This is a genomic window from Reticulibacter mediterranei (assembly GCF_016587455.1).
Map to the genome: position 1 here is coordinate 3513976 of NZ_BNJK01000001.1, position 57671 is coordinate 3571646.

The 57671-nt window shown below is 51.9% G+C and carries 51 protein-coding genes and 1 pseudogene (2 of these 52 only partly in view); 34 read left to right on the top strand and 18 right to left on the bottom strand.

Features of this window, described 5'->3' with window-relative positions:
- Nucleotides 1-193, bottom strand: the 5' portion of a protein-coding gene (locus tag K3T83_RS14985) for an AbrB/MazE/SpoVT family DNA-binding domain-containing protein (RefSeq protein WP_220203777.1). The gene continues 56 nt to the left of window position 1, outside the view; 193 of the gene's 249 nt are visible here — the first part of the coding sequence; its start codon is at nt 191-193; its stop codon lies beyond the left edge, outside the window.
- 237 nt (nt 194-430) lie between these two features.
- Here K3T83_RS14985 and K3T83_RS14990 point away from each other — a divergent pair, with 237 nt between their 5' ends.
- The 3 genes from K3T83_RS14990 to K3T83_RS15000 all read left to right on the top strand — a co-directional run bounded on the left by K3T83_RS14990 (nt 431) and on the right by K3T83_RS15000 (nt 4260).
- Nucleotides 431-1393 (top strand): GAF domain-containing protein, encoded by a 963-nt coding sequence (locus K3T83_RS14990; protein WP_220203778.1) that lies wholly within the window; start codon nt 431-433, stop codon nt 1391-1393.
- A 530-nt stretch (nt 1394-1923) separates the two neighbouring features.
- A complete protein-coding gene (locus K3T83_RS14995) occupies nt 1924-2790 on the top strand; it encodes a class I SAM-dependent methyltransferase (protein WP_220203779.1) in 867 nt (288 codons plus the stop codon).
- 90 nt (nt 2791-2880) lie between these two features.
- Entirely contained in the window at nt 2881-4260 is a 1380-nt protein-coding gene (locus K3T83_RS15000; protein ID WP_220203780.1) for a dipeptidase, read from the top strand.
- 6 nt (nt 4261-4266) lie between these two features.
- Here the strand turns inward: K3T83_RS15000 and K3T83_RS15005 are convergent, their stop codons facing one another.
- The 4 genes from K3T83_RS15005 to K3T83_RS15020 form a co-directional block, all read right to left on the bottom strand.
- A complete protein-coding gene (locus K3T83_RS15005; RefSeq protein WP_220203781.1) occupies nt 4267-5754 on the bottom strand; it encodes an APC family permease in 1488 nt (495 codons plus the stop codon).
- A 170-nt stretch (nt 5755-5924) separates the two neighbouring features.
- Nucleotides 5925-7034 carry a hypothetical protein gene (locus K3T83_RS15010; protein ID WP_220203782.1) on the bottom strand — a complete coding sequence of 370 codons (1110 nt, stop codon included), beginning with the start codon at nt 7032-7034 and terminating at the stop codon, nt 5925-5927.
- Nucleotides 7035-7046: 12 nt separating this feature from the next.
- Nucleotides 7047-9599 carry an MFS transporter gene (locus tag K3T83_RS15015; protein WP_220203783.1) on the bottom strand — a complete coding sequence of 851 codons (2553 nt, stop codon included), beginning with the start codon at nt 9597-9599 and terminating at the stop codon, nt 7047-7049.
- A 216-nt stretch (nt 9600-9815) separates the two neighbouring features.
- Nucleotides 9816-10523: a tryptophan 2,3-dioxygenase family protein gene (locus K3T83_RS15020; protein WP_220203784.1), complete on the bottom strand. Its 708-nt coding sequence runs from the start codon at nt 10521-10523 to the stop codon at nt 9816-9818.
- Nucleotides 10524-10761: 238 nt separating this feature from the next.
- Here K3T83_RS15020 and lgt point away from each other — a divergent pair, with 238 nt between their 5' ends.
- Both lgt and K3T83_RS57215 read left to right on the top strand, forming a co-directional pair.
- Nucleotides 10762-12132: a prolipoprotein diacylglyceryl transferase gene (gene lgt / locus K3T83_RS15025; RefSeq protein ID WP_220203785.1), complete on the top strand. Its 1371-nt coding sequence runs from the start codon at nt 10762-10764 to the stop codon at nt 12130-12132.
- Between the two features lie 64 nt (nt 12133-12196).
- Nucleotides 12197-12331: a hypothetical protein gene (locus K3T83_RS57215; protein WP_268963461.1), complete on the top strand. Its 135-nt coding sequence runs from the start codon at nt 12197-12199 to the stop codon at nt 12329-12331.
- A 46-nt stretch (nt 12332-12377) separates the two neighbouring features.
- Here K3T83_RS57215 and K3T83_RS15030 read toward each other — a convergent pair whose 3' ends face one another.
- Nucleotides 12378-13076, bottom strand: a complete 699-nt coding sequence (locus tag K3T83_RS15030) for a helix-turn-helix domain-containing protein (RefSeq protein WP_220203786.1) — start codon at nt 13074-13076, stop codon at nt 12378-12380.
- Nucleotides 13077-13335: 259 nt separating this feature from the next.
- Nucleotides 13336-14841: an APC family permease gene (locus K3T83_RS15035; protein ID WP_220203787.1), complete on the bottom strand. Its 1506-nt coding sequence runs from the start codon at nt 14839-14841 to the stop codon at nt 13336-13338.
- A 516-nt stretch (nt 14842-15357) separates the two neighbouring features.
- Between K3T83_RS15035 and K3T83_RS15040 the strand changes: the two genes are divergently transcribed.
- Entirely contained in the window at nt 15358-15939 is a 582-nt protein-coding gene (locus K3T83_RS15040) for a TetR/AcrR family transcriptional regulator (RefSeq protein ID WP_220203788.1), read from the top strand.
- A gap of 7 nt (nt 15940-15946) precedes the next feature.
- Here K3T83_RS15040 and K3T83_RS15045 read toward each other — a convergent pair whose 3' ends face one another.
- The 3 genes from K3T83_RS15045 to K3T83_RS15055 all read right to left on the bottom strand — a co-directional run bounded on the left by K3T83_RS15045 (nt 15947) and on the right by K3T83_RS15055 (nt 19163).
- Nucleotides 15947-16681: an ABC transporter permease gene (locus K3T83_RS15045; protein WP_220203789.1), complete on the bottom strand. Its 735-nt coding sequence runs from the start codon at nt 16679-16681 to the stop codon at nt 15947-15949.
- Nucleotides 16678-17595 (bottom strand): ABC transporter ATP-binding protein, encoded by a 918-nt coding sequence (locus tag K3T83_RS15050; RefSeq protein ID WP_220203790.1) that lies wholly within the window; start codon nt 17593-17595, stop codon nt 16678-16680. Before K3T83_RS15050 ends, K3T83_RS15045 begins: the two co-directional genes overlap by 4 nt.
- Before the next feature lie 257 nt (nt 17596-17852).
- Nucleotides 17853-19163 (bottom strand): hypothetical protein, encoded by a 1311-nt coding sequence (locus tag K3T83_RS15055; protein ID WP_220203791.1) that lies wholly within the window; start codon nt 19161-19163, stop codon nt 17853-17855.
- 445 nt (nt 19164-19608) lie between these two features.
- Between K3T83_RS15055 and K3T83_RS57895 the strand changes: the two are divergent.
- The 9 genes and pseudogenes from K3T83_RS57895 to K3T83_RS15100 all read left to right on the top strand — a co-directional run.
- Nucleotides 19609-19854: pseudogene (locus tag K3T83_RS57895) on the top strand (MBL fold metallo-hydrolase); the annotation flags it as partial.
- Nucleotides 19855-19964: 110 nt separating this feature from the next.
- Nucleotides 19965-20270 (top strand): MBL fold metallo-hydrolase, encoded by a 306-nt coding sequence (locus tag K3T83_RS57225; protein ID WP_220203792.1) that lies wholly within the window; start codon nt 19965-19967, stop codon nt 20268-20270.
- Nucleotides 20271-20349: 79 nt separating this feature from the next.
- Nucleotides 20350-21759, top strand: coding sequence for a UDP-glucose dehydrogenase family protein (locus K3T83_RS15070; RefSeq protein ID WP_220203793.1), 1410 nt, complete (start codon nt 20350-20352; stop codon nt 21757-21759).
- Nucleotides 21760-21761: 2 nt separating this feature from the next.
- A complete protein-coding gene (acpS, locus tag K3T83_RS15075; RefSeq protein WP_220203794.1) occupies nt 21762-22304 on the top strand; it encodes a holo-ACP synthase in 543 nt (180 codons plus the stop codon).
- A complete protein-coding gene (gene dtd / locus K3T83_RS15080; protein ID WP_220203795.1) occupies nt 22301-22747 on the top strand; it encodes a D-aminoacyl-tRNA deacylase in 447 nt (148 codons plus the stop codon). Before acpS ends, dtd begins: the two co-directional genes overlap by 4 nt.
- Before the next feature lie 215 nt (nt 22748-22962).
- Nucleotides 22963-23241, top strand: a complete 279-nt coding sequence (locus K3T83_RS15085) for a hypothetical protein (protein WP_220203796.1) — start codon at nt 22963-22965, stop codon at nt 23239-23241.
- A gap of 107 nt (nt 23242-23348) precedes the next feature.
- Nucleotides 23349-23879 (top strand): YggT family protein, encoded by a 531-nt coding sequence (locus tag K3T83_RS15090; RefSeq protein ID WP_220203797.1) that lies wholly within the window; start codon nt 23349-23351, stop codon nt 23877-23879.
- A 423-nt stretch (nt 23880-24302) separates the two neighbouring features.
- Complete coding sequence (locus tag K3T83_RS15095) at nt 24303-25817, top strand: APC family permease (RefSeq protein ID WP_220203798.1); 1515 nt, start codon at nt 24303-24305, stop codon at nt 25815-25817.
- Between the two features lie 161 nt (nt 25818-25978).
- Complete coding sequence (locus tag K3T83_RS15100) at nt 25979-27418, top strand: APC family permease (RefSeq protein ID WP_220203799.1); 1440 nt, start codon at nt 25979-25981, stop codon at nt 27416-27418.
- Nucleotides 27419-27488: 70 nt separating this feature from the next.
- Here K3T83_RS15100 and K3T83_RS15105 read toward each other — a convergent pair whose 3' ends face one another.
- Nucleotides 27489-28487 carry a helix-turn-helix transcriptional regulator gene (locus K3T83_RS15105; RefSeq protein WP_220203800.1) on the bottom strand — a complete coding sequence of 333 codons (999 nt, stop codon included), beginning with the start codon at nt 28485-28487 and terminating at the stop codon, nt 27489-27491.
- A gap of 148 nt (nt 28488-28635) precedes the next feature.
- Between K3T83_RS15105 and K3T83_RS15110 the strand changes: the two genes are divergently transcribed.
- The 5 genes from K3T83_RS15110 (at nt 28636) to K3T83_RS15130 (ending at nt 34785) form a co-directional block, all read left to right on the top strand.
- Nucleotides 28636-28842 carry a hypothetical protein gene (locus K3T83_RS15110; protein WP_220203801.1) on the top strand — a complete coding sequence of 69 codons (207 nt, stop codon included), beginning with the start codon at nt 28636-28638 and terminating at the stop codon, nt 28840-28842.
- A gap of 157 nt (nt 28843-28999) precedes the next feature.
- Nucleotides 29000-29593, top strand: a complete 594-nt coding sequence (locus K3T83_RS15115) for a DUF4352 domain-containing protein (protein WP_220203802.1) — start codon at nt 29000-29002, stop codon at nt 29591-29593.
- A 317-nt stretch (nt 29594-29910) separates the two neighbouring features.
- On the top strand, nt 29911-31722 hold the full coding sequence (locus K3T83_RS15120; protein WP_220203803.1) for an ABC transporter ATP-binding protein: 1812 nt from the start codon (nt 29911-29913) through the stop codon (nt 31720-31722).
- 15 nt (nt 31723-31737) lie between these two features.
- Complete coding sequence (locus tag K3T83_RS15125; protein ID WP_220203804.1) at nt 31738-33600, top strand: ABC transporter ATP-binding protein; 1863 nt, start codon at nt 31738-31740, stop codon at nt 33598-33600.
- Between the two features lie 540 nt (nt 33601-34140).
- Nucleotides 34141-34785 (top strand): hypothetical protein, encoded by a 645-nt coding sequence (locus tag K3T83_RS15130; protein WP_220203805.1) that lies wholly within the window; start codon nt 34141-34143, stop codon nt 34783-34785.
- Between the two features lie 54 nt (nt 34786-34839).
- On the opposite strand, the gene uvrA is transcribed toward K3T83_RS15130, so the two are convergent.
- Nucleotides 34840-37842, bottom strand: a complete 3003-nt coding sequence (gene uvrA, locus K3T83_RS15135; RefSeq protein ID WP_220203806.1) for an excinuclease ABC subunit UvrA — start codon at nt 37840-37842, stop codon at nt 34840-34842.
- A gap of 395 nt (nt 37843-38237) precedes the next feature.
- Here uvrA and K3T83_RS15140 point away from each other — a divergent pair, with 395 nt between their 5' ends.
- Both K3T83_RS15140 and K3T83_RS15145 read left to right on the top strand, forming a co-directional pair.
- On the top strand, nt 38238-39905 hold the full coding sequence (locus K3T83_RS15140) for a ribonuclease J (RefSeq protein ID WP_373324597.1): 1668 nt from the start codon (nt 38238-38240) through the stop codon (nt 39903-39905).
- Between the two features lie 344 nt (nt 39906-40249).
- Entirely contained in the window at nt 40250-40576 is a 327-nt protein-coding gene (locus K3T83_RS15145; RefSeq protein WP_220203808.1) for a ferritin family protein, read from the top strand.
- Between the two features lie 167 nt (nt 40577-40743).
- Here K3T83_RS15145 and K3T83_RS15150 read toward each other — a convergent pair whose 3' ends face one another.
- From K3T83_RS15150 to K3T83_RS15160, 3 genes are all read right to left on the bottom strand, one after another.
- Complete coding sequence (locus K3T83_RS15150; protein ID WP_220203809.1) at nt 40744-41805, bottom strand: FTR1 family iron permease; 1062 nt, start codon at nt 41803-41805, stop codon at nt 40744-40746.
- A gap of 202 nt (nt 41806-42007) precedes the next feature.
- A complete protein-coding gene (locus tag K3T83_RS15155) occupies nt 42008-42643 on the bottom strand; it encodes a nitroreductase family protein (protein WP_220203810.1) in 636 nt (211 codons plus the stop codon).
- Nucleotides 42644-42723: 80 nt separating this feature from the next.
- Nucleotides 42724-43704, bottom strand: coding sequence for a VIT1/CCC1 transporter family protein (locus K3T83_RS15160; RefSeq protein WP_220203811.1), 981 nt, complete (start codon nt 43702-43704; stop codon nt 42724-42726).
- Nucleotides 43705-44274: 570 nt separating this feature from the next.
- On the opposite strand from K3T83_RS15160, the gene K3T83_RS58625 reads away from it, so the two are divergent.
- Both K3T83_RS58625 and K3T83_RS15165 read left to right on the top strand, forming a co-directional pair.
- Nucleotides 44275-45267, top strand: a complete 993-nt coding sequence (locus K3T83_RS58625; protein WP_236064902.1) for a hypothetical protein — start codon at nt 44275-44277, stop codon at nt 45265-45267.
- A gap of 274 nt (nt 45268-45541) precedes the next feature.
- Complete coding sequence (locus K3T83_RS15165; protein WP_268963523.1) at nt 45542-47362, top strand: DNA translocase FtsK; 1821 nt, start codon at nt 45542-45544, stop codon at nt 47360-47362.
- Nucleotides 47363-47538: 176 nt separating this feature from the next.
- Here the strand turns inward: K3T83_RS15165 and K3T83_RS15170 are convergent, their stop codons facing one another.
- A complete protein-coding gene (locus K3T83_RS15170) occupies nt 47539-48186 on the bottom strand; it encodes a TetR/AcrR family transcriptional regulator (protein WP_220203813.1) in 648 nt (215 codons plus the stop codon).
- A 248-nt stretch (nt 48187-48434) separates the two neighbouring features.
- Between K3T83_RS15170 and K3T83_RS15175 the strand changes: the two genes are divergently transcribed.
- The 3 genes from K3T83_RS15175 (at nt 48435) to K3T83_RS15185 (ending at nt 50655) form a co-directional block, all read left to right on the top strand.
- On the top strand, nt 48435-48890 hold the full coding sequence (locus K3T83_RS15175; protein WP_220203814.1) for a nuclear transport factor 2 family protein: 456 nt from the start codon (nt 48435-48437) through the stop codon (nt 48888-48890).
- 60 nt (nt 48891-48950) lie between these two features.
- Nucleotides 48951-49829: an NAD-dependent epimerase/dehydratase family protein gene (locus K3T83_RS15180; RefSeq protein ID WP_220203815.1), complete on the top strand. Its 879-nt coding sequence runs from the start codon at nt 48951-48953 to the stop codon at nt 49827-49829.
- A gap of 352 nt (nt 49830-50181) precedes the next feature.
- On the top strand, nt 50182-50655 hold the full coding sequence (locus tag K3T83_RS15185; RefSeq protein WP_220203816.1) for a GNAT family N-acetyltransferase: 474 nt from the start codon (nt 50182-50184) through the stop codon (nt 50653-50655).
- Here K3T83_RS15185 and trmD read toward each other — a convergent pair.
- Nucleotides 50650-51378, bottom strand: a complete 729-nt coding sequence (gene trmD, locus K3T83_RS15190; RefSeq protein WP_220203817.1) for a tRNA (guanosine(37)-N1)-methyltransferase TrmD — start codon at nt 51376-51378, stop codon at nt 50650-50652. The genes K3T83_RS15185 and trmD overlap by 6 nt on opposite strands.
- On the opposite strand from trmD, the gene K3T83_RS57230 reads away from it, so the two are divergent.
- The 7 genes from K3T83_RS57230 to K3T83_RS15220 all read left to right on the top strand — a co-directional run bounded on the left by K3T83_RS57230 (nt 51373) and on the right by K3T83_RS15220 (nt 56816).
- Nucleotides 51373-51498: a hypothetical protein gene (locus K3T83_RS57230; protein ID WP_268963463.1), complete on the top strand. Its 126-nt coding sequence runs from the start codon at nt 51373-51375 to the stop codon at nt 51496-51498. The genes trmD and K3T83_RS57230 overlap by 6 nt on opposite strands.
- 134 nt (nt 51499-51632) lie before the next feature.
- Nucleotides 51633-53171 (top strand): sensor histidine kinase, encoded by a 1539-nt coding sequence (locus tag K3T83_RS15195; protein WP_220203818.1) that lies wholly within the window; start codon nt 51633-51635, stop codon nt 53169-53171.
- Complete coding sequence (locus K3T83_RS15200; RefSeq protein ID WP_220203819.1) at nt 53172-53891, top strand: response regulator transcription factor; 720 nt, start codon at nt 53172-53174, stop codon at nt 53889-53891. It begins immediately after the preceding gene.
- 75 nt (nt 53892-53966) lie between these two features.
- Nucleotides 53967-54953 carry a uroporphyrinogen decarboxylase family protein gene (locus K3T83_RS15205; RefSeq protein WP_220203820.1) on the top strand — a complete coding sequence of 329 codons (987 nt, stop codon included), beginning with the start codon at nt 53967-53969 and terminating at the stop codon, nt 54951-54953.
- 361 nt (nt 54954-55314) lie between these two features.
- On the top strand, nt 55315-55833 hold the full coding sequence (locus K3T83_RS15210) for an NUDIX hydrolase (protein ID WP_220203821.1): 519 nt from the start codon (nt 55315-55317) through the stop codon (nt 55831-55833).
- Nucleotides 55834-55837: 4 nt separating this feature from the next.
- Entirely contained in the window at nt 55838-56146 is a 309-nt protein-coding gene (locus K3T83_RS15215) for a hypothetical protein (protein ID WP_220203822.1), read from the top strand.
- Between the two features lie 16 nt (nt 56147-56162).
- Nucleotides 56163-56816 carry an MEDS domain-containing protein gene (locus K3T83_RS15220; RefSeq protein ID WP_220203823.1) on the top strand — a complete coding sequence of 218 codons (654 nt, stop codon included), beginning with the start codon at nt 56163-56165 and terminating at the stop codon, nt 56814-56816.
- Between the two features lie 167 nt (nt 56817-56983).
- On the opposite strand, the gene K3T83_RS15225 is transcribed toward K3T83_RS15220, so the two are convergent.
- Nucleotides 56984-57671 carry the 3' portion of an AIM24 family protein gene (locus tag K3T83_RS15225; RefSeq protein WP_220203824.1) on the bottom strand. Its footprint extends 275 nt past the window's final position, so the window shows 688 of its 963 coding nt (coding positions 276-963); its start codon lies beyond the right edge, outside the window; its stop codon occupies nt 56984-56986.

The following is a 57671-nucleotide window of genomic DNA, read 5'->3' on the forward strand; positions in this document are numbered from 1 at the left end:
GATGAGATGTATAACCGCGCTCCAATCGTTGTTGTGCTCGTTTCACGGCCAGACGAGGAGTAAATACACGTATCTCCCCATCTTCTAAGCGGAGAATAACTTCATCACCCACTTCGACCCCCAATGCCTGCCGATATTCGGCGGGAATTGCAATTTTCCCTTCATCAATTATCTTTATTTTCACCTCTATCATCGATGACTCTCCTCCAATCAATACCACGTCACAACCTGCAAACGGAGAGAAAACCTCCATACTCTACAGTATACCAGCATGCCTAATCCTGTCTATACAACCAGCAATTTTCGTGACAACAAGCACTACATGTTGTATACAAGAACCTTTAACGGCTTTTTTATTGACTTTCCGCTTTTCATAACTAATATATATGTAGTAAATGTGGAAGTGAGCCGTTTATTAGGAGGATGTAGAATGTGGAGAACGAACAACTGGCGGAGCGCGTTAGCAATCATCCTCGCCTATCCGCAGCAAACACAACGCCTGGTAGACGATTTGAAGATCTCTTCATTGACGCTACAACGGTGGGTGCGGGGCGAGGAGAACCCATATAGAGAACAGGTACAGGAGTTATTGCATGCGTTACCTCAACATCAAAGTAGATTGTTACCATTGCTAGCTGAAGAGTTTGAAGGCATGACACTACACACTCGGGAAATAGAGGATATCCCTTCAATTTTCTACGCTCAGGTCTTGCGTGGCAGCACCACCATTCCCATCACCATTCGCTTCTGGTCGTTGGCAAGTATCGTCTTACAGCAGGTTCTCACGCAGCTTGACCCCTATCGCACCGGTCTGCTGCTCAGAGTGGCGCGCTTTTTACCTCCTGGAGCCGATGGCAAGTTGCATTGCTTACGCGAGGCGATTATTCAAGGGACGGCCCCCTGGGAGGAAGATACCACCCAGAATGCCATTTTGCTAGGGGCCGAATCGCTGGCAGGTCAAGCGCTGACCGAAGTGCATTTAATTGTAATCAACAGTTGCGACGATGACTGCCTCCTGCCAACAACGCTCCATAAGCATGAAGTCAGCATGCTGGCATTTCCGATAAAGCGGGGCAATCGTGTGGCTGGTGCATTTCTGGTATCCAGCACCCAGGAGGGATATTTTACCCCTTCGCGCCTCTCGCTCATTCATCGCTACACCGATCTGTTGACGCTAACGTTTGAAAGCGAGGATTTTTATGAGCCAGATATGCTCGACCTTGCCGTCATGCCTGGAGCGGCTGAGCAGCAACGACAATTATCGACATTCCGTCAACGTGTTGCAGCGCTGTTGAAGCAGGCAGCTCGTGAGCAGCAGTCATTGAATACAATGCAGGCTGAGATCCAGATCTGGCAGCAGTTCGCGGACGAGTTTCGCTTGCAGACATCCTGAGAGCCGATGTTAGGAACTTGATAAGCAAACGATATTTTTTTCTGTCATCTTTTACCCGATAATAGATTTATTGGGGAAGATTTTTTCTACTGCACCAACGAAAGGGCAATCATGAACATTCCCATTCTCCACTGGCCTATGGTTTCATTATCTAGCACATCCTTACGAGCGATGGAGCGTACGACCTCACCGTCATTCTCACTTTCTTCATCAATTGACCTCTTAACTGCCTCATCTCTCCTCCCCACCTTCTTCCAGAAGAGGACATTCCAGACATTAGCTTCCCTCGACGCAAATGACGCCGTATGGGGTAGTACAGGCCCATATGATGACGATGGAGAGATGGAGCAGGAGGAAGGCAGGTCGTAAACACTCCATATACAGATCAGAGTGGCTCTCTCTGCCCATGCAGCCTATAAGACGTTTCGCACATCTTATTGCATTTTAGTCGGGCTTATGTCAGAATAACAACTGCATACCATATAGACATTTTTGCGCGCGATATGTCCATCCAGAGCATGAGGAGTCAAATGGAGAGAGCTTCATCACAGGAGAACAGCTATATTTTCGATACAGAGAGCGCGGTTGAGATGGCGCGGCTGATCGATCAGGCTCGTTTTATGAACCGCGAGATCGGCGGAGCGCTGACGGGCTTGCCCGAACTCGCTCCCAACTCGCACGTTCTCGATCTGGGCTGCGGTCCCGGCGGCTGGGTGTTGGACGTGGCTTTTGAGTATCCGGATATCACCATAACGGGCATTGATATCAGCGAGATCATGGTTGCTTACGCCCAGGCGCGTACCCGTACGCAGAAGCTCTCCAACGCCATCTTCGCTGTCATGGACATCACAAAGCCACTTGATCTTCCAGATAACAGTTTTGATATGATCAATGCACGACTGCTAACGGGTGTTCTCAAACGAGAGACGTGGAGTAGCCTGATCGACGAATGCACGCGCATACTCCGGTCCGGCGGTTTTCTCTGCCTGACGGAAGGCAACGAATTTGGTATCAGCATGAGTCCAGCCTACGAAGAGCTCACCGGATACATCATGCAGGCTACGTGGCGAGTTGGCTATGGCTTCTCACCACATGGACGCAACTGGGCTATGGCTCCCGCCCTCCCATATCTTTTGCGGCGAGGAGGCTACCGCGATATCCATCTGAACTCCTATATAACGGACTACTCCGCACATACCCCGGCCTGGATCGATTATTATCGCAACAACGAGACGATCTTTTTACAGATAAAACCGCTCTTATTGGCATTTAACCTGCTAACATCCGAAGCGTTCGATCAGCTCTACCAACGCGCATTGATCGAAATGAATAGCAGCGAATTTACCTGCGTGGCACAGGCCATTCGCGCCTGGGGCTATGTCTCGAAAAATTCCTGAACGTACCATACCTCGCATCTGTTGTCCCTGGACAATCTAGCGGTCCCCTGCTACGATACAACAAATATATCTGCAACGCGAGGATTGATTATGACGCAACAGGAAACAGATCTAGAACGATATATCGCGAACAACGAAGACCGTTTTCTAGAGGATCTCACAGGCTGGCTGCGCATTCCTAGCATCAGCACCTTGCCAGCATATGCCGGAGATGTACGCCGGGCCGCCGAATACGCAGCCAACCAGCTTACAAAGATCGGCTTTGGCAACGTTGAGGTCATTGCAACGCAAGGACATCCACTGGTCTATGGAGAATGGCTCAAAGCAACTGGCAAGCCAACGCTGCTGATCTACGGACACTACGATGTCCAACCAGTTGATCCCGTCGAGCTGTGGAATTCTCCCCCCTTCGAGCCAACCGTCCGCAATGGCAACCTCTATGCTCGCGGTGCCAGCGATGATAAGGGTCAGACCATGCTGATCATCAAAGCGCTCGAATCACTGCTGGCAGTCAATGGCAAGCTTCCAATTAACGTCAAAGTGCTGATCGAGGGCGAGGAAGAGGCTGGCGGCGAGGCCGTTGCACAGTATGTTAAAACACACACTGACAAGCTGGCTTGCGATACTGCCTTTATCTGCGATACGCATATGCCCTCAAAAGATGCACCGGCCCTGATCTCAGGGTTGCGCGGCATCATCTATACCGAAGTCGAAGTACACGGTGCGCAACGCGACCTGCATTCGGGTTCCTACGGCGGCATTGCTCCCAATCCACTGCACGCGCTGGCGATCATCATCAGCCGTTTGAAGGATGCTGAGGGCCACATCCACGTTCCGGGCCTTTACGACAAGCTGCGACCAGGCTCAGAGATAGAGCAGGATTTCTGGCAAAAAGATCCGCTCAACTTTGCCGAAGCGCTCCGTGAAGAAATGGGCGTAGCACAGTTGACGGGCGAGGCCGAATATCCACCTTTAGAGCGCATCTGGGCGCGTCCCACGCTGGAAGTACACGGCATTGCAGGTGGTTTTGTGGGAGAGGGTGCCAAGACGGTGATCCCGGCTGTTGCAAAGGCAAAGATTAGCCTGCGCCTGCCTCCCGATCTGCATTCAAGCGAGGTCTTCACCCTGCTTGAGAGAGCGGTCAAAGAAGCTGCCCCACCAGATGTCACAGTCACCGTGCGCAACCTGCATGGCGGCGAAGGGCTGGTGGTCGAACCTGATAACTCGGCCATGCAAGCTGCGGCGGCAGCACTGAAGGGGATCTATGGCAAAGATCCGGTCTATATCCGCGAAGGCGGCTCTATTCCCATCGCAGCCCTCTTCTCTGAAAAGCTTCACGCACCAGTCGTGCTGATGGGGTTTGGCCTCCCCGATGACAATCTGCATGCTCCGAACGAGAAGTATTCGCTCTCTCAGTTCTTCAAGGGTATTCGCGTGGTCGCCAACTTCCTGCAAAATCTGGCGGCATAGGGAGCATTAGCGCTCTTTGAAATCCTGCCAGTACGCTTCACTATTGGCGATCAGGCTGCCGATCCCGGCGACAATCAGAAAAATCACGGTCAGGCTGCCAACCAGATACCACCATTGACCATCGCTCACCTGCTTGATCCACGAGAAGAAGAGCGTATCAACAATGGCGAGGACGCTGCTGAGTAGACCGAGCAGAATGCACATCCACAAGACGGGCAGAGGAAAGATACGATGACGCTGCAAGTCTCGTGGATGGTGCAACACGCAGACAGCCAGATTGATAAAGAGAAAAGCAGCCGAGACAGCCCACACCAGCGAAGCCGCCGCCTGACTGATATTGTACACAATGATCGAGAAATTCATCTGATCCTGATAAGGCAGGGTGAGTGGTGCGAGTATGAAAATAATGACCGTAAAGAAAATCGACAACGCTGTCTGAAAGAGAATAGCGTTGGCAGGAACGTTCTGCCTATTCAGCTTGCCCAGCGCCTTTGGCAGATGACGATCAAGACTGCCAACAAGCAGGAGGCGAGCATAAATATAGTTGTAGGCCAGGATCGTAGCGCAGAAGGATGCGAGGAAACAGGTAGCAGCCACATACCCCAGCGGCTTCCCCAGCACCATGCTCACCGTTGTCACTAGAGCAAAGGGATCTCCAGCCCCCGCCGGTCCCTGTACAATCAGAACGCTCAAGGTCGTGAGAGCATAGGTCACACATATCAAGGCGGCTCCCCAGACGAGATGCCGTTTAATGACATGGCGACCTGTGACTTCGCCTGCCATATTCAGTGGTCCCTCAGACCCGATATAGGCCAGCGAAATCAGGCCAAACAGAGACAGATTCCCCGGTGTAATACGCCATGCATGCTGGTCTCCGAAATTCACAGCCGCATGATGGCCCTTAGCAAGCCAGACAAGCGCAGAAAAGCTCACTAACAGCGAACCAAGAAACATTAAGCCAATCATGATATTGATGAGATTCTGCACCGTGCGAAAGCGCTGAATGGAAATCAGCCCGGCCAGCGTGAGGATGAGGCAGATGGCAAAACCCATCTGCCAGGGCGTTGCCAGCCAGCCCCGGTACATCGCTTGCAAATAGTTCACAAACAGGTCAGCGACGCTGGCGGAGACCACCACGCCCGGAAACCAGGCACAAAACCCCGAGAAGAAGGCCCAATAACCACCCAGCATTTTATGCGTCCAGTTATACAGCGCTCCCTCAAAAGGAAACATCACCCCTAATTGCATCGTCACAATCAGGCTGGGGAAAAAGTAGGTTGTACCAACAAGCAACAGGTAGGTCAGAGCGGCGGGACCGGCAGAAGCAGCGGTGGTGGCACCGGTTGCCAGATAGATAGAGACGATGAACGTCGTAGTCATATCCCACGTATTGAGGATTCGCGGCATTGTACGCGGAACATATGTCTCAGAAATCAGGCCACTATCAACGGGCAAAACTCCCTGCTCATGCGACGCCTTTTCAAACGATGCCATAGCTTTTTCTCTCCCTCACAACACATCCCTTTTGAGGATTCGTCGCGACGAATCCTCAAATTTTCCAATCTGCATAGAGTATACTGAAAGGCATAAATTGATGGACATCAATTATAAATTGTAATACTTGATGCATCTGAGAAATGGGGCGATGAGCACACCCAAATTATTTAGCCCAGGCTGGTTGTTCCGGTCAGAATGAGGCTATCGGCAGCGGCACAGGGAATGTGTGTGTTGTGGCCAATCGCGGCATTGTTGACATAGAACTTTCCATCCAGCGCATTGCCAAGCTTCGTGTTCAACGATTGCTCTATTTGCTGGTTATATATGTTATCGGGAAAGGTGAACAGCGAGAACACGGTCATCGTTGTTTTAAGAACGTGCGTCGTCAACTTGCCCTGACTCGCCACTGGCTGAATATACGAAGTGGCCTTGCCCAGCACGAGCGGCGATGAACCTAGAGCAATATCAGATGTTGCCACCAGTTGACCGCCCTGCACGGCAATCTGAATATTGCGCGCTGTCATATTGTTACCTAGCGACAATGTGCCGATGCCGCTACCAAGCGTGGCTAATGAGGTGGCAGGAATCTCAAGATAAGCAGGCATCGCAGTCTGATCAGCTTGCGGCAAAGAGAGATGTTGCGACCTCAGCGCGATCTGCTGTCCCTGCGTGGGAGCCTGAGCCAGCGCCATCGGCACCTGTAAATGTACTCCCAGAGCGGATTCGCCACAGGTAGGCGTGGTGTTGATGCTATTCAACTGCCCAAACGGGATCTGTAGCGTGGCCAGGGGGCCGCTCACAACACTGGGATTGCCCGGCAAGGGTTGCGCGCTGACCTGTACCGTCGCCGAATCTAATGTTGTCATTGTCACGAGTAGGCTGGTATTGATCGGCTTGGGATCTCCATCGTAGAGGCTGATGCGAATCGTTGCCGCCAATCCTCCCTGCTGCGTTTGCAGGCTCGTCAGCGTGGCGGAAGGCTGCAAGAGCGCTGAGGCCATCTGCGTTGCCCAGCCACGATCCTCCACTGGCAGCTTATTCACCATCGCGCCGATACTGCTGTTGAAAGCTGCGGGCACATGTTGATTGATCTGCTGCTGAAAAAGCGGCTGCAGCGCATTCAACGGAAAGTAGACAATTGTATTGATTGGCGTAGATGACGCGCTGCTCGCATGAGTTGCGGCTCGTGTAACCCCGCTGAAGGGTGTGGCCAGCAGCGCCAACAGAAGCGCCGGCAGTATTCCCCAGCGAGAGAGGCGAGAGATTAACAGTTGCATGGCACACTCCCTTTATTTTGGCAATAGTTTATTCAAATCGATCGGACCAACCAGGCAGAACGGCACTGGTGTTGGCTGGGCCGCGACCCCCTGAATGGGCGGAGCCTGAATGAGTAGCACCAGCATGGTTGCGCCCTTCCCGCAGGAAATCGTCGTGCTGGTATGCGCCGAAAGCAGTTTGACCTCTTTCATCTGACCGCGTAATGCAGGCATCACCGTATCGGCAAGCATTTTATTCATGGCGGTCTGCATATTGGCCGTCGCGGTGGGACCGGCATCCAACCCATCGCGCAAAAGGCGAGTTACGCGAAGTTGAAGATTTTGCTGCTTATCGAGGCTGATCACGCCCTCCACCTGCACCGGCATCACGCGATGCAAACCATTGGCATCGATCCGCAAATTAAGGGCCAGCGTCAGCTTATCGTTCGGCTCTGGCGTTACTTTAAGGTCCGACAGGCCGCTTTGCGCGTTAAGCTGCGAGGCGAAAACGGAGGTCAGCGCATCCTTGTCGAGCGAAAGCTCGATCATACGGGGTCCGGCAATTGGCGTGGCGGTTGCCGCCGCACCTGTCGAACCCGCGCCCGTCTTTGGACCAACACCGCTATACATCCATGCCGCGCCAATGCCTCCACCAAGCAGCGCAAGAACAACTATCAGCGCAACGATCGAGAAGGCGCGGTGCTGTCTGAACCAGCGCGAAGTACTAGAACTATTACCGGTGTAAACGGGGCGCGTATCTGCCTCATGGATATTCACCACAGGATCGGACAGTGGCAGCGTTCTCCCCCAGAGGAACAGGGCCGGAACAATCGCGATCAGGCAGATGATCATGGAAAGAAAAAAGACGGCTGTATAGACGGTATGCGCCGATTGAATTAGGTGTGTTGCATAGCCCAGCGACCAGCTTGTAAACTCGGCAGCGGTTGGCTTTGACGGCAATGATGGATATTGTGCCGCCAGCTCTTTGAAGTAGGCCAGCGCCCAGGAGGTCAGAGCAGCCAACCCCAGCGTCATACCAACCATACGTAGCGCCGTCACAATCGCCGAACTCATCCCCGCCTGCTGTGCCCTGACCGCATTAATCGCGGTTGTGCTGATGGGAGCGATAACCAGGCCAAAGCCAAAGCCCGCAATGACTGTGCTGATGGTAATCTGCGTCCAATCGACAGTGAGCGGCCAGCGGCTCATCAGAAAGAAGCCAATGGAGGTAAAGAGCAGCCCCACAACAGCCGTCAGGCGGCTCGTAATGCGGCTACAGAGCCAACCGCCAAGCAGGGCACCAACCGGGATCATCGCCGTCAAACGCAACAGAGCCAGACCACTATCCAGTACCTGACCCTGCAAGACGGTATCGATAAAGATCGGGATATCCGCCATCGCGATAATCAGCGCCGCCCCAACTAGCAAGCTCACGAGCGAGGTAGCGCTGAAGGCAAGGCGCTTGAAGAGGGCCAGATCCACGACAGGCCAGCGCACCCGGCGCTCGACCAGAATAAAGGCAATCAGGAAAACGACGGCCAGCACGAGCGCGATAGGGTTGTTCTGCGGCGTGGGCTGATTCGGCGAGAGCGGGCCAAGCGTGGTTCCCTGCTGTGCCAGTCCCAGACTGAGACAGGTCAGCATTAGACCGAGCAGCAGTGCTCCGATCCAATCGATTCCCTCATGGAGACGCTTGCCAGGAGGAATCAGTTTCCAGGCTACCACCATCAGGATAATAACCAGGGGAATATTGAAGTAAAAGATGTATTGCCAGCCCAGCGAGGCAACTATCAGCGCTCCATAGAGCGGACCAAGCGCACCTCCAGCCTCAGTCATCGCGCCAATCAAGCCCAGCGCCAATCCGCGCCGCTTCTGCCCATAAAAATCGCTGGCAATCGCCATCGAAACCGGCACAATCGCACCACCGCCGATGGCCTGGAAGAGACGAGCTGCGATCAACCAGATCAAACCCGGAGAAGAGGTATCGATCTGGAGCACGCTGAGAAAGCGAAGATTCATGAGTTGTCCCAGTTGGGGAGCAATGGCACAGAAGAGCGAGCCGATGCCAAAGATGATCAGGCAGAGCTGGAAGATGCGCCGCCGTCCATAGATATCGGAGACGCGGCCCATCAACGGCATCGCCACGACAAAACCCAACAGGTACGCGCTGATAATCCACGCGGCATGATCAAGCTGGGTAATCGGGATTTGTAGATTGGTGATGATCTGCGGCAGGGCTGTTACCACCACCGTCTGATCGAGGGCCGTGATAAAAACCGAGATGCAGGCAACGGTCAGAGCCGCCAGTGCCATTTTCGGGGATCGTGTGGCCGTCGCGTCCTCATCTGGTGTGGTGAGCGCGTGCATAGAGGCCGTGATTTGTTGTGAGAGATCATGGTGCTGGCTCTGGGGCTGCTCATCAGCAAGATGAGCGGTTGGCGAATCGTCGCTGGTTGCATCGGTAGCAAAGGGTAGCTGGTTCACATCGGGGATCGTGGGTACTTCCTCCAATGGAGGGGAATGATCTGCATTGCCCTGTTGAGGCAACTGGGAGGAAGTTTCTTTATCATCTTCAAATGTGTACATGTATCCCTCAATAAACACAATGAGAAAAATCAGGTTGAGACGACCTTGAGCGATAGAGGTAGCCTCCTGATCTCGCATCCAAACATACATGTAAGTATACATGGCCTGGTCGCGAACAGGAAGCCTTCCCCAACAATGCATAGCCATTCTCAAACGAATCAACGCAATTCGTGCCCCGTTTTGAGGATCAGCTTTGTCGTCACATCTCCGCCAGCCTCAAACCATCCCCTGCTCGCTGGCCAGTTGTGTCAACCGGTTGCGTACCTCCCATAGCTCAGGATAGAAGACATCTTTGAGGGTGCGTTCCAGCAGCGCCATCGGTGTGCCGCCAGTGCCAACTGAGTTGGGGCCGATCATGCGCTGTGCCAGCTTGAGATGTTGCATGCGGAACAATTGAAACACCTCGTCATAATTGGTCAGCTCCTCAGCCAGGGCCAGCAGCAATTGATACCGCTCTCTATGCATATAGACCTCTTCAAGCGAAACCCGCTCATGTATCAGCAGCGCTTGAAAATCGTCCCAGAGGTGCGGAGAGATGCTCATCAGTGCATGAAATCCGGGCGAATCGGTCCCGGCACCGTCTGCCAGCACTTTGCGGAAATTGTGGAAGTCCCAGGGATTCATCGTATCGAGCATGCGCAAATTTTCCAACATCAGGTATTGGATGCGAATCACGCGCCGCAACAGATGTAATGCCTGGATGATATTGTGTTGCTGCAAAAGCGTGCGGATACTGAGCAACTCAAATGCGGCCTCCTTCCACCAGAGTTCAAAAACCTGATGAACGACCTGAAACTGTAGCTCATCGTGATGCGTTAACTGCTCCTCCGGCTTTTGCAGAGAGAGCAATTCGTCAGTGCGCAGATAACGCTCGTAAACGCTCTGCTCCGACTTCTGTTTATGCGTATGAGGTTTGATTGTCATTACTTTAGTCCTTCTTCGGCTATCTAGAAACGTCGTTGCTTCTTAGTTACATATCAAGCATAGCACAGCGCGCCATATGAAAACAGGCCAGCGGGCGATCCTTGCGGTCGCCCGCTGGTACTTTACGCAACCTCTATACTAGAGAGGAATGTCAATCGCCCACTTGCCAGTATAGGCAATGCATATTATCATACAGGAGATAGAGCAGCGTTGTTCATTATTTATTTGGAGCAATAGTATGGGACTTTTAACCCTGACCTATATGTTGGATTGGGGCTGGTTGCGCATCGGCCCCCCCTACATCTACATTAATATCGACCCCGTCCTCGTTCATCTGGGGCCGCTGGCACTGCGCTGGTATGGCCTGATGTACGTTATCGGTATCATTATGGGCCTGTGGATTATTCGCGGCTATACCGAGCGCAAAGGCGTTGATCAGGATATGGTCTATCGCGTTCTGTGGTGGTGTATCGCCGCTGGTCTGATAGGAGGACGGCTCTACTTCGTCATTCAGCAACCGAACCTTGTAGACTACTATCTCAAAAATCCCATCCACATCATCGCTACCTGGGAGGGAGGCATGGCCTTCTACGGGGCAATTTTCCTCGTCATTCCCACATTGATCTGGCGCGCACGTGTGGAGCGCATCAATCCTCTGGTACTGGTGGATGCTGGCGTTCTCTTCGCGGCAGCAGGACAGATCTTCGGTCGCATTGGCAACCTCATCAACGGCGATATCATCGGCTATGTCAGCACACTCCCTTGGTCCACCGTCTATCAGAACCCCGATAGCTGGGCCTGCCTGCGTCCTGAAACCTGCAATGTACCGGTACAGCCTGCTGCTGGCTACGAACTGCTCATCAATCTTGTTCTGCTAGCAACAATGCTTTTCCTGGCACGCCGCGTGAGACGCCCAGGCGTCCTGATGCTGGTCTATCTCTACAGTTATGCGATTACACAATTCCTGATCTTCTTCACCCGTGCCAACGATGTCGTCTCGTTTCTGGGCATCGACGCCGGGCTGAAGCAGGCGCAATGGACCTCACTGGTTGTGCTGGTGGCGCTCTTGCCGCTGACCTACTGGTTGATACGCTTCTCGAAACCTGTACCTGCTGGCGCGGTCGCGGCAACTTATGGTGTCACGCAAAAGCCTGCCCCCATTGAAGCTGGCACGGTTACAAAGATTGTCGAAGTTCCAGAACAAGCCAGAGAAAATACCATACACATCAGCGAGGAAAAGCCAGCCGTCATCGATGCTCACGAAGTGGAAATCCTGCCTGAAGAACCGGCAAAACAATTGTCTGAGAAGCGCAAGGACGAGATCGCCGCTCAACCTACCATCGTTCCTCCTTCAACTGACGAAGAGAAAATCGCAGATCAGCCCACCATCGTTCCTCCAGTTGATGAGACACCCAACACAGGCTCTGACGAACCAACAAACGAGCCTTCTCGCACAACTGAAGAGAAACAAGCCAAGCCTGATGACACCTCATCTTCGCTTGCTGACTCATCTGAGGAGAACGAGCAAAGCGAAAAAGCAACTGAGGATGAGGCCAAAGAGGAGGTTTCAGCAGAAGCCAGTGTCTCGACTGGCAAAGAAACGAAATAAGGACTGATCTATTAGCATTTACCTCGCCTACATCCTGGAAATGGAACGAGGTGACCACCCGAATATGGCAGGGGCGATGGCTTGTCCTCGCCCGCCAACCTGGGGAGGCGGGCGAGGACAAGCCATCGCCCCTGCCATATTCGGCCTCACCCAGGAAGATTTTGTGGATGCACCAATTAGCCGCCCAAACACGATGTGATGGGAACATGGGGAGGGGAAACGGCATTGCATGATAGTAAAAAATACTATATTTGATAGAGCATTTTGCGGTGCATGATTGAGATCAGAGTATCGGTCAATGTCAGCACCTTCTCAAACTGCTGCGTTTGTTGCTCTAATGGAAGGCCGGCCTCGCGCCAGATGGGTAACAAATATTGTTCGCAAGCGGCAATCTCGCTGCGCACAAGCTGGCGCAACTGGAAGCGGATGAGAGCAGGCAAAGCCAATGGCAGGCCCAGTTCCCCCATATGCTGATACAGTTCTAACAGCAGCACATCATCGCCTGTAAAAAGCTGCTCTCCATCGTCGCTTATGAGTGGAAACAGTAGCTCTTGCCGCGCCAGTTCATCGAGATCTTCTCCCGACACGCCTGTCTGTTGCATCACCTCCTCGCGACTGAGCCGGACCTGCGAACTGCTGCCAGTGACAGTGCGCAGCATGCGTTGCTTGAGCGCAAGATTCATCTGCACATCGCCCTGTTCCACCCGAATCGCCAGCAATTGTTTGATCACCTCCAATGAAAGATTCTGCTGCTCCCTGAGTTCGCGGATAATACCCAGGATCAGCAGATGCTCTTGATTATAATATGCAACACGTCCTCGCATGATAGGAGGTGGCAAAAGGCCTTGCGTGTTGTAAAAACGGATCGTCCGGCTAGATACGCCCGAAACTTGCGCCAGACCATCGATACGAAATAGCTGCGGCTGTACATCACTCTGAACCAAAGATATTTTCCTCTTCGCGCTGGAACTGTTTCCTGCTAACGGCATCAACAAAATATACAGCAAAAACCATTGTCTATTTTACACCATACATCCAGATACTTATATCCCTGACGCAACGCATAATTTGTACGGACATGATATATCATGTCCGTACAACGTGTTTTGCTTCTTTAATCAATCATACAAATGCGTCAGCGCTTGGGACAATAACCTTAAACGCTGACACATATTTACGATCATATGTTTCGGAAAATCTAGCCTACGATGTCACTTCAGCAATGATCTCATCATCGCTGACATCGCGACGGATTGCGGCATGGCCCAGGAAGAAGAGCAACACCCCGACGACCAGGGAGAGCAAGCCGATACTTCCAATCCAGATTACCCAGGACGAATAAGAGATCAGCGAGGTCCAGGGGCCGGTAAACGTGACGTAGACACCCACCGCACTGGCAATCAAGCCCAGCACGGAACACACATAGAAGACCCAATCGGCGGCCAACCGCGCGCGCGTAAATGCCTCATGATACTTGTAGCGAATGATAATGACATCCACGAACAAAATCACCATCGATACACACCAGATCACAGTAACGGATGCCTGAAGAATATCATAGATCACCGTCGAGAGGTCAGTCGGCTTGAGGCCCGTTTGTAAGGTGTATGGAACAATGATAAAGGCAATCACGGTCAGGAGAACGGCAATCACGCTCTGAGTCAACACAGCCACCCAGGGTACGCGATTGGCGTTGACCTTACTCATCACGGTTGGCATGCGGCGATCCAGGCCAGAGACAAAGAGCAATCGCCCGAACGAGTAGTTATACACGGCGGTATTGAAGATGAAGAAGCCGATGAAGATGATATTCACCAGGACGCCAAGCACGGCACCAGCCGGACCAAAACCAGACGTTACCGCCTGAGCAACCGCTGCGGGGCTCCCCTGAGCCGAAACAGGCGTTACGGCAGTCATTACACCAAAGGTGCCGAGCAGATAGGCGGCCATCACGACCACTGATCCCCAGAGCAAATAGCGAGTGATCGCACGCACATCCTTGACCTCAACGCCCATGTTCAGCGGCACCTCGATACCCAGCAGGGCCAGGATAACCGTGCCATAGAAGGTCCAGCTTGCGGGGGCTGGCAGCCACTTTTGCGGCGAGTAATCAACTGGCGCTGCATGCCCGCCAATCAACGTGAGCAAACCCGCCAGACCCACCAGCAGAATTGCACCACCATAGGCCACAAAGACAACATTGATCAGGTTTTGCGTTACACGGAAGCGCAAGATCGACAGCACAAACGAAATGATGATGACAAGCGAGATGATCGTTCCCTGCTGCCATGCTTCGGTCAACAGATTGCCGTTGATCTGTTGAATCAGCGAGACCACAGCATCGCCAGTAGCGATCATCACGAGAATGCCGGGCCACCAGGCACAGAAGCCTGCGAAAAAGCCCATAAAGGGGCCAAACGCTTTGTGCGTCCACACATAAATAGAGCCTTCGCCAGGAAACATCAGGCCAAGCTGTCCCGTCACAATCGCGCCAGGAATGAGGAAAGAGATAAAGCCAAGCAACCAGTAAAGATACGCGGATGGACCTGCGCCGCCGGCCATCACAGCGGCATTGCTAATAAAGAGGACAATTGCAACGAAGATGGCAACCATATCAAAAGAATTCAATACTTTGGGAAGAATACCACCTGCAATACGTTCTGAACGCAACTCATCGCCACTGCCGCCCTCTGTGGTTGTTGTTGCCATACGTACAAACTCCTTCCTGCCAATAAAGCAAGAAAATAGATTGACTTCCCACCGTCTTTACAGACAATTGGGACAAATAGAGGCATACCACGAAAAATCCGCGCTACGAATGGCTGTTGATAAGAGAGGATGTATCTATCCCAAAGATAGAAGAATTCAGGCTGGTTGTCAATATTTTAATAGATGACTTTTTCGCTCGTCGCCTGCGTTTACTTCCCAGAGAGCCGTGCGACAACAGGGGAGAAGGTTTCCAGGTCCTGTGCTAAAACGCTAATGTACGAAAGACCAAAGCGTTCACGGTTGGACAGCACCTGTTCGCAGATCTGATCTACCGAGCCAACCAGGGTATAAATGCCTTCACTCTTCAAATTTGAGGAATAGCATGTTCGGTAGCAAACATGGTATTCTTAAAGGAGAGGTTACAAGGGAATGTTCTCCTGGTCAAGCACACGCCAGGGAAACCGTTCTCTACCGAACAACTGTCCCTGATTGTTCGTCAATGAAGGAGGTAGAGGAATGAAACAACAGAAAGCCGATCGTCGTTCCCAACGCACCTATCACTTGGTGAGTTACGCCCTGGCGGAACTCCTGGCAGAAAAACCCTACAATGAGATTCTGGTGCAGGATATTCTGGATAGAGCAGGGATTGGTCGTACTACTTTCTATGCCCACTATTTCGATAAAGAGGATGTCCTCAACAATATGACTGAGCAGATCCTATCAACGTTCATGCAGCAAATTGCCCATTCAACCACAAGAAAACGGGTCGTGCCAAGTTTGGAGCTGTTTGAGCATATCTACCAATCTCCACAAGTGCATTTTCGGGCGCTGATGCAAAGTCGTGCTGGCGAACCCTTATGGGAAGCTATGCAGACGGCGCTCTGCCGAACGATTGAACCAGCTCTCTGCACCCTCTGGGCAGAAAAACGTTCTTCACCGATCCCTCTGCCAGTGGTCTCTCAGTACCTGGCCGGGGCTTTTCTCACCTTGCTCAAATGGTGGGTCGCTGCCGATATGCCCTATCCGCCAGAACAGATGGAAAACATTTTCCAGCAACTGGCGCTGCCCGGCGTGTGGGCAATGCTCAAGGAAACATGAGCAGAAATTAGTGATAGCGCTGGCCCTCATCGCGTCTATATCCCCAGGCAGCCAGAACGCCAAAGATCAGGGTATAGATTAGCAAGCCCAGGCATGGCAAGATAGGCCAGGGCCGCTCAAAAACCGCACTCCAGACCAGCTCGTTATACTGGCGAATCAGGAGATAAGGGGAGAGAACAGCGACGATGCCGGGTAAATTCTGGGGAGATAGCCAGAGTCCACCAGCAAACGCCAGAGCCAGATAGCAGATATTTGCCACAGGAAAAGCAGCTTTAGGACTGAACCAGTAGCCAATCGAGATGCCGAAGAGGGTAACAGGAATGCTCCCCACAAGCAGTGCCAGGATAAAAGAGAGCCAGGCGGCCAATGTCAGATGAACCGCAGTGAATAAAAAAGCCAGCGCAACTACCAGGCCTATAGCTGGCAATGCAAAGGCCAGCGATGCCAGAATACGTGCGGCAAAGCGAATGGATGGAGCAACAGGCAGGATATGCAGATAGTCTTCCCAGGGCGAGGCGCGATCATTGGCGATGTTGACGCCAAACTGGAAGAGCGCAATACCAAGCATGGCAAAGACGGCGTAGGAGGCCATCGAGAAGGTCGCGCTCATCCTATCATGCGCCTCTGCTACGCCAAAGAAGAGAAACAACAAACCAGGAAAGATCAGCGTTGGCACACTAAACATAGGGATACGGATCAGTTCAATCACGCTAACCTTGAAATGTACCCAGATCAATCTCAATGCACATCTCCCGTCAACACCAGGAACGCATCTTCCAGACTGGTTGGCAGCACTTCTAACTCGTGGAACTCGCAGCTCTGGCGCACCAGTTCGCGCACAACAGCATCGGCATCAACAGCATACAGGCAATAGCGCTGATTTTCCTTTACTACTCGCGCGACGTTGGGCAACTCTGGCAAGTCAGGAGCTGTAAAACGAATCTGTTTCAGACCGACCCGCGCTTTAATTGCGTCGACACTACCCTCTATCAAGACCATGCCGCGATGGAGAAGGACGACATGATCCGCCAGTGCCTCGATCTCTTCCAGATAATGCGTCGTAAGCAGCACCGATCCGCCGCTGCTGGCATAGACTCGTACCACCTGCCAGAGTTCGCGGCGAGCCTCTACATCCAGCCCGGTTGTTGGTTCATCGAGAAAGACAGCTCGGGGATTGCCAACAAACGCCAGGGCAATTGCCAGTCTGCGCCTCTGCCCTCCGCTCAACCCGCCTGCTTGCCGCCGTTCAAGCCCCATCAATCCAAAGCGCTCCAGCACCTCCTGACTAGCGAGCGGCTCTGGATAATGCGCCTGTACAAGATCAACAATTTCGGCAATGGTTAATGTTGGCGGGAAACTGATCTCCTGGGGAGTTGCACCGATCCACCGCCGCCCCTCTGGCTTGTGCGGATCATCCCCAAAGAGTCGCACCTTGCCACGATCCGGGCTGCGACGACCCAACAAAACATTCAACGCAGTCGTTTTGCCTGCTCCATTTGGCCCCAGCAGCGCTACAATTTCGCCTGGAAAGATCGCCAGATTGACCCCCCGCAGCGCCTCGACACTCTCAAAACGCTTATAGACGCCTTGCAGCGTGGCGACCGGCTGAATAGGTGATCCATTTCCTGCTTGATTGGTGCGCAATTCATCCTGCATGATTCACATCCATTTTGCTACCTGATTTGTACAACAATCCTTCTATTCAGGAAACGATGACGAGCACCATTTCTCAAAATCAGGCAGGACAATCACACCTTTTTATTTCGTAGTTTCGCGATTTATCGCGATGGCTCAAATCACCTGTGAATCCGTCCTATCGCGATAAATCGCGAAACTACGAAATATCTAACTGGTCACAACGTATAAATGCCCGCTGGACTTCTAGCGGGCATCTACTACTTGATTGCAAACGATTATTGTTTAGGTTTAGGAGTTGCCTTTGGCGTTGCTTTAGCGTTTGGCTGAGCGGTGGGAGTACCAGCTACTGGCGTTCCGTTGTTTTGCAACTGTTTCTTCTCATCTTCGATCTTGCGTTGCAGGGCGCGTAAGTATGCCTGCGCACCATCGAGATCTGCCTGGGTGATGGTATTGAGTTGTTTGGGCATCGTCGTCACCTGATCGACCCAGCTTTCCAGCACTTTCTGAATAGCCTGAAGCGTGGCGTTGTCCTGATAGACGCCAGCCAGCAGCATACGCGCCGTTTTGAAGGCCTTGAGCATGGCTGAAAGAAAATCTGTGGCGATATTGGCCCCAAACTGAATAACCGGCGAGACAAAGACATCATAGGCCACACGGGTTAATCGGGCAGCAGTCACGGCTCCTTCCAGAGTGAAGCCTTCCAGATTATCCAGGGCTGTAATCAGCTCTTTCCGTGCCGCCTCTGCTCCCTGTGCCACGCCCTTGTTAAAGGCATCCTGCAACTGCTTTTCGATATTGGCTCCCGTATCACCAATGGCCTGCGGTATTTTAGGCGCATATTCATAGGCAGCCACGCCTGTTCCAACTACTGCCGCAGCTCCGATGCCCATTAGCAGGCCACGACGCGTCAGACTACCTTTGCGCCGCCGCCGGGGACGAGGACGCTCCTCCTCTTCTTCGTACTCGTCATACTCTTCTTCGTACTCGTCATATTCGTCCTCATACAATTCTTCGGGAGGCAGGCGACGTGTAGAGCGGCTGGGCGCAGGGGGATAAGCGGCATCGTAGGGTACTGCTCCTGAGCGAACTGGCACGCCTTCTGGATAGATGAGATCCTCTTCGCTATACTTCAATCGGGGATGCTCATCTTCATAGTCAGGATCAATCTCCATACCAGCTTCCAACTCTTGCCATTCCTCCTCGGTCCCACCAAATTCTTCTGTGTCGATCAATTCACGCGAAGGCAAGCGGCCACTACGAGAGCCATGTCGCGAGCCATATTCCTCAAGGGAGGATGAGAGGTACTGCTCCTGCTCCTGATCTCCCTCCTCGGCCTGCCGCGCTTTGCTGGCAATAATATTCTGACGAAGGAGTTGGCGAGTTCGGCGAGGATCAGGGCGCTGCGCTAACGGTGCAGTAGTAGACTTATGTCCAGTGCTTCCACGAGTGGCCCAACGCTCACTCTGTTCAGTATTTTCACCTCTTCCACTCTGGCTCTTGTCGCTGCGGCTGCGCAACGGATCAGACTCATACTGACGACCAGGGCTTTTACGATACAATCTCCGTTCCGTGTGATCCTTGGGCATGTGTAATTCCCTCTTCCTCCTGGAGCTTCTCCTTGACCTTTGCAGGCAGGCTCATCAGCCACTTTCAGAAACAGGACAATAAAGTGGTGCCTATGGTACTCATTCTACATCATTCATCCCTTTTTCGTCCACATTTTCACCTCACAATTTATCTATGTTGCTAATAAAACGCGGCACCGCCAAAAATCAGGCCCACTCTTTCAGTTTCTCTTCTCCTCCCGATGCCACACGTGTCCACTCTCTTATTCTTTTCCCCTCCCTCAAAACAAGCAATGGGCATCCTCTCTATTCTTCTTTTCCTATTTTGAAACCTTTTGTCAGACCTTTTGAAACCGCTGCATTGCCCTCTACGTCTTTTATAAGGAAGCACAGGCTTAGATGGCATGGTATGCTATAATTGTTCGAGTGTAATTGGCGCACGGGCCATGAGGAGGAATGTACAACAATGTCCGAATTGGAAATACCAGAGGGGCAACCCATCATCGCTTGCATCACGGTGGGCGATTTTGAAGAGAATTGTTATCTTTTTGCCTGTCCTCGCACAAAGGAAGCGGTTATCATCGATCCTGGAGATGAGCCGGAACGCATTCTCGCCACGATCAAAGAACTTCAAATTACCCCCAGGTATATTCTCAACACACACGGACATATTGACCATATCTGTGCCATTGATGCAGTCAGCCAGGTCTACCCCGTTCCTCTCGCGATCCATCCTGCCGATGTCCCCATGTATACAGATGAGCGTTCTGCCGCCATGTTCGGACGTAAAGCCCCCTGGTCAAGCGCAAGCCTGACATTCTGTTGCAAGAGGGACAGCGCATTACCTTTGGTACGCTCTCCCTGGAGGTGCTGCATACCCCCGGCCATACACCAGGAGGCGTATGTCTGGTCTGCCCGACCTACTGCGTCTTCAGCGGCGACACGCTCTTTTATCGCAGCATCGGGCGCACAGATCTGCCTGGGGGAAACTATGAGCAGATCGTTGCCTCGATCCGTACAAAGCTGTATACCCTCGACGATGATCTGGCCGTCTTTCCAGGTCATGGGGAACCCACAACTATTGAAGAAGAAAAACACGAGAATCCTTTCGTGATTGTAGAGGAGTAACGAGGAGTCATTCCTTACAGTCGGACGATGCAAGCTGCGTGCGATGCGTCATGTCCGGCTGTTGTAGAGAGGTGATACTGTGTCGGTTATATGCGTTATTGGCACCGGCTATGTTGGTCTGGTGACAGGCACCTGTCTCGCCGATATGGGCAATCAGGTGACATGTGTTGATATCGTCCCGGAAAAAATCGAGCGCCTGAAGCAAGGTGTTCTGCCTATTTATGAGCCAGGATTGAAAGAACTGGTTGAACGCAACGTCCGCGCCGACCGGCTCCGCTTTACCACAAGCTATGCCGAAGGGCTGAAAGACAGCGAGTTCATTTTTATCGCGGTCAATACTCCTCCCGATAACACTGCGGGTGGAGCTGACATGCGCTATGTCGAGAGCGCGGCGCGCAATATCGCCGAGGAACTCGACCACTATGCCATTATTATCAATAAAAGTACCGTCCCGGTTGGTAGCGGCGATTTTGTCTCGCGCGTTGTACGAAATAATCTCCAACGACCCGATGTGCGCTTCTCCGTCGTCTCTAACCCGGAGTTCCTCGCTGAAGGGTCCGCCGTTCGCGACTGCCAGAACCCTGATCGCATCGTCCTCGGCTCGTCCGAACCCGAAGCGGCTCAAAAGGTGGCCCATCTCTATCTACCACTGCGCGCACCAATCGTGGTAACAGATCTCTATACGGCAGAAATGGTCAAATATGCCTCCAATGCATTTCTAGCTACAAAGATCTCTTTTATCAATGAAATTGCACAAATCTGTGAACGGCTCGGCGCGGATGTCAAAGAAGTCGCGGTTGGCATGGGTTATGATCGTCGTATCGGGTCGGGAATGCTCGGTGCCGGCCTCGGTTACGGGGGCAGCTGCTTTCCCAAAGACGTGCGTGCGCTGGCTCATATGGCCGATGAGGCCGGTTTGCACCCCCAGATGTTGCATGCCGTCATGGAGATTAACCACGATCAGCGCCGCCTGGTCGTTGCCAAGCTAACCAACATTCTCGGATCGCTGCGCGGCTGCACCATTGGCCTGCTTGGTCTCGCCTTCAAAGCCAATACGGACGACATGCGCGAGGCACCGTCCGTCGATATCATCCGTTGGGTCACAGCACAGGGAGCAGTGGTTCGCGCCTACGATCCAGTCGCCATGGAGACTGGACGCTTCTCTCTGGAACAGGAAGGCGTGCGTCTGGACGCCGTCACCTTCTGCGAGACTGCGTATGAAGTGGCCGAGAACGCCGATGCGGTGGTGGTTGTCACCGATTGGAACGAGTTCAAGTCGTTGAATATGCAGCAGATTCGTGATTCGATGCGCCGCCCCGTCCTCGTCGATGGGCGCAATATCTATGAGCCAGCGGAGATGAACCACCTCGGTTTCATCTATCGTGGGATCGGACGCGGAACCAACCCGGCTCCAACAGTATTGCCACCCGAAGATACAACGAGCGAAGTTGTCGAGCAGGAAACCCTTAGCACTGGAGACGAGAACTAGTCATGCATGAAGAAGATCAGCCACTCATCTTTACCCCTCTCGTGCGGCGTCCTGGAGTCCCCATTCCCGACTGGCTCTTCGGCCCCGCTGGAGTGGCTGGTCTTCCCGCTCCACTACATACACCACAGGGCGTGAACGTCGCGGTCGGCATCGATATCATCGAGGTTGACCGCATACGCAAGGTCTACGAACACCACAACGAACGCTTTCTGCATCGTGTCTATACGGACCGTGAGATCCAGCAGTGTCGGGGCAAGATCTCACGACTGGCGGGACGTTTCGCCGCCAAAGAAGCGATCAGCAAAGCGCTCGGCACTGGTCTACATGGAGTGGCATGGCGAGAAATGGAGATCGTGCAGTTGCGCAGTGGGCGTCCCACCGTCACACTGCACAGCAACGCCCGTCTTCGTGCACAACAGCTTGGATTGAGCGCCTTCGATGTGAGTATCGCCGACCTCGCGCAGTTCTCCATTGCCATTGCCGTCGCCGTGCAAACCGATCCAACAACACTAGCAAACCAATTGAAAGAACAGGAACAGGGATGAGAGCATTATTACAGCGCGTCAGTCGAGCCAGCGTCACCGTCGATGGGAAGATCGTGGGGGAGATCGGCCAGGGTCTCTTAGTACTACTGGGTGTGGGACAGGACGATGGCGAAGCACAGGTCAAATTGCTGGTCAATAAAATTGTCAATATGCGCATCTTCGAGGATGACGAGGGCAAGATGAACCGCTCTCTACTCGATATTGGCGGCTCGGCCCTGGTGGTCTCACAATTTACCCTCTATGCTGATATCCGCAAAGGACGCCGCCCCAGTTTCATCGATGCCGCTCACCCTACACTGGCCGAACCGCTGGTCGAGCGCTTTAAAGAGGCCATCGCAGCCTATGACATCCCGGTTGCAGGAGGCGTCTTCGGGGCCGATATGGATGTCGCGCTCATTAATGATGGCCCGGTCACGATTTGGATCGATAGCGCATCTCTTTAACCCAGACGCTCTTTCTCGTCTCTTTTGTCGTAACTTAAAAGATGACAAAATATTCATTTTCACTACTTTTTCTCTCAAATGGTGAATTTGTCTCTGTATATCCTTTTGCTATTGTCTATATGGTTCCAGTTATGTATACTGATAAAGTATACATTTTTCATTTATATCACAACAACTCAGATCGCAATGGTTATTGGTAGGGGGTAATAAGGGCAATGGCAAAAGAGCGAGATTTAACGGTTCAGCAAACTGTCGAAGCAGCACAACATTTACATACACAAATAGAACAGCTACAGCAATCCCTCATCTTACGCGTCCAGTTACAGGAGATCACCGAAACACAATACAACGAGTTGGTTCAACTTGCGAGAGAGGGGATTGCGTTTCTCCAGAGTTGTCAGGCAAATACCATTGTCACAGCCGAGTGGATCACCCGACGCGACGATCTGATAGCTCGTGCTCAAGCGCTTATAGCAGACGCAAACAAAGCGTAATGCGTCATGTAACAGTGCTTCCTTCTGCCACTTTTTCTCCACGATCTTCGTGATAAAGGAAGATACTTTTTCTACGGCATAGTCAGCATATCAAGGAGGAAGAGTGCATGAATAATCAACCTTATCCACCCGATCCAACGTATCGAGAGAGATATCCAGATATCCACAACGATCAAACCATCCAAACCGCCGCCAGCGATAGCACCTATGCTCGCAGGCAACAGGAAAACTATGTGAACCCGGCAGGGGATCGCGTGGAGCAGCAGGAAGAACTTGTTGAGAATAAGAACGTGAACCGGGCCAACGCGCGCTATTGGACCACCACCATCACTTACTTTGTGCTGGCGGTACTGGAAATCATTCTCTTCTTACGTTTCCTCTTCCGGTTGCTGGGGGCAAACCAGGGGAACGCATTTATCATGTTCCTGTATGACTTGAGCCACGTCTTTGTCGGTGCTTTTAACGGCATTTTCAACGATCAGACGTTGGGGAGAAGCGTTTTTGAAACCTCAACCCTCGTCGCCATGCTCATCTACGCTCTGATCGCCTGGGGCATCGTTTCACTTGCACGCGTCGTCTTCGTGCCCAGAGCATCGGGATATCGCAACACAGTCACAACGCGCCGCCGCGATCTCTAATCAACATATCACGGCTGGCTCATCAAGAGAAGACATCTACAGATCGCGCTTTTGCTAGATCTGTAGATGTTTTTCTTTATCAAGCAAAACAATTCGAGCATATAAATCATATCGTTCCTTAAATAAAAAACACTATCATCGCGTAATTTCTACAGTATATGCAATCGATGTTAAGATTTGTCGCCACAACTAGTAAACTCGTACTATCGTATGGATTAAATAGTCGAGCCAAGTTTATCTTTGTAATGGTAATCTTTATAATTACTGCCTGTTTCAGGCATAATAATTGACAGGCATGTCATTTTTTGATTGTATTGTATCGATAATTCATGCCATGTACGCAAAAGATTCCTCTATCGATAGTAAGGGTTCTTATTTTCAGAAAGAGAGCCAAATAGTTTATGCGAAGAATGGAGAAGTAGCTTGATAAAGCAGGTCTGGCAAAAGCAAGCGCTTCCTTCCGAAGAGTATGCATCAAAAGCGCTACCACAAATCATGAATACCTCAGACCTGACGATGGTATTCATGATGATTATGTTTTTTATTAATAATCCAGTTGGCACAGCCGGGGCGGGTGCCGTCTCTTTCACCTATTGGATTATCGGAGCAGTTGTATTTTTCATTCCCTGCGTCATCGCCACTGCCCAGTTAGGGAGTATGTTTCCCTATGAAGGCTCAACCTACAACTGGACACATAAAGCGTTGGGAGGCTTCTGGAGCCTCTTCGCCAGCGTCTCCTACTGGGTGCCAGGTGTGCTGGGAATGGTGGCGGGAGCCGGCATTGGTGTCACATTTATCCAGGGACTTCATACCGGCTGGCTGGCGGAACCCTGGCAGCAGGGTCTGCTCTTGATCGGTTTTCTGTTATTCTCGGCCTTCTTATCAACTCAGCGTTTGCGCATCGTCCTCAATATCGTCAAAGTGGTGATGTTACTAACCTGGGCCGTCATTGCGCTATTGGGGCTGGCCGCTATCGTCTGGCTGCTGACGGGCCATCACTCCGCAACCAACTTTGCCGAGACGCGCGATTGGGCCATTACGCCGGGAACCTTCGGCTTGTTTGGTACGGTCACGCTGGCCTATCTGGGTGCCGACGTTTCGCTGAATATGGGCGGCGAGGTCACTACACGCAAAGCGATCCCCCGTCACCTGCTCATTGGAGGCATTGGCGTCATTGTCTGTTACCTGATCGTGACATTATCACTGCTGGTGGTCCAGGGCGCGGATGCAGCCAACGTTGGACCATTTGCCATCATTGCACTGATCGATCAGGTCTTTGGAAAAATTTTGGGGAATATCGCGGCAGTCTGTGTCATTGCCTTTTTCCCTATCTTTACCACCGTGCTAAATTGCTCGTTTGCGCGCCTGCTTATGGTGACGAGCATTGATCGACGTTTACCGATAGGGCTGGGCAGGCTGAACAAGAATCGTGCGCCAGCCAATGCGATTATCTTTCAGACGCTCGTTGCCATCGTCTTCGTCTTGCTCGCCTTTCTAGCCCCTTATGTCATTGCATTTACCAAGCCCGCAGATCTGGCAAACGAGGTATTCACTATTAGTCTTTCAGCGTTAACGCTGATGTGGGCTATCTCTACATCATTTCTGTTTGTCGATTTAGCGGTGCTATACTTCCGAGATCGACAATTTTTCCGACAACATCTCATTGTGCCAATGCCAATCCTGTGGATATGCATTATCGTTGCACCTGTTGCTTGCGTCCTGGCAATTGTTGTAACATTATACTATTCGCCTATACCTCAGCTAATTGGCAATAACCAGTGGGGATATCTTGTAGGAGGTCTAACGGCAGGGTGCCTTGTCATAGCTGCCGTTGCAAGCATGTTTGCCACCAGTGAGGCAGCATGGCAAGATCAAGTCGGAACCAATGATATACAATGGATCGACGGATCTAATCGGAATAATCGTCCTCTCCAGTAAGAGGACATAGGGGAGACTACAGCCGTTCCACTCTTTACCCACCTCATCCTGAGAATTGTTGCATCTATTCTATAGGTGCGCAATTCTTGGGGTTCCTGTTTATTGATAAACTAGCATTTTTCTATTAATCATTCCTGTTTTTATCTAAGAAGGAGTTCTTCATGAGTACTGAAACCTCCGTTGAGGCCGAGGGGCAAGAAAATCTGCGTCCCAATACTATCGGCCTTCCGGGAGTTCTCTTCCAGTCGATCACAACGATGGCCCCGGCCTCGGCAGTTGCAGCAAGCCTCAGCCCCGCCCTGGCAGCTACCGGCATTGCACTCCCATTGGCCGCAATCGTTGCCCTGATCGTCTGCTCTCTCATTGCCCTGAGCATCGGCTCGCTCGCAAAATATCTCCCATCAGCGGGCGGCTATTTCACCTATGTCAGCCGCTCGCTTGGCGTGCAATCCGGCTGGGTCACAGGCTGGCTCTTTAATCTCGCCTACCTGCTCATCGTACCTTTCCAGTTGCTGGTGCTGGGACCAACGATGGAAGATTTTATGAAAACAACCTTTCATATCTCGCTAGGCTGGTATACCTGGTTTGTCGTTTTCGCTATCATCGTTTTCCTACTGACCTACTTTGGTGTCAAGATCTCGGCCGATGCTGGCGTTATCCTGGGCAGCATCGAAATCGCCGTTTTCGTCCTGCTCTCTCTCTGGTTGATCTTCACCGCTGGCAGCAACAATACCATCGGTGCCTTCAATCCCGCCAATAGCGCCCTTCCGGGCCTGGGGGGCTGGCAGGGAGTACTGTTTGGCATGATTTTTGTATTGCTAGCATTTGCGGGCTTCGAGTCGTCCGCACCACTGGCTGAAGAGGCACATAATCCTCGCCGCACTGTGCCACGCGCCATTCTATTAGCAGCTGTCTGTATCGGCCTCTTCTATGTCCTCTGCTCCTATGCCGCAGTCGTTGGCTGGGGACCGGCAAATATCGGCAAATATGGCAGCGATCCCTCGCCCTGGGTGACGATGGCCGGTCGCGTCTGGGGTCCGTTCCAGATAATCGTCATTCTGGCTATCCTTAACAGCGCACTGGCAAATGCGAATGCTGGCGTGAATGCTGCAACACGCGTGATGTACGCCATGGGCCGCACACGCACACTACCAGCCATCTTCGCGCATTTGAATAAACATCAAGTTCCCGATTTCTCCATCATTCTGGCAATGATCATCGCCCTCGTCTGTGGCCTGGTCCCAGGCTTCGTCTATGATCCCTTGACGGCCTTCGCACTGCTGGGAACAATCATCATCCTGCCGATCATTCTGGTCTACATCGCCACCTGCATCTCGGTTCCCGTGTTCTATCGGCGCGAACATCCCGAAGAGTTCAATGTGTTGCGTCATATCGTAGTGCCGGTTATACCGCTGCTGATTATGCTCTTCGTTCTCTATCTGCAACTCGTTCCCTTGCCAGCCGCGCCACTCAACCTGGCGGCTCCTATCGTGGGAGTCTGGCTGGTGATTGGTATCGTGATTGCAGTGGTACTCAACAGTCGCTCCCCCGAATTATTGGCGGCGGGACGGAAAGTCTATGTCGAAGGTGAAGAGGAGTAAAGCGGCAAGCCTCTCTTCCCTCGTCATCAGCCAGTTGTAAACAGTAAAACGCGGCTCAGAAGTGACGCTATTAGCCTTCTGAGCCGCATTTTAGCTCCTTTTTCTCTTTTTTGTAGAACTCCACAATCCCTGACGCGACCTGGATCACGGCCTCCCGCAACTCCACCGGCTCCAGCACTTCAGCAAAGGTGCCAAATCCGAGAATCTCGCCGCGTGCTTGAACAAACGAGCCAAAATCCAATGTCAGGGTTATCCAGCCCTCTTCGTCTGGTTGACTGGCCCGCTCGATCTGCTGATGCACGGCCTCTCCCAATATCTGGGGCAAGATCGGCACAAACGTTGGCGAGACCCGCAACTTTACCGGATACATCGTCCACTGCTGCAACTCAGTACTCACCTTAATCCAGTATTGTTCCAGATCAAAATCGTCGGGCCGCTCGCTCGCCTCATCTAACACCTCCGCCTGTCGCACTCTTGAGATGCGAAAGATGCGCAAATCGTTATGCGAGATAGCGACGAGATACCAGATCCCGGCCTTGGCGACCAGTCCCAGCGGATCGACAACGCGCTCGCTCATCTCGCCATTAGACTTACGATAGACGAGCCGCACCTTACGATCATTCCACACAGCCTCGCGCAATATGTGTAAATAAGGCGATACGTCGGTGACATAATACCAACCAACCGTATCGACATAGATGCGCTGGCGCGTATGTTCAATATCGCGACGATGATCGGATGGCAGCGCCGCCAGCAGCTTCAACAGTGCCGCATCCAAAGCCTTTTCCGCACCAAGATCAGCCAGGGGACGCATGATGCCCGGCATAAAGAGGGTACGCACTTCGTCTTCAGTCAGCCCGGTAAGATTGGTGCGGTATCCTTCAGCCAGGATACAGCCACCGCCCGGTCCTCGTTCTGCATAGACGGGCACTCCAGCGGTACTCAACGCCTCGATATCGCGATAAATGGTTCGCTCGGAAACCTCCAGCCGCTGCGCCAGCTCTCGCGCCGTGATTTGACCGCGAATCTGAAGCATCATCAAAATAGAAAGAAGTCGATCCGCTCGCATAGTATCCTTCCTGCCTGACAAACAATCTCACTTTCACCCCTCATATTACAACAGAATCCTGACACAAGATGTCATATATCATCAGTTATACTTAGAACACAAGATCAAACGCGAATAGCTCTCTTTAACAAAATAAGGAGGATCAAGCGTGAACTACGAGTTGCTGACCTATACAATAATGGCACACCAGCGAGAATTGCAGCAAGAAGTCGAGCAACAACGCTTGCTGGCTCGTTTCCCCGGCCAATCCAACTCCACTGTACGCCATGCCATTGGACAGTGTGGCGTGATCCTGATCAGGGTTGGCATGAAGCTAAAACAGGTGGAAATGCATGGAAAACCGCAAACGATATAAACACCGGGTATCTCTTTGAGGGAGATACCCATATTTTTTACTTACTACTTTCCTTTCACTCCTTCTCCCACAACACGACCCCTGTTGCATTTTTCTCACAATCCGCTATGATAGGAATGTTTCAATAGAAATGATTGTAAAGTTTCAGGGAAGGATTATGTTACATCGGTCTCCAAAGGTCAGATTTTCGCCCTCGTCCTCGCTTAAAAAAGGTCGGCACTGGCTCTGGATTACCGCACTCATCATCGTCTTTTTCGTTGGATACACCGTCGGCTCAAATATTCATCCTGCATCACCCACACCGGCAATAACGCCAACGCCAACGGCGACACAGCCAGTAGCAACACCCACGCCATCAGAACCAGCGGTGCACTATAAAGTTGGTCAAAAACTGCAAATTAACGGCGTCTGGCAGGTAACAGTAACAGCCGTGCATACCAGCGCAGGAGATCAAAACGCTAAACCGAAGCCGGGCAACACCTTCCTGCTCATCGATATTGAGATGAAAAATATATCAAGCCAGCCGCAAACCGTCTCCAGCCTCTCCCAATACACACTACATGATACTGTTGGTCAGACGTATCCGCCAACACCACTCAGCAGCGCCCCGACGCCCGATGGTACATTGCAAGCTGGTGCCCAGTTGAAGGGAACGCTCACCTACGAAGTTCCCGCCACCATCCATGCCTATATCCTGGGCTTCCTCCCCATAGAGGACGGGCAACCAGTGCTATGGGATATTCAGGATTGAGTTACTCACTTTTCACTCAGTTCACAGATAGACGATTCTGTTGATATTGCCCTGACGTTGCAAAGTTCCTGACGGGAGATGACAGGATTACCGGATATACTAAGCTTGTTGAGAATATTGTAATGGACTGTGCTTTGAACACCACTATGGGAAGCAATCACGAGACATTCTTCCAGAGCAACCCTTGCTCTAGAACGATAGTACGTCATACTATGGTAGAGACAACAGCGCTGACCTGCTGCACTCCGGCAGCTCAGACCACTGTGACTGAATGATCTATATGTTATTTCTTCCCTGTAAACTACAGGAGGTTTCGCTTGTCCAAACGTGAATTTACGGTTGCCAATGAATATCACTACAACCGCATCAGCCCTACACGCTGGATCATTTCACACCTGCTACGCCATAAATATGCTGCCTTCGGGTTTATGATCCTCTCTCTCTCTTCCAATGCCCTTTTCTCTTCGATTTCAGTTCAGACCGGAAGAGCATTTAACGCCGTCCTCTTGGGAGAAGCTGGACGCGCACAACTGGTGACGATTGCCCTCACCTTGCTGGTCATCGTCATCCTCGCAGGTACCACCGATCTTGGCGCACGTCTCCTATCTGAGATCACTGGCAAACGCTTTGCGCGCGATGCTCGTGAAGAACTCTATATCAGCCTGCTGGGAAAGAGTCAGACCTTTCACAATCGACAGCGGGTTGGCGATATTATGGCGCGTGCCGCCAATGATATGTCATCGTTGAGTGATATGGTCGTGCCTGGCTTTGATATCACCTTTGATTCATTTGTCAGTCTGACCTCAAATATCATCTTTATTGGCCTGCTCAGCCCACAATTGCTGCTCACGCCATTGTTCTTTACAATCGTATTTTTGATTGCGCTCCGCCACTATTCGCGTCGCCTCAGCCCTGTCTCGAATCAAATGCGTGCGCAGTTTGGCATTACCAATGCCATCCTCAACGAGGCCGTGAACGGAATCGAAGTCGTCAAAGCGACCGCTCAGGAAAAGCAAGAGTTGAGCAAATTTGTAAAGAACGCCACCCTCTATCGCGACTTCTTTATCAAAAATGGCAAGATTCAGGGACAATATCTCCCTACTCTATTGCTCGGTATCACGCTGGCTCTGGCCTTTCTGCATGGCCTGTATCTGGTTTCAAGCGGACAATTGTCGATCGGCAGTCTGGTTGCCTTTATGGGGCTAATGGTCAATCTACGCTTCCCAGCCTATATGTCTATCTGGACGTTTAGCCTGATCCAGCTCGGAGTGGCAGGTGCCGGGCGCATCCTGAAGCTGATGAAAGAGGAGACTGATCTGGACGAGAACGAGCAGGGCCATCAGAAAGAGATGCGGGGCGAGATCGTCTTTGACAACGTCACCTTCAGCTATGGTACGACGCCCATCCTGAAAAACGTCTCGTTCCATGCAAAGCCCGGCGAGACCATCGCCATCGTTGGACAGACCGGCTCTGGCAAAAGCACGCTCACCAAACTGGTGAACCGCATCTATGATGCCAATGAGGGACGAGTGCTGATCGATGGCGTCGATGTGCGCGACTGGAACCTGGATGCTCTGCGCTCACAGATCTCGACCATCGAACAGGATATCTTCCTCTTCTCACGCTCACTTGCCGACAACATCGCTTATGGCCTGGGACAAAAAGCGAATCGTGCGGGCATCGAACAGGCAGCAAAGGATGCACAGGCCCACGATTTCATTATGGGTTTCAAAGAAGGCTACGAAACCATCGTGGGCGAGCGTGGCGTCACCCTCTCGGGTGGACAGCGCCAGCGCATCGCCATCGCTCGCGCATTGCTCACCGATCCTCATATCCTGATCCTCGACGATTCCACCAGCGCCATCGATAGCGCCACCGAGGACGAGATCCAGAAGGCTATCAAGCGCGTCTTGCTGGGACGAACAACGCTCCTGATCACCCATCGCCTCTCACAGATTCGCTGGGCCGATAAGGTGCTGGTCGTGCGCAAAGGTGAAGTGATCGACCAGGGAACACACGATGAATTGATGGAGCGCTGCGAGACGTACCAACGCATCTTCTCGCACTACGAAAGCGCACCTGCTGCAACGGAACAAGCCATTCCAATGACCGCCGCCGGTGGAGAATAGAAGAGGAGTGAATCAATGGGCTTTATTCTTGAAGGTCTGGACGCAGAAGCATATGATCGTTCGTATTCGGATCGTCAGCTCATCGGGCGCATCATTAGCTACTTCCGTCCCCACTTATCGCTGATGCTCTCAGTCGCCGGGTTGATCGTTCTCAACTCGGTGATGGATACCGCCTTCCCCGTGCTGATCTCGCAGAGCATCGACACGATGGTAACTGATAAGGTCATGCAAACGGCGATCTGGCTGGTGGTCTTCATCCTGCTGGCAGCCGTCTTCTCGTGGACCTGCAACCTGTTTCGCCAATGGTTTACTGCACGTGCGGTTGGCAACGTGGTTCTGCAACTGCGTAAAGATGCATTCTCATCGGTGATGTCGCGCGATATGTCGTTTTTTGACGAATTTACATCTGGCAAGATCGTCAGCCGCGTCACCTCTGACACCGATAGTTTTGCAACTGTTGTGACTTTGACGCTCAATCTGCTCAGTCAAATCCTGCTCTTTCTGCTGGTGGCAACGATCCTGTTTTTTAGAAACTGGCAACTCGCGCTCCTGGCTTGTATTATCCTGCCAGCAATCATCGTGGTGGCACTCGGTTTTCGCTATATCGCACGACGCGCCACCCGCAATGCTCAGCGCTCCCTGGCTCGTGTCAATGCCAACGTGCAGGAGGTGATCAGTGGTATCACCGTTGCCAAGAACTTCCGGCAAGAACAGAACATGTACGACGAGTTCAAGCAGGTAAACAAGCAGTCGTATCAGGTTAATGTGCGTTCTGGCTTCCTCTACAATGGCGTTTTCCCCGTGCTGGTGTTGATCGCCAATCTGGGTACAACCATCGTCGTTTACTTTGGCGGACAGAACGTCCTTAATCAAACTCTTTCCGCCGGAGACTGGTTCCTTTTTGTACAGGGCATTATGCTCCTATGGATGCCCGTCACCAGCATTGCCTCGTTCTGGAGTCAGTTCCAGCTCGGTCTCGCAGCCAGCGAGCGTGTTTTCGCGCTGCTGGATGCCGAGCCACGTGTCCACCAGATCGACGGCCAACCCGTTGCGCAATTGCGTGGCAAGATCGAGTTCCAACGCCTTCTCTTCAGCTATGATGATCGGCAGACCGTGCTGCCCAATTTCAGCCTTACGATCCAGCCGGGAGAGACGGTGGCGTTCGTCGGTCATACTGGGGCTGGCAAATCGAGCATTGCCAAGCTGGTTGCTCGCTTCTACGAATTTCAGGGCGGACAACTGCTGATCGATGGACACGATATTCGCAGCTTCGATCTGCACGATTATCATCGTCGCCTGGGCATCGTTCCACAGATACCTTTCCTCTTCTCAGGCACGGTGGCCGACAATATTCGTTACGCTCATCCCGATGCAACCTATGAACAGGTAGAAGAGGTGGCAAAACGCATAGGTGGTGGAGACTGGTTAGAGGCGCTCCCAGATGGATTGCAAACAGAGGTCGGAGAGACTGGCAAAGCGCTCTCAATGGGCCAGCGGCAACTGGTCGCCCTGGCGCGTGTGCTGTTGCAAGATCCAGCTATCATCATTCTGGACGAGGCCACCGCCAGCGTTGATCCCCTGACCGAGGCCCAGATTCAAGAAGGGCTGGATGTCATCTTACAGGATCGCACCGCTATCGTGATCGCTCATCGCCTCTCGACTATCAAACATGCGGACCGTATCATCGTCCTCAATCGTGGACATATGGTGGAAGAGGGCAATCACGAAGCATTGATGCAGCGCGGCGGCCACTACTCCCAACTCTACAACACCTACTTCCGCCACCAATCGCCCGACTACAAACCCGGCGAGGGCTTTGTGCCAGTGCTACTACCAGTGGAAGAGGAAGAAGAACAGGAGCAAGCCACCCTCCATTAAGCAGCCATCACGACATCAACAAAAAGCGCCTGAACACCTCGATCAGGTGCTTTTGTATTAAGCAAAAACATAAAAAACATTTCATTCCCCAGCGTTATATTCCTCTTTTTCTATACAATATCACTTCAACTAATTTTTATAGTATTTTACATAATAACATGGTAATATACCATTGCATCCTGATGTGGGGTTGCAGAGGAAAATAGTTCTATGGTAGAAGATTAGGAATTTGTTGTGGCGAAGTCAAAAAAGTGGAAGAGCAACAGGAGCAAACACGGTCAGAGGAACAAAAAAAGCAGTCGCAAGTATACGACACGAGCATGAAAGACCTCGTTGATCGGCAGGCGAAAGATATTCTGCCCGCGCTTTTACTGGGGCTAACCTCTCAAGAGACACTCAACATAGAGGTCGTTAAACCAGTGTTATGGTCGGATAAGGTCTATCTGGTTATGTACCAGGGCAAACAGCATATCCTCCATATCGAGTTCGAGTCGGGCAAGAACAAGCGAATGGGCGCACGTATGCTGGGCCTACAACGCGATGTTGCACCTCGAACACAACCTGCCGGTGATCTCAATTGTAATCTATCTGTTCGAGACGCAGATGGTCATTTCCCCGTTTCTGATGGAGGGCGGAGACGGCATCATCACCACCTTTCATTTCCGCATCATTCCGCTGTTTCAACTCAAAGCAGAGAAATACATCCACGAACACATCGTCTGCATGTATCCACTGCTTGCGGCGATGGAGGGCGCGAACAGCCAACTCATAAAGACGGCAACTGATGAACTTTCTGAGGTCTACCACGATGACGCGGCAACGTTGGGCGATTTCTTCGCCTATATGTTAATATTACTGGAGAGGACAGGCACAATGACTCAGTTAGAAAAAGCCAAAACTAGGGAGGCGCTCAGTATGTACGACAACCTCTGGGATCAAAGCGCTATCATCCAACAAATGCGTGCTGCTAGCAAGCAGGAAGGTCGAGAAGAAGGCGAGGTAAAAGCATCACGAAATAACATTGTAAGCGTTGTTCGCGCCCGCTTTCCCCGCCTGACCAACTTAGCGCAACAAAAAGTTGCTCAAATGAGCGACATAGAGCAGCTTAATAGCTTACTGGTGCAAGTCTCAACTGCAACTGATGAAGCAAAAGTACGCGCCTTGCTCACAACCGCAATTGATTGATATACAAATTGGAGGGTTAGCAACAATGCTGCCAACCCTCCAATAATCCTGTCTTCAGACGTGCAACATCTCGCGCAAGAAGCGACCAGTATAGCTCTCATCAACACGCGCTACCTCTTCAGGCGTTCCCTGAGCGAGGATGTAACCACCAGCATCGCCACCCTCCGGTCCAAGATCGAGCAACCAGTCCGCCGTCTTGATCACATCCATGTTATGCTCGATCACCAGCACCGTGTTGCCTGCGTCCACCAATCTGTGCAGCACGTCGAGCAGGCGTTGAATATCGGCAAAATGCAGTCCGGTCGTTGGCTCGTCGAGAATATAAAGTGTGCGCCCGGTTGCCACACGGCTCAGTTCTTTCGCAAGCTTGATGCGCTGGGCCTCGCCACCGCTGAACGTTGTTGCGCTCTGCCCCAGTTTGATGTAATCGAGGCCAACATCGTGCAGCGTTTGCAGCACGCGCTTCAGCTTGGGCTGGTCGGCGAAGAACTCCAGTGCCTCCTGCACATCCATCGCCAGCACTTCGGCAATGTTCTTACCCTTGTAGCGAATATCGAGCGTATCGCTATTAAAGCGCGTCCCCTGACAATCCTTACACGTCACCCAGACATCAGCCAGGAAGTGCATCTCAATCACTTTTTGTCCATATCCTTTACAGGCATCGCAACGCCCGCCCTCGACGTTGAAGCTGAAACGATCCGCTCGATATCCGCGCTCTCTGGCTTCCTCCGTATTGGCAAAGACAGCACGAATTTCATCGAACATGCCCACATATGTTGCCGGGTTCGAGCGCGGCGTGCGCCCGATAGCATCCTGTGTGATATTGATCACTTTATCCAGATGCTTCAGCCCTTCTATTCGTTTGTATGGTCCCACATCGCCTTCGGGCGTATTATGCAATGCTCGCGTCAGTGCTGGATACAACGTCCCATTGATCAGGCTGCTTTTGCCACTGCCACTGACTCCGGTTATGCAGGTCAACAGGCCAATCGGAATGCGAGCCTCGACTTGTTTGAGATTATGCAGCGTGGCACCAGCAATGGAGAGCCAGCCAGCGCCGGGTGAGCGACGATGATTGCCATTGGGCGAGGTGATCTGCAATGCTCCGCTGAGATAACGTCCGGTCAGCGAGCGCTGTTCCGCTATCACCATCTCTGGCGAACCCGCTGCGACGATCTCACCACCCAAGACACCAGCGCCCGGTCCCATATCGATCAGCCAATCGGCGTTGCGCATCGTCTCCTCGTCATGCTCCACCACCAGTACCGTGTTGCCCAGATCGCGCAACTGCAATAGCGTCTCCATCAGTGTACGTTGATCGCGAGCATGCAAACCAATCGAGGGTTCATCCAGCACATACAGTACTCCCACCAGACCACAACCAAGCTGACTCGCCAATCGAATGCGCTGTCCCTCGCCACCCGAAAGCGAGGGCGCAGAGCGATTCAGAGTCAGGTAATGCAATCCCACGTTGAGCATAAACTGAAGGCGCTGGCTGGCCTCGTTCAGTGCCTCCTGAGCAATCTCGAACGCCTCATCGTCCAGCGTCTCATAGAGGGCATCCAGCCACTCCACGAGGCGATCAATCGTCATGTTGCCAACCTCGTGAATTGTCTTGCCTCCGAGCGTGACGGCGCGAACTTCGGCTGAAAGGCGCGTGCCATTGCAGGCAGAACACGGCTGCTGGCTCATATAGCTCATGTACATATCTCTCATGCCTTCAGATGCCGTTTCACGAAAACGTCGCTTGATATCCTGCACAATGCCGGACACTGTGTTCGCCCCCTCATATGACCAGTTCCGCTCATCGCGCTCACCATGATGAATAATCACAATTTGCTCTTTGCCAGAACCATAGAAGAGGACATCGCGAAACTTCTGCGGCAGATCTTTCCAGGGCAGCTCCAGATCCACTTGATAGTGATCGGCAATACTTTGCAGGATATCCCTGTTCCAATGGCTCTTCTTTTTACGCATATTGCCATACCAGCGCAGCGCCCCATCGAGGATCGAGAGGTCGGGATTCTCCACAATCAGTGCCGGGTCGACCTCCATCTGCGTTCCCAGGCCGTTGCAATCGTGACACATTCCCAGTGGCAGGTTTGGACTAAAGTGGGCCGAGATGAGTTCGGGAAAGATGCTCCCACACCGACCACACACCCTCTGCTCGCTTAACGTTATCTCTTCTCCATCTGCCATTATCACCAACAACTTACCGCCGCCAAGACGTAGAGCTGCCCGAATTGCTTTTACCAGCCTTTCATTCCAGGCATAATCGCGCTCCTGCGGCACCTGCAACGTCGCCACCACCAGATCAATCGTATGCTTCTGCGTCTCGAACAGTTGCAGACCCGCTAGCACAACGTTCCGCTGACCATCAACACGAGCAAGGGTATAGCCATCGCGCACGGGCTGGGCGATAATCTCGCTCAGTGATCCCTTGTGATCATGCACAAGCGGGGCCAGCAATTGCAATTCGGTTCCGACAGGCAGAGCAGAGAGACGACGCGCCATAGTGGTTGCATTCTGTGGCGCAATCGCATCGCCACATTGCACACAATGAGCTGTGCCGATGCGAGAGTAGAGTAGACGAATATAGTTGATCACCTCCGTAACCGTGCCAACAGACGAGCGCGGGTTCTTCGAGACCGTCTTTTGCTCAATCGCGATAGCGGGACTCAGGCCATCAATGAAATCGACCTTTGGTTTCTCCACCTTCTCCAAAAAGTGGCGCACAAAGGGCGAGAGGCTCTCCACATAGCGCCGCTGTCCTTCGGCATAAATGGTATCAAAGGCCAGCGTCGATTTGCCACTGCCGCTTACCCCAGTCAGCACCACCAGTTTATAGCGTGGAATAGCCACATCAATATGTCTGAGATTATGTTGTTGTGCCCCGCGAATCACGATCTTGTCAGGCTCCAACGTTCTTGCTCGTTGCTGAGAGCGGGAACGCGTACGCCTGCCAGGTGTCACCTGCACCTGCTCTTCTAATAATTGCTTGCTATATGGTCGATACACAGTACTATCAAAAGTGGATAAAGGAGAAGCATCGGGCATAAAATGAGTATCCTCCGTGTTATGATCAGTAGGTAAAGTAATAAGTGGTGTTAGCAAGATGGCCCCAGGCGAGAGGTTGATCTTCACCGGCGCAAGGGATAGAGTAACAGATAGCTCCTGACATCTTCTGTCATAATTAGCATCAGGGTGCATATTCGAGAGGCAAATTTGCCAGAGTGTTTCAATCTATGCCACAATTTGCGGGGTTTGTACGTTGATAATGCTTCTGTTTGCTTGTGTTTTTGTAGGCACTATGGTACACTCTTAAATGGATTCCTATAACTTATTTTGGCTTTAACTCCTGGGGGTGGAACAGGAGTGAAGATAGATATACATAAAGATAATAAGGTTTTTTAGCAATATGCTACACGCAATGTGTAGTCAGGAGGTTCTTTATCACTTTGACAACAGAAAAAATTCGACTGATCCCACTAGGAGGTCTGGGAGAGGTTGGAAAGAATATGATGGTCGTCGAGTACGGAGACGATATCATCATTATTGACGTGGGGGTAATGTTCCCTGATGATGAAATGTTCGGTGTTGATCTGGTTATTCCCGATACGAATTACCTGGCTGATAAAAAGCGGCGTATACGCGGTATCCTCATCACTCACGGTCACGAAGACCATGTTGGCGGCCTCCCTTACATCTTACCAATGCTGGATTTTCCTCCTGTCTATGCCACCCGTTTAACACAAGGGCTAATTCAGGTCAAGCTGAAAGAGCATAGGCTGCTCGATAAAGCGACGGTGAACGTGATTTCCCCGGGCGATCAAGTCGAGTTGGGCGAATGTCGCGCAGAGTTTTTTCGCGTCAATCACAGCATTCCCGATGCCATCGGTATCCTGCTCCGTACACCACTCGGCAACGTGGTACATACCGGTGACTACAAATTTGACTATACGCCGATTGATGGCAAACCAGCCGATTTTGGGGCGCTGGGACAGATCGGCAACGAAGGCGTACTGGTCATGATGGGCGATAGCACACGCGTAGAATCGCCCGGCTACACGCCATCGGAGCGCGTAATCAACGATTCGTTGGACAAAATCTTCGCCAACGCGCCTGGACGCATCATTGTCGCAACCTTTGCCTCGCTGATCTCACGAGTTCAGCAGGTGGTGGATACTGCCGCTCGTTATGAACGTTTTATCGCTTTCTCCGGCCGCAGTATGATCAACAACGTCCAGATGGCAATGGAGCTGGGCTACCTGAACGTCCCCAAAGGCATGATTATTCGTGCCGAGGACATCAACAAGTTCCATCCCGATCAGGTGGTGGTGGTCTGCACAGGTAGCCAGGGAGAGCCAACCTCGGCCCTGACGCGCATCGCGAACCAGGATCATCGCCTTATTCGCATCGCGCCCGGAGATACCGTCATTCTCTCGGCAACCCCGGTTCCTGGCAACGAGAAGATGGTCCATCGCACTATCAACAACCTGTTCCGGCTGGGTGCGGAGGTGTTTTACCAGGGTCTCTCGAATGTGCATGTATCAGGACATGCGGCACAGGAAGAGCTAAAATTGATGCTCAGCCTGTTGCGCCCCAGATTCTTCGTGCCAGTGCATGGAGAGTATCGGCAACTGGTCCTGCACGCAAAACTGGCCTATTCGCTGAGCATTCCCGAAGAGAATATCCGGGTCGCCGAAGATGGGGATATCCTGGAGGTGACGGAAGGCGGAATTGAGCTGATCGAGCATATCACCTCCGGCAACGTCTATGTCGATGGGTTGAGCGTCGGTGATGTGGGCCAGATCGTCCTACGCGACCGCAAGGTGCTTTCGCAGGATGGTATTCTGATGGCGGTGCTGACCGTCGATAAAGAGACGGGCCAACCCATTGCCGGTCCCGATATCGTCTCACGCGGCTTCGTTTATATGCGAGATGCTGAGGAGTTGCTGGAAAGCGCCCGAGAGCGTGTACTGGAGTCCCTCATCGGTCTCAACGGTCACAGTTCCGATTGGGCATTCGTCAAAGACAAGATCAAGCATACTCTTAGCGAATTTCTCTACGAGAAAACGCATCGCCGTCCTATGATCTTGCCCGTCGTCATGGAAGTCTAATCACTTACCAAAAAGAGAGGTAGCGCTATTTGCTACCTCTCTTTTTTTACCTTTCAATAAATAGAAATAGCGTTAAAATATTATTGCATAGTACAACTACATCTTTCATTATATATCACCTGACCAGATATAAGTCTATACCTTTTTTCATTCAAAATACAAAATATCCATGAATTTATAAAATAAGTTCTCAAAATTAGTTTTAGATCATTATACAGAAGCATAAGAAATTTAAGTTATAGGTAATTTAGAGCATTTACTTGCAAATAATGGTTTAAGAACGTATAATTAGAATATCTTATTGGTGTACAGTATTCACACTTCACAAAGAGAAAGGATGTCGCATGGGATTTGACCAATATCATGAACCGGCCAATGAATTGTCACAGGAAGTTCGTACATTTGCACGCGTAATTACATCTTTACAGGAAGAGTGCGAAGCCATTGGCTGGTATGAGCAGCGAATCTCATTGGAGCAAGATGCTGAAGCCAGACAAATACTGCTCCATGCTCAAGCAGAAGAGTGCCTGCATTTTTCCATGGATCTAGAGTTCTTATTACGTCGTCATCCCAAATGGCGTATCGCTGCCCAGCACGTACTTTTTCAACCCGGAGACATCATTGCTAATGCCCAGCGCGGCGAAGATGCACAGGAGAGCGCAGAATCTTAGCACAGGTCAATGCTATCGCCATTGATAGCTGCATATAAATAGATTCTACTGGCCCTAAAATCCCCTTTAGATAGGTACATCTACCACTAAAGGGGTTTCTTGTTGCCTTGCAAGATGCTTGCAGCATCTTGCAAGACAATCTGGCTACATTCGCCTCTTAATGCTAGCTACCCATTCTCCTGCACGTTCACGTTTGCCAGCACCACAGACTCAACAGAGGGAGCTGCCTCTGGACGTTGGGCAGGCTTTTCACCGCGCTTGAGGGGCCGCCATACCTGCGTATAACGCGCCATGACGTAGGAACCAATCACCAGAATACCAGCAATGGCCTGCGCTATCAGCGACTCAACATTGGGGAAAACAGCAAACCACAAACCCGCCCAATCGGGGATCGGCCAGTTCAGATCTGTGCTGGAGATCCAGTGAGCCAGTTGCATCTCCTGTACCTGCTCGCCAACCATCACCAGCAACACCACGCCCAGCATCACGCCAGTAAATACCAGCATCTTCTTGTAGGGGAAACGGCGGTGCGCAATAAACGTCAGGATGCCCACAATGCCGGTGAAGAAGGCGCCAATCAGAATGCCATATAGAACGATGAGCGAACCCACCTGTAGGCGCAGGCTTTGCAAAAAGAGGACAATCTCGAAGCCTTCGCGATAGACGGAGGTTAAGCCAAGAATAACCAGCCCGCTGAAGAGACGGGATTGCGAACCTTCGGGGCTTTTCGCCTCTTTCAAAATCTCCTTCTTGCGGCGATTGTGAATCGAAATCCATCCAGTCCAGTAAATCTTGTGGAAGAACCAGTTCATAATCACGAGGAGAACCACGATAGCCAGCAGACCCGTCGCGGCCTGAATGTTGAGCGCTGAAACATTATCGGCCAGGCTGCTCAAAATCCCCACAACTATGAACCACGTGATGATGGAGGCAACAATACCCAGGCCCGCGCCTATCGCAATCGGACGCCGGTTAGACTGATTAGTTCCCATCATGCTGGCCGTAATTGCGGACAACACAAGAATACTTTCCAATCCCTCACGGAAAACGAGCAGCGCCGTATTGAGGATCGCAGCGCCAGGGGTAAGGTGCGCTACTGTCGGGTCTGGATTACCGGACGACGTGATGCCCTGCCATACAAGTACACCGCCCAAAAATACTGCCGCAATGATCAGAAATACGCGTAGAATGGTTCGTCCTGTCTTTGGAATAGCAATCCCGCGAATCATGGAAAAGATCCTTTCTCTCACTTGAGAACGCCAAATTTGGCGCGACAACATAGCAGCTCCCGCTGATACAAGAGGCTCTGTTATCTTTAGCCAATCACCCCATCTACATTAGGTAATGCTAATACACTAGTTCCTCACTCGGATATTAGCATTACCTAACAGATATTGTCAAGGTTAAACGCTTGATAAATGGTGAAATCGGCTATGATAACCAGGTAGTTTTCACAGAAAAGTGGGTTGGAATGCGCATTGGACGCGCCGTCATTGGATATCCAACATATAAGAAGGCGACGATAAGATCGTCTTTCTTCAGGCCAAACCAGCGCTTGACCATTGGATCATATGCGGTATCTCCTGTGCGCCACACGGTCGCCAATCCTATCTCTTCTGCCGCCAGCATCATATTCTGAACGGCAGCGCCAGCAGCTTCGACGCATTCGATAGGATAGTCGCCTTGCAGTTGTTGCACCTCAGTAATGGCAACAACGACAATGACGGGAGCACGCATAGGCTTTGCGCGTTCTCGCAGCATTTTTTTCTGGAGATTGGCAACAGGGATAGGTTCATGAGAGGATTGTTCGAGGCGTGTTTTCAGTGAGTTGGCCATCACATCGCCCAGAGCTTGACGCGCAGAACCAGTCAGCACAAAAAAGCGCCAGGGTTCAGTAACGTGATGGCTGGGGGCGAAAGTACCGGCTTCTAAAAGCCGCTCAATTGCTTCACGCGACGGCTGCTCCTGCGACACGTGGCCAACGCTGCGACGTTGCTTAATTGTGTTCAGGACTTGCACATTCTGCGTGCGCTCAAAGAAGATTTTCTTCTCTACAGTATTGTCCATACCAGTACACCCTTTTCTTTACAGGACAACGGCTTGACGAGGAGCATCAACCATCATAGTTTTTCTCTCCCTCGATAAACTTATGCACTTCCTAACAGGATTGATGTCGCCACCACAAGCGCTCCACCACCCACAACCTGAACGATCGATAACCACCAGCTTGTTCCAAAGAACTTCGCACGAATGCCAGCAATAGCAAACAACTCGATTACAACAACGATATATGTGACATAGAGCGCTATTTGCACATTTGGAATCAAGAAGGGCAGCGTATGTCCCGCTCCACTCAGGAAGGTTGCCAGGCCAGTAATAATACCGCGCAGGATCGGTTTGCCGCGCCCGGTGAGGTCGCCATCGTCCGAGAGCGCTTCTGAGAAAGCCATACTGATGCCTGCGCCGAGTGCAGAGGCCATACCTACCAAAAAGACCGTAAAGGCGACATGCGAGACAAAAGCGACGGCAAAAATAGGTGCCAATGTCGAGACCGAACCATCCATCAGACCGGTTAGCGCTGGCTGCACAATCTGCAACACAAAATCGCGATCCTTGCCGCCGAGTTCCTCTTTTTCTACAGGCTGTGGTGCCGCCTGGGGAGCTTGATAATCCAGACCACGCACCAGAGGTTCATTCCAGGCCGGATGCAAGGCTGGCTGTGGCGTGTTTGCAACAGGCCGTACCAGTGGCGATGTCACCACCTGCTGAGGTGCCAATGCTCCGGTACTCCCGCTCGGACCAGATTTATTCGCGGTGAAACTATACCACTGCTGATCCGGGCCAAAAAAGCTCACCCGGAATAATGGGGTCGATCCTTGCTGTGGCGCTGTTTGCGCGCCTCGTTCAACAGCCTGACCGCCCTGATAGCGTGGATCTCGCTCTGAACCAGCAGGCTTGCCGGGTACTTTGACAGCTGCCATACGTCCCCCAGTCACAATGGGAGGCGTAATCTGCCATTTTCCACTCGGCTCATCTGTTTTCCACTCGTCTGTTTTCCAATCATTGGCGAGAGGAAAAGCATCGTCATCGAAATCATCGCGTCGAACAGACGATGATGAATATGCCATTTCTTTCTATTTCCCTTCAGTCTCCTAAATTTACCCACGTCTGGGCGGTTCTTGCCTCTATCTTAAAGGCCATGCTTGTTCGATTGGACGGTTGACGCCGCGATCACCTCTGCCTGAGCCGGGCGAGACTCACGCTGCATACACCCCCACCAGCAGCCATCAAGCATAAACCTGATATTAGATCGCGTTGAGAGAGAAAAAAGAATGCCAACAGGTATAAACCGCATGCTGCTGCTATACCCATTTGCACAATCAAAGATGGCGTCTCTGGCATTTTTGTACACCCTTTATTCATCACGCAGGCGATAGCTTCTATTTTCACCTCATCTAATCATTAATTTACTTACCCGCTCACTATGTTTCAAGGTACTATGGTCAGGAATAGGACTTGTAGATAGAAGAATGTTTAGATTTCTTAACCTGGACAGGGAAAAAAGGGGGAAATCGAAGAATATTCTTAACCGATGAAAATCCACCTAACTGAGCTATCTGGCCCTATTGCTTCTCTCAAACATGTGCGCTATCATACGAGGTATCTCCGATGTGTTGTGAGCAAGGAGGGAACCAGGAATGGCCGGCAGCAAATCAAATAAAGAGGCAAAGGATCAGAATAATCGTAGAGCATCAGATGCGGGAGCAATTTCTTCGCGCTCAAGTAAGGCCGCTGGGGGAATCGGATTGCGGACGGGACGGCTACGCATAGAAGCGCAAAGAATACAGAAAGCACAGGTTGAACAGAGTTCCAATCCATCCTCGTCACGTCAGGGCACGCGGAGTCAGTCCGCCTCTGGCAAATCGGCGCAGCGAGGGAAGAGTTCGCAAGGAACCAGAAAAGCAGCTTCGTCCCGGCGTCCTGCTGGCGTCTCCCCGCTTTCTCCAACTGCGAACGATCCACGCGATACCAAATTTATCAAGTGGGCACAGGATAAATGGAATAGCCTGGAACCTCATCATCAGCAGAGTATTTTCGGATTCCTATTATTGACCTTATCACTGCTACTCTTTAGCTCACTGACAATCTTCAGCACAGCCCCTATCTGGAGTAGTATCAATAAATTTTTCGTCACGTTTTTCGGCTGGTCGGCCTATCTGCTGGCGCTGGGCCTGGTTGCCTTCTCGCTGGCACATTTTCTTGAAGGTATTCGCCGTCAGCGCTTTATTCGCTGGTCCATGGCTATTGGTCTGGGTGCCATCTGGCTGCTGCTCTTGCTGGAAAGCCGCCTGATCGCCGGGCATATGGCGGTCGGAGTGCTGGCAGAACTGCTCGTCCAACCCTTTCTGGGCTGGCCTCCCGCTGTTGGTCATATCGTTGTCCTCGGTCTAATCATCATCATTACTGTAATCACATTCCGCATCACGTTTGGGCATGTCCTGCTGGTGATGGCATTCATTCAGCGCTTGCTTGCTAGTGCCCCAGGCCAACAATCAGCACCGCCACTTCTGCTTCCGGGCCTTCCTCCTATCTCGGACAGCGCCCACGCTTCAGCCGCTATATGCACAGCGCAGAAACAATTGCCGTTGGCGAGAATACTCCCCCGTTGCGCGCCGCTCCGGGCGACGTAGCGCTCCCGTCCAGCTCGAAGAAGACGACGTTGCCGACCTGCTGGATGATGAAGAGGCCGATATCGACTTCGAGCCAGATTTCGAGGAAGAAGATCTCCTGAACGACATCAACATCCACAAAAACAAGGTGAGCAGAGTACCGAGAGGGGCGCGCACCACTCCACCACCGCTCGATCATGCCGAGCATAGCCGCGCCGTCAAAGGTGCCAGCCAGCAATCGTTACCCTTCGACGCTAAGAACGAGGGCAAGATCATCTTGCACCAACCAAACGAGATGGAGCCGCTCGCTCCCAATCCTCGCCGCGCTGGAGCAAAGAAAACGCAGACCGCCAGCGCTCAACAGCCCAATATCCAATCCACCTGGAAATTGCCAGACATCTCGCTCCTGCACAGCCCGGAGGATGTCAAACAGCAGATGCGCGGCGACGATGTAACGGCGTTGGCGCGCATCATTCAAGAGACGCTGCGCAGTTTTCGTGTGGATGCCGAGGTCAGGGCAGAAGATGTCAGCATTGGCCCCACCGTTATTCGCTTCGGCATTCGTCCCACTGGCAAACCCGAAATGATGCTCGACGAAAGAACCGGCAAGATGGTGCCAGTACGCGATGCAGCGGGTAATATCATCTATGAAGTACGTACGCGTGTGAGTCGCATCATGGCCCTGCAAAACGATCTGGCCCTGGTGCTTGAAGCCAAAACGATTCGCATGGAGGCACCCGTCCCCGGTCGTCCCTATGTGGGTGTGGAGATTCCTAATAAGAACAGCCGTCTGGTGACGATGCGCGAGATTTTGGAAAGCAAGGAATATCAGGCGGCGAAAGCAAAATCGAAGCTGGCAGTTGTGCTTGGTCGAGACGTTGCCGGTCAGGTGCGCGTGGCAGATCTTTCGCGTATGCCGCACCTATTGATTGCAGGAGCAACTGGGGCTGGTAAATCAGTTATGATTAACGTCATCATCGCCAGCCTGCTCACAGAATCAACTCCCGACGATGTGCGCCTGCTGATGGTCGATCCAAAGATGGTGGAACTCAGCATGTATAACGGCATCCCCCATCTGCTTTCGCCGGTAGTCATCGAGGTTGATAAGGTTGTTTCGCTGCTTAAAAATGGGATCAACGAGATGGAGCGGCGCTATCGTCTCTTCTCACAGTTGGGCGTGCGCAACCTCGACGGCTATCGCAAGCTACGATTGGAGAAAATCGGCAAAGGCGATACCTCGCTCAACAATCTGCCCTCGATTGTGATTATCATTGACGAGTTGGCCGACCTGATGATGGCCGCGCCAGAAGAAGTTGAGGGCATGATCTGTCGCCTTGCTCAACTGGCACGCGCCACTGGTATTCACCTCGTCATCGCCACGCAGCGTCCCTCCGTCGATGTCATTACTGGATTGATTAAAGCCAACATTCCCACGCGCATCTCGTTCATGGTCAGCTCAGCTGTGGACTCGCGCACGATCATCGATATGGGAGGAGCCGAGCGCCTGCTGGGTCGCGGCGATATGCTCTATTTGCCAGCCGATGCGGGCCGTCCAGAGCGCGTTCAGGGAGCCTTTCTCTCCGATGACGAAGCGGCGGTGCTGGCCGATTACTGGCGACAACAGACTGCCGAACACAATCAGTCTCTCGATGCCGACGATGCCACACAGCCAGCCATCGAGCCAGGCTGGGAACTCAAAGACATGCCTTCCGACGATTTCGACCTGGACGACGAGCTACTCGATAAAGCCGAGGAGATCGTGCGGGAGTATGGCCGCGCCTCCATCTCGCTTTTACAGCGTCGCCTGCGCGTTGGCTATTCTCGTGCGGCACGCCTGATAGATCTGCTGGAAGAGCATGGTATCATCGGCCAGTTTGAGCCAGGCGGCAAGGCCCGCGAGATTCTCGACAGCAACAGCGGCTATGGACAGGGTGATGAAGGCGATTCGTTGTCCGATGTCGCCGAAGAGATTGCTCAGGAAGAGCAAGAACGCAATAAATATCTGCGCGAACAGGCTGCCCGCCAACGCCAGCAACGCAACCAGTTGCCAGACGAAGACAACGAAGACGACGGTGAGGATGAGGACTTCGACGACGGCATCTACATCGAAAGATAGGTTTCAATCCTCACAAGGAAGAAGAGATTCACCAGCCCGGATGACATCAAGTGGAAAGGGAGGCTGTATGGACCAGGAAACTGTGCCTCTACGGACCATACGCCCATGCGCAAATCTCTTCTCTATTTCAGTATACCTGCACATCCAAATATAACAGGCAGATATCTCCCCAATACTTATTCGGTATGACGAGTCTGGGGCGAGCTACTCTGATCCATCGGCTCCAGATAACGAAACAGATTCGTTTTCCCCTCTTTGATGATCTGCTCCTGAGATGGTGAGGTAAGGGAGAAAGCCAGAGCAAGCAAAGCCTGTCTGATCTGAAAAAAAACTAATGCGGAGAGATGGCGGGTTTCCGCATCGAGATGAGGAAAACGTTTCTCCCATAGCTTTTCTGTACGCAGTAAAGATTCATCCAGAAGTTGCTGAAACTCGGCAGGCACCTGGAGGACTGCATGTGGTCCAACGAAAAGAGAAACCAATCCCGGGTGAGCAGATTTCAGATCAACAATCGGATCTATCAAACGATCAATCATATCCGCAAGTGGCAGCGTCACTATCTCAGGTTTAGACATTTTCTCATATATAACATGCAATTCCTGGACATATCGCTCCATTAAATGCTGCACAATAGCTTCTTTATTGGGAAAAAAGCGATAAAGTGTCCCGATAGACGTTTGCGCACGAGCCGCAATCTCGTTGGTTGTCGCAGCTTTATAACCAAGCTCGGCAAATGTTCGTTCAGCGGCATCGAGGAGCCGCCGCATACGCCGTTCACCTCGTTCCTGCTTCGGCACACTGCGCATATGTGCTGCCTGTGTCATCGCTCCCTTTTCGCCTCCTTGACTTGACAATAGATAGCCACGTTCGTATAATGCAAATAAATGAGAGCGTTTTGCTCTCATTTTCCAATCGGCCAGACCACATATGCCCAAATAATACCATGCTCGTGTAGAATGTGGTAGGCTTGCGAGGAACGGGCAAGAAGAGCGTGTCAATAGTAGCATATGACGACTGGTGTTAATGTTGATTGCTTGTTCTCTTATTGAACAGCATAAATTGGAGGTAAAGCATGAACACAGATTTGCAAAGCAACGAAGTCAGATATCAAGAGGCAGAGGCTCTGCTACAGCGCTACATCCAGTTTCTTTTCGAGAAGAACATTGATGGCTGGATGACTCTACTGGATGATAACTTCGTGATTGAATTTCCTTTTGCTCCGCAGGGACGCCCCAATCGTATTGAGGGCAAGGCCAATCTTTATCCTTATATCCAGGAAGTTCTCAACTCCATTGAATTTGTTGATCTCGCGCAACAACAAATACATTTGACAGCAGATCCTGACGTCATGGTTGTAGAGATCACAGTTAAAGGGCATGCTTCCTCTATAGAAAAGATACATACGCTGAAATACATATGGGTGCTGACGACGAAAGATGGGAAGCTGGTCCACCAGCGCGATTATTGGAATCCGCTGGCACTGCTTGAGATCAGGGGAGGCGCTACTGCATCACAAGCACAGCGTTAATAAGATTGATTTGGCGACTTGTATTCAACATTTAGCTGAACATCTAGAAAGGACTTTCTGATGGTAGGAACACCCGCAATCCTCGTCACTGGCGGCACCGGCAAAGTTGGGAGCCGTATCGCCCGTCATCTCAAAAAGAACGGCTTCCCTGCCCGCATTGCCAGCCGCAGACAACCCTCTAGCAACTATAATGGCCTGACAGAGCATGCATACTTTGACTGGTCGGATGAAACAACATATGCTCCTGTGCTAACAGGAATCCAGCGACTCTTTCTCGTCGCCCCTATTGGTGTGGCAGACCCATCTATGCAGATACTCACATTTCTAGAGCATGCTCTCCGCTCTGGAGTACGGCGCGTTGTTCTGCTTAGTAGTTCGCTCATTACAGCAGACAGTCCCGGCTTAGGCCCGGTTCATAAGGCGATACAGGAACAGCTACCAGAATGGGCTGTGTTGCGCCCATCATGGTTTATGCAAAACTTTGTTGAGGACCACTTCCATGCAGCCTCCATCAAAAATGAAGGGATCATTGTCACAGCAACGGGAGAGGGGCGAGTCGGTTTTGTCGATGTGGAAGATATCGCTGAAGTAGGTTTCCACGCACTGATTGACGAGCCACCACATAACACCGATCATATCATTACAGGGCCACAGGCATTAAGCTATGCCGAAGCAGCAAACATTCTTTCAACGGCATTTAGGCGTACCATCCGCCACATTTCCGCCTCGCCAGAGGAAGTGCAGGCTCGCATGGTTGCATCTGGCATTCCCACAAATTTCGCCGCCGTTCTGACGCACCTGGACTACGAAGGGATCAGAAATGGTCTGGAAGATCGCGTTACACCAACTGTAGAACGCATCACAGGCCACGTGCCGCGCTCACTTGCTGATTTTGCTACAGCGTATGCAGCGCTCAATGTGCCAGCAACCCACAAGTGAGGCAGGCCTCTTTTGTCAAAGAGTATGAGCTATCCTCAATAGAGATGACTCATGCTCTATTCTCCCCATCATCCTCCCCTATTACGCGTATCACTCTTATAAAATATTGAAACATTTCGATTGACATGCAATACCTATAATATTAAAATGGGCAAATCAAGTGGTGAAGTGTCAGTAGCAAGGAGACAGCAATGAGCATTCAATCCCCTGATTTCGATTCGATTAAACAGATTAACCCCTATGGTGCGTATGAACATGAGGCTGCAAAAACACTTGCCAACCCGCGCGGAACAACGTAAGCTATAGCCAGATCAAATTATTTACCTGAAAGCTCGTGAAAGCGATTGAAAAAATGTCAGATACAGAAACCGTCCGTCGCATCTCGGTAGAGGAAACCTACCCACTTCGCCATCGCATCCTGCGGCCCAATCAAACCCTTGCCGATTGCGCATATCCCCTGGACACAGTTCCCAGCACCTATCACGTCGGCTATTTTCTCAAGGACAGCCTGATCGGGATTGGCACCGTTCTCAAAGAGGCACAGGATGGCAGCACCGATAAAAAGGTGTGGCGCATTCGTGGTATGGCCGTCTCCCAAGAGGCACAGGGACGTGGCATTGGTGGCAAAATCCTGACAGCGCTGATTCGCTATGCCGCCTCGCAGGGGCTTCCGGGTGAGATCTGGTGCAATGGGCGCGTGACCGCTCAGGGCTTCTATCAACGCTTCGGCTTCACCCAGATCAGCGACATTTTCGATGTTCCCCCCATTGGACCACATATGGTGTTTGGCAGACCCTTAAAAGAGGAAGATCTCACCAGTTCATGATTGCTCTTCTTCGTCCAACTCTTTAAGAATCTTCTGATCCTGCTTGCTGCTCAGGTCCAGCTTTGCAAAAAGGTCGGGACGCCGCTGGCGGGTGCGTCGGATCGCCTCTTTTCGTCGCCAGCGCGTGATCTGGGCATGGTGGCCTGAGAGCAGCACGTCGGGGACGCGCCAGCCACGAAACTCAGGAGGACGCGTATAATGAGGATATTCCAGCATATTGCTGCCGTGCGACTCTTCCTGCGTTGATTCAGCAGCCAATACATCGGGGATCAGCCTGCTTACCGCATCGACGACCACCATCGCTGCCAGTTCGCCACCTGTGAGGACATAATCGCCTATCGAGATCTCGTCAGTGATGAGATGCTGACAGACGCGCTCATCGATCCCCTCGTAATGTCCACAAAGCAAGGTCAGGCGCGGCTCCTGCGCCAGCTCCTGCGCAATCTGCTGATTGAACAGGCGTCCCTGGGGGGTCAGATAGATAATGGGACCGCCCTGGTGGACAGCTTCGATGGCAGCAAAGATGGGATCGGGCTTCATCACCATGCCTGCTCCGCCCCCGTAGGGATAGTCATCCACAATATGATGCTTATCGGTCGTGACATCGCGGATATTGTGCAGGGCAATACTGAGCAACGCACGTTCCTGCGCTCGCTTCAAGATACTCTCGGTGAATGGTCCCTGAAACATGGCAGGGAAAAGCGTAAAGATGTCAAAATGCATGCTAAGGCCGACCTGTTACTACGTTATGTGCTGATTGGTGCCGAGTATACCAGGGATGGACAGAAAAGACAAGCAAACACAGCGGACGCCACGCCGTTAGATGCCTCTTTCTTTCTCTAAACAGGTGTGCTAAACTGGCATAGGAAATTCTGTCTTCTAGCGGAGCCTGATAGGAAAATCTATCTTCTAGCGGAGCTACAATGTCCTGGTCCCAAACGCCGCAATCTCAGGTTTTCGAGGATTTACATGACCAAATGACCATACTCGTTGGTAGTGCAATACGTTTGTTAGGTGGTGAAGCAGGCGTTTTCATTGTCTCCAACGAGGCATTTGATCCGCAGAGCCACGCTGAATATACGCAATACGGGCTGAACGAGGAAACGCTCCCCCAGTTGTTCACCCATATTCAGGAAAGCATGCAGCCAAATGCGCGTCATCCACTGGTTATAGAGGCGCTGGAACCCACGCTGGCAACACAGATTGGCATTGACGACGCTCAGGGCATGCAGCGTTACTCTTTCGCTCTCTACGACGTAATAGGAGCAGTAGGGGCGCTGCATGTGCTGCGAACGACAGGGGCCACCTCCTGTTTTGAAAAGAGTAAAACGCTCAACGAAACGGAAGATATGGAGGGAGAGCTACATCTCTATATGGCCCAGCTCGCCACCAGCCTGCGCTTTGCCCTCAAATCACAATCGCTCGTGCGCGAACAGGGCAGACTGGCCGCCATCTTCCGCTATAGCACCGAAGGTATCCTGACCGTCGATAATGCACTACGAATTATCGATTTCAATCCAGCAATGGAGAGGCTGACCGGCTGGAACGAGAGTGAAGTGCTGGGACAGTTTTACTTTAAAGTCCTGCGCCCGAAGGATCGGCAGGGAAACGACCTGGGCCTGCAAGACTCGCCCATTTTACAGGCTTTCGCCGGCCAGATCGTTCTGAATCGGGACATGCGCCTGACGACGCGCGACCAGCAATGCTTCGATGCAAGGGTGAGCGCCTCATGTGTGCGCTCGGCCAGAGGAGAGCCGATTAACGGCATCCTGACGATACGGGACGTGACCCGTGAACGCGAACAGGAAGAACAGCGCTCAACCTTTATCTCGGTGATCTCGCATGAGCTACAGACGCCCATCGCCATTATTAAAGGCTATGCCTCGACGCTGGCTCGTGCCGATGCTCGCTGGGAAACGAAAACGTTGCGCTCACGGCTGGTTGCGATAGAGGAGGAGGCCGATCGGCTCAATAAACTGGTTGGGAATCTGCTTTACGCCTCACGCATTCAGGCCAACGGTCTGCAAATGGATGTGGCCGCACTTGATCTGGGGCCATTAATACAGAAAGTCGTGCGTCGCCTGCGCGCCAAGAGTAAGGAAGTAGAGATCACACTGGACATTCCAGACAACCTACCGGCGGTCATGGCCGACAGAGAACGTATTGAAGAAGTCTTACAAAATCTGCTGGATAATGCGATCAAGTATTCGCCACGCGAACGCGTGGTCCATATCAGTATCCATGCGACAGGAGAGGAAGTCGTTGTGAGCGTACGAGACACCGGCATGGGCATCTCGCTACGGGACCAGGAACAGGTATTTGAGCGCTTTCATCGCGTCGGCGACTCTATGACACAATCAACTCCCGGCGCGGGCTTAGGGCTGTACATCTGTCGCGCTATCGTTGAAGCGCATGGAGGACGTATCTGGGTGGAGAGTACGCTGCGCGAAGGGTCCACGTTTTCGTTTAGCCTGCCACGCGAGGAGAAAGCACATTTACCAATGGTGGTGTTTTAAATGGAGAAGGATGCATTTGATCAACGAGATATGACGATTCTTATCGTGGATGACGAACCGCGCATCCGCGATTTCGTGCGTATGAATCTAGAACTGGAGCATTATCGCGTTATCGAGGCCAGCAACGGGGTAGAAGCAATGGAAGAACTGCGCGAGAATCTGCCCGATCTGGTAGTGCTTGACGTGATGATGCCGGAGATGGATGGCTTCGAGACGCTGCGAGCCATCCGCGAAGTTTCAACCGTACCCGTAATTATGCTTACCGTACGGCAGAATGAGCAGGATCGTATTCATGGGCTGGATCTGGGAGCCGATGACTATATCGCCAAACCATTCAGTCCGCGCGAACTGCTCTCACGCATCCGCGCTCTGTTGCGTCGTTCATTTATGGCTCCGCCCGCACGGAAGACGGAGATTGTGGTTGACCCCGATTTAAAGATCGACTTTTCGCGACGAGAGGTCATTGTACGTGGCAAAAAGGTTGTTCTGCGTCCCACGGAATATCGTCTCTTGTATCACCTCGTCAATAATGCCGGACGTTTACTGACGCATGAAACACTGCTCTCCAAAGTCTGGGGGCGCGAATATCGCGATGAGGCGCATTATTTACGCCTGTATATTACCTATTTGCGTCAAAAACTGGAAGAAGATCCGGCCCATCCCAAATACATTATCACCGAACGTGGAGTTGGCTACCGTTTCAAAGAATTAGATGATTAGAGCTTCACCAGGGGATCACAGGAACATCCCTGAAGGTGTGGGGAGCGTAATGTAGAAAGAAAGGATTATCTACCTATGAACAAGAAGGAACGTGTTGATGCCGCATTGCGCGACGAACCGGTAGATCGTGTTCCCGTCAGTATGTGGGGCCATGATTTTGAGCGCGAGTGGGGGGCGCAGTCGTTGATGGAGGCGATGGTTGAAAACTTCACGCGCTACGACTGGGACTTCATGAAAGTCAATCCGCGCGCATGCTATCATGTCGAAGGATGGGGAGCCAGATATCGTCCCTCCGGGCAGAAATTTCAAGAGCCGATCTTTGAAAGCACGCCGATCAAAAACGCCTCCGACTGGAAGCGTTTACGTCCACTGGAACCAGATCGTGGCTCATTTGGAGAGCAGCTTCGAGCACTCCAACTCATCAATCATGCCGTCGGTTTCGAGGCATACTTTGTGCAGACCATCTTCTGTCCACTAGGTGTGGCACAATACCTCGTTGGCGGAACAGAGCCGGTGCTCAACACCATTCAAGAGGATCGCACGGCTATGCACCGGGCATTGAGCGTGATAGCCGAGACGCTGACGAGCTATGCGATTGCCTGTCTGGAATATGGAGCCAGCGGCATCTTCTATGCCACCAATGGCTGGGCCAGCCAGGGGATGCTGACACAGGACCAGTATCATGAGTTTGGCGAGCAGTACGACCTGGAAATACTGGATGCGATTAAGAGCCGCAGCAAGTTCAACGTTCTGCATATCTGCGGCAAAGGCATCTACTTTGATCTGCTCTCCTCGTATCCAGCACACGCCATCAGCTGGGCGGCAACGCTGGAGGGCAATCCCGATCTGCGAGAGGGCAAATTAAGCTCTAGCAAAGCCGTGATGGGAGGCATCAGCGAGAAGACAACGCTGCTGACCGGCTCACCGGGGCAGGTGCAGGATGAGGTAGGCAAAGCGCTGGAGCTGACGGGCGGCAGGCGCTTGCTGCTCGCGCCGGGGTGCGCGATTGCTCCCGAAACACCAGCAAAAAACGTTGAGGCCATCCGACGCATGCTCTCTTGACACTGTAACGCGTATTAGCTATACTCACACGTAATTCTTTCCAGGGTTGAAACCTTCCGGGCTGGGAATTCTCGTGAGGTGCGACGTTACCGAACTGGCAACATTTTGCATACGTAGAAGTGCCCATGATAGCTAATTGTCGAGCATAGGGGCGGTAAAATGTTGTATAGTATAGGCAATTGTAAAAGAGAAGGCAGCGCAAAGCGCCCATTCTTGCGGATAGGTTGCAGAGAATCAGATGGGCGTGTTGAGGTGTAGTATAAATCCTCTACGTTTGTGGAGTAATGCAAGGAAACTCGCGCCGCACAATCGCTGGTATAGAGAAGAGGGTACATCGCGAGCTATGGAGCGATATCATACAATGCGGGCATATTCAGCGGGTGGAGTTGTTTTTCGCCTTGCTCCTATGAACACTTCTGAGAACAACTTTGTCATAGATACATCTGGTTCAGGACAGGGGACATGCAACCCCGAAGAGATCATCACGATGGAAGTTGTGCTGGTCGGTAGGAGCCATGTGGGAATCTGGGCGTTACCTAAAGGCACACCCAACCCTGGAGAGACAATCGAACAGGTAGCGGTGAGAGAAGTGCGGGAAGAGACGGGCCTGGAAGTTCGTCTGATCGCCTATATTGGCAGTATCTCTTACTCCTTCGTCCGCGACACGGTGCGCTATCATAAACAGGTGCGCCATTTTTTACTGGAGGCCATTGGAGGAGATACCACGCTCCACGATCATGAATACGATCTGGTCGAGTGGTTCCCGCTGCATGAGGCCTGTCGCCGCCTGACGTATCAGAATGAGGTACATATTCTCTACCAGGCAGAAGAGACGCTACAGCGCTGGTTACATCATCAGCGTAAGGAAGGGCAAAAGTAGTAGAATGCAAACCCCGCCTCATCATTCGCCGATTCGCGCACTGTTGTTCCCCTATTCCGGGGAGGAACCATTATCGTCCAGGCAAGGTTGGCGTATTATTATTGCTTGGGCGCTGGTCTTTACATTTCCAATGGTGCTTATCACACTGTTAGTGACCGTTTTTGCAGCTACTCCCTTATACAAGGCTGTCATTATACTGCTTTCAGTCCTATTGGGAGGCTTACTTATTTTCGGCCTTTCGGCCTGGGCCATTGTGAGCAGCTTTAATCGCATAGCTCGTTTACGACAGGTACAGCAGAATAAGGGTCAGTAGCCCAGCGGAGGTAGGTATGGATCTTAGCGTTGAAGGTAAATCGGAGCGTATTCCTCCTGGCTCACATATTTGTCAACTCTATAGCAAGGTGACGGAGATTCCAGGCGTGACGGCTCGCTTGATGAAAGTGGGCCTCTCGGTCTCGGAAAAATGTCTCTTTGCTGCTGCTCCTGCTCAAGTTAAGGAGTTACGCGAGGAGCTGAACAAGTTACAGGTCGATGTAGACGCTCTTCTTGCATCCGGGCAATTGGTTCTATATGAAGAGCGAGAGCCGTTCCTGGCGGGTGGTAAGCGGTTCGACCCTTACTTTCTTCTTTCGTCGCATCAGACGTTTATCGCTCAAGCACTGCGCGAGGGATGGCAGGCGGTTCGTATTTCTATCGATATGACCTGGTTGGCAAAAGATATCGCAACTCCCGAGCAAATTTTGAAGTACGAAGCTGCCTCCGATGCGGTCTTCACCTTCCAGAATGCACCCATCATTGCCCTGATGCATTACGATCACAGCAAGCTCTTACCAAGCCTGGTTGTGGAAATGCTCAAGCTCCATCCAATCTCGGTTGTTGGCAAATATATCAAGCGTAACCCGTATTACCTGAATTCAGAGCAATACATGCTCAAAATTCTACGTATCAATAAAGAAAAGGGTAATGGCCCTTCTACAAGTTAAACGCGCATATAAGAGAAAACGCGAGAATAATTGTACGGGCCTGATTTACCACGCCCCATTTATCTTGCGATTTATCATATATTTTTTGCATTAATGGATAAATCATTAGGATGAATGGGGCGTGGTAAATCAGGCCCGTACAAATGTTTCTCTCTCCAAGAGCGATATTACGAGAACAAATCGCCCAGATTGATATTTGTGTTGCTCTGACCGCCTGCCTGTTGCGCGCCCTCGGCCTGGGGTGGATGGTATGTCATCGATTGGATACCGATGCGGCCCGGTCCGATAAAGCGATTGAGGAGGAAGGACGAGCCAGCGATAAAGCCACCGATTGCGCCAAGAATGCCGCCGCCGCGCTGCGAACCAGCCACCGTCGTTGTCGTCATCTGCACTGAGGGATCTTTCCAGAGCCACGCGCCCGGCTCAATGTCCAGCGCCTCGCCTGGTGCCAGCGTCTTCTCAAAAACGTTGCCATAGCCATGCAGCAAAAGCAATCCTTCGCCATTGACCGCCGTAAATTGATCAATAAACATTCCAGTTCGGCTAAACAGGATATTGGCCGCGCCCTGCACAAAGGTAAAGTTATAATCTACGTTTCCGGTTGCCACCAGAAATTGATGCTCGCGTACCTCCACCGTCTGACCATGCTGAAGGCGAAGCGCCACAATTTGTCCAACGGAATCACGTGAGAAAGCGATATTGCCCGGACCCTGCGCCTCAGTAATAAAGACCTGCAAACCGGCAAAGAAGCGCCGAGCGGCTCCCTGCAACGACTTAAAGCCAAGCTGCACTCCGGGATGCTTCCAGAGCAGAATGTGATGCTCAAAGTAGATGGGCATCTGATTGCCAAGCATA

Coding starts and splice junctions, on each gene's coding strand:
- K3T83_RS14990 (WP_220203778.1), top strand. CDS start 431: ATGTGGAGAACGAACAACTGGCGGAGCGCGTTAGCAATCATCCTCGCC.
- K3T83_RS14995 (WP_220203779.1), top strand. CDS start 1,924: ATGGAGAGAGCTTCATCACAGGAGAACAGCTATATTTTCGATACAGAG.
- K3T83_RS15000 (WP_220203780.1), top strand. CDS start 2,881: ATGACGCAACAGGAAACAGATCTAGAACGATATATCGCGAACAACGAA.
- K3T83_RS15005 (WP_220203781.1), bottom strand. CDS start 5,754: ATGGCATCGTTTGAAAAGGCGTCGCATGAGCAGGGAGTTTTGCCCGTT.
- K3T83_RS15010 (WP_220203782.1), bottom strand. CDS start 7,034: ATGCAACTGTTAATCTCTCGCCTCTCTCGCTGGGGAATACTGCCGGCG.
- K3T83_RS15015 (WP_220203783.1), bottom strand. CDS start 9,599: ATGTACACATTTGAAGATGATAAAGAAACTTCCTCCCAGTTGCCTCAA.
- K3T83_RS15020 (WP_220203784.1), bottom strand. CDS start 10,523: ATGACAATCAAACCTCATACGCATAAACAGAAGTCGGAGCAGAGCGTT.
- lgt (WP_220203785.1), top strand. CDS start 10,762: ATGGGACTTTTAACCCTGACCTATATGTTGGATTGGGGCTGGTTGCGC.
- K3T83_RS57215 (WP_268963461.1), top strand. CDS start 12,197: ATGGCAGGGGCGATGGCTTGTCCTCGCCCGCCAACCTGGGGAGGCGGG.
- K3T83_RS15035 (WP_220203787.1), bottom strand. CDS start 14,841: ATGGCAACAACAACCACAGAGGGCGGCAGTGGCGATGAGTTGCGTTCA.
- K3T83_RS15040 (WP_220203788.1), top strand. CDS start 15,358: ATGAAACAACAGAAAGCCGATCGTCGTTCCCAACGCACCTATCACTTG.
- K3T83_RS15050 (WP_220203790.1), bottom strand. CDS start 17,595: ATGCAGGATGAATTGCGCACCAATCAAGCAGGAAATGGATCACCTATT.
- K3T83_RS15055 (WP_220203791.1), bottom strand. CDS start 19,163: ATGCCCAAGGATCACACGGAACGGAGATTGTATCGTAAAAGCCCTGGT.
- acpS (WP_220203794.1), top strand. CDS start 21,762: ATGCATGAAGAAGATCAGCCACTCATCTTTACCCCTCTCGTGCGGCGT.
- dtd (WP_220203795.1), top strand. CDS start 22,301: ATGAGAGCATTATTACAGCGCGTCAGTCGAGCCAGCGTCACCGTCGAT.
- K3T83_RS15085 (WP_220203796.1), top strand. CDS start 22,963: ATGGCAAAAGAGCGAGATTTAACGGTTCAGCAAACTGTCGAAGCAGCA.
- K3T83_RS15090 (WP_220203797.1), top strand. CDS start 23,349: ATGAATAATCAACCTTATCCACCCGATCCAACGTATCGAGAGAGATAT.
- K3T83_RS15100 (WP_220203799.1), top strand. CDS start 25,979: ATGAGTACTGAAACCTCCGTTGAGGCCGAGGGGCAAGAAAATCTGCGT.
- K3T83_RS15105 (WP_220203800.1), bottom strand. CDS start 28,487: ATGCGAGCGGATCGACTTCTTTCTATTTTGATGATGCTTCAGATTCGC.
- K3T83_RS15115 (WP_220203802.1), top strand. CDS start 29,000: ATGTTACATCGGTCTCCAAAGGTCAGATTTTCGCCCTCGTCCTCGCTT.
- K3T83_RS15125 (WP_220203804.1), top strand. CDS start 31,738: ATGGGCTTTATTCTTGAAGGTCTGGACGCAGAAGCATATGATCGTTCG.
- K3T83_RS15130 (WP_220203805.1), top strand. CDS start 34,141: ATGTTGCACCTCGAACACAACCTGCCGGTGATCTCAATTGTAATCTAT.
- uvrA (WP_220203806.1), bottom strand. CDS start 37,842: ATGCCCGATGCTTCTCCTTTATCCACTTTTGATAGTACTGTGTATCGA.
- K3T83_RS15145 (WP_220203808.1), top strand. CDS start 40,250: ATGGGATTTGACCAATATCATGAACCGGCCAATGAATTGTCACAGGAA.
- K3T83_RS15150 (WP_220203809.1), bottom strand. CDS start 41,805: ATGATTCGCGGGATTGCTATTCCAAAGACAGGACGAACCATTCTACGC.
- K3T83_RS15155 (WP_220203810.1), bottom strand. CDS start 42,643: ATGGACAATACTGTAGAGAAGAAAATCTTCTTTGAGCGCACGCAGAAT.
- K3T83_RS15160 (WP_220203811.1), bottom strand. CDS start 43,704: ATGGCATATTCATCATCGTCTGTTCGACGCGATGATTTCGATGACGAT.
- K3T83_RS58625 (WP_236064902.1), top strand. CDS start 44,275: ATGGCCGGCAGCAAATCAAATAAAGAGGCAAAGGATCAGAATAATCGT.
- K3T83_RS15165 (WP_268963523.1), top strand. CDS start 45,542: ATGGAGCCGCTCGCTCCCAATCCTCGCCGCGCTGGAGCAAAGAAAACG.
- K3T83_RS15170 (WP_220203813.1), bottom strand. CDS start 48,186: ATGACACAGGCAGCACATATGCGCAGTGTGCCGAAGCAGGAACGAGGT.
- K3T83_RS15175 (WP_220203814.1), top strand. CDS start 48,435: ATGAACACAGATTTGCAAAGCAACGAAGTCAGATATCAAGAGGCAGAG.
- K3T83_RS15180 (WP_220203815.1), top strand. CDS start 48,951: ATGGTAGGAACACCCGCAATCCTCGTCACTGGCGGCACCGGCAAAGTT.
- K3T83_RS15185 (WP_220203816.1), top strand. CDS start 50,182: ATGTCAGATACAGAAACCGTCCGTCGCATCTCGGTAGAGGAAACCTAC.
- K3T83_RS57230 (WP_268963463.1), top strand. CDS start 51,373: ATGCATGCTAAGGCCGACCTGTTACTACGTTATGTGCTGATTGGTGCC.
- trmD (WP_220203817.1), bottom strand. CDS start 51,378: ATGCATTTTGACATCTTTACGCTTTTCCCTGCCATGTTTCAGGGACCA.
- K3T83_RS15195 (WP_220203818.1), top strand. CDS start 51,633: ATGACCATACTCGTTGGTAGTGCAATACGTTTGTTAGGTGGTGAAGCA.
- K3T83_RS15200 (WP_220203819.1), top strand. CDS start 53,172: ATGGAGAAGGATGCATTTGATCAACGAGATATGACGATTCTTATCGTG.
- K3T83_RS15205 (WP_220203820.1), top strand. CDS start 53,967: ATGAACAAGAAGGAACGTGTTGATGCCGCATTGCGCGACGAACCGGTA.
- K3T83_RS15210 (WP_220203821.1), top strand. CDS start 55,315: ATGCGGGCATATTCAGCGGGTGGAGTTGTTTTTCGCCTTGCTCCTATG.
- K3T83_RS15215 (WP_220203822.1), top strand. CDS start 55,838: ATGCAAACCCCGCCTCATCATTCGCCGATTCGCGCACTGTTGTTCCCC.
- K3T83_RS15220 (WP_220203823.1), top strand. CDS start 56,163: ATGGATCTTAGCGTTGAAGGTAAATCGGAGCGTATTCCTCCTGGCTCA.